This window comes from Flavobacterium sp. UBA5153, assembly GCA_002413745.1.
In the GTDB taxonomy this organism is placed as follows: Bacteria; Bacteroidota; Bacteroidia; order Flavobacteriales; family Flavobacteriaceae; genus Flavobacterium.
This window is the reverse complement of record DHXP01000050.1, coordinates 1-42,291: the sequence shown is the minus strand read 5'-3', so window position 1 is coordinate 42,291 and position 42,291 is coordinate 1. Positions and strand designations below refer to the sequence as shown.

Annotated in this window: 42 protein-coding genes, 1 tRNA gene and 1 pseudogene; 21 read left to right on the top strand and 23 right to left on the bottom strand. The window is 33.8% G+C overall.

Annotation, left to right across the window (positions count from 1 at the left end; genetic code table 11):
* Positions 1-110 precede the first annotated feature (110 nt).
* On the top strand, positions 111-2,291 hold the full coding sequence (locus B2145_RS10195) for a TonB-dependent receptor (protein WP_291101822.1): 2,181 nt from the start codon (positions 111-113) through the stop codon (positions 2,289-2,291).
* A 345-nt stretch (positions 2,292-2,636) separates the two neighbouring features.
* Here B2145_RS10195 and B2145_RS10190 read toward each other — a convergent pair whose 3' ends face one another.
* From B2145_RS10190 to B2145_RS10170, 5 genes are all read right to left on the bottom strand, one after another.
* Complete coding sequence (locus B2145_RS10190; protein WP_291101820.1) at positions 2,637-4,874, bottom strand: nitric-oxide reductase large subunit; 2,238 nt, start codon at positions 4,872-4,874, stop codon at positions 2,637-2,639.
* Positions 4,875-4,942: 68 nt separating this feature from the next.
* Positions 4,943-5,269, bottom strand: coding sequence for a 2Fe-2S iron-sulfur cluster-binding protein (locus tag B2145_RS10185; RefSeq protein WP_291101818.1), 327 nt, complete (start codon positions 5,267-5,269; stop codon positions 4,943-4,945).
* Positions 5,266-5,841 carry a hemerythrin domain-containing protein gene (locus tag B2145_RS10180; RefSeq protein ID WP_291101816.1) on the bottom strand — a complete coding sequence of 192 codons (576 nt, stop codon included), beginning with the start codon at positions 5,839-5,841 and terminating at the stop codon, positions 5,266-5,268. Before B2145_RS10180 ends, B2145_RS10185 begins: the two co-directional genes overlap by 4 nt.
* Before the next feature lie 57 nt (positions 5,842-5,898).
* Positions 5,899-6,621 carry an iron-sulfur cluster repair di-iron protein gene (ric, locus tag B2145_RS10175; protein WP_291101814.1) on the bottom strand — a complete coding sequence of 241 codons (723 nt, stop codon included), beginning with the start codon at positions 6,619-6,621 and terminating at the stop codon, positions 5,899-5,901.
* A gap of 73 nt (positions 6,622-6,694) precedes the next feature.
* On the bottom strand, positions 6,695-7,129 hold the full coding sequence (locus B2145_RS10170) for an RrF2 family transcriptional regulator (protein ID WP_291101812.1): 435 nt from the start codon (positions 7,127-7,129) through the stop codon (positions 6,695-6,697).
* Positions 7,130-7,753: 624 nt separating this feature from the next.
* Here B2145_RS10170 and B2145_RS10165 point away from each other — a divergent pair.
* Positions 7,754-9,034 carry a chloride channel protein gene (locus tag B2145_RS10165; RefSeq protein ID WP_291101810.1) on the top strand — a complete coding sequence of 427 codons (1,281 nt, stop codon included), beginning with the start codon at positions 7,754-7,756 and terminating at the stop codon, positions 9,032-9,034.
* A gap of 6 nt (positions 9,035-9,040) precedes the next feature.
* Positions 9,041-9,646 (top strand): HPP family protein, encoded by a 606-nt coding sequence (locus tag B2145_RS10160; protein ID WP_291101808.1) that lies wholly within the window; start codon positions 9,041-9,043, stop codon positions 9,644-9,646.
* A gap of 686 nt (positions 9,647-10,332) precedes the next feature.
* On the opposite strand, the gene B2145_RS10155 is transcribed toward B2145_RS10160, so the two are convergent.
* A tRNA-Met gene (locus tag B2145_RS10155) sits at positions 10,333-10,406 on the bottom strand.
* 155 nt (positions 10,407-10,561) lie between these two features.
* Here B2145_RS10155 and B2145_RS10150 point away from each other — a divergent pair.
* Positions 10,562-10,954 (top strand): START-like domain-containing protein, encoded by a 393-nt coding sequence (locus B2145_RS10150; protein ID WP_291101806.1) that lies wholly within the window; start codon positions 10,562-10,564, stop codon positions 10,952-10,954.
* A 61-nt stretch (positions 10,955-11,015) separates the two neighbouring features.
* A complete protein-coding gene (locus B2145_RS10145; protein WP_291101804.1) occupies positions 11,016-11,849 on the top strand; it encodes an aminotransferase class IV in 834 nt (277 codons plus the stop codon).
* Positions 11,850-11,860: 11 nt separating this feature from the next.
* Here the strand turns inward: B2145_RS10145 and B2145_RS10140 are convergent, their stop codons facing one another.
* The 5 genes and pseudogenes from B2145_RS10140 to B2145_RS10120 form a co-directional block, all read right to left on the bottom strand.
* On the bottom strand, positions 11,861-12,421 hold the full coding sequence (locus B2145_RS10140) for a YqgE/AlgH family protein (RefSeq protein ID WP_291101803.1): 561 nt from the start codon (positions 12,419-12,421) through the stop codon (positions 11,861-11,863).
* 119 nt (positions 12,422-12,540) lie between these two features.
* Positions 12,541-12,813 (bottom strand): HU family DNA-binding protein, encoded by a 273-nt coding sequence (locus tag B2145_RS10135; protein ID WP_291101801.1) that lies wholly within the window; start codon positions 12,811-12,813, stop codon positions 12,541-12,543.
* Between the two features lie 183 nt (positions 12,814-12,996).
* Positions 12,997-13,944: a methionyl-tRNA formyltransferase gene (gene fmt / locus B2145_RS10130; RefSeq protein WP_291101799.1), complete on the bottom strand. Its 948-nt coding sequence runs from the start codon at positions 13,942-13,944 to the stop codon at positions 12,997-12,999.
* Positions 13,944-15,839: a RecQ family ATP-dependent DNA helicase gene (locus B2145_RS10125; RefSeq protein WP_291101797.1), complete on the bottom strand. Its 1,896-nt coding sequence runs from the start codon at positions 15,837-15,839 to the stop codon at positions 13,944-13,946. The genes fmt and B2145_RS10125 overlap by 1 nt, the downstream gene beginning before the upstream one ends.
* A gap of 78 nt (positions 15,840-15,917) precedes the next feature.
* Positions 15,918-16,100: pseudogene (locus tag B2145_RS10120) on the bottom strand (AAA family ATPase); the annotation flags it as partial.
* A gap of 268 nt (positions 16,101-16,368) precedes the next feature.
* Here B2145_RS10120 and B2145_RS10115 point away from each other — a divergent pair.
* The 4 genes from B2145_RS10115 (at position 16,369) to B2145_RS10100 (ending at position 19,788) form a co-directional block, all read left to right on the top strand.
* Positions 16,369-16,653 carry a DUF493 family protein gene (locus B2145_RS10115; RefSeq protein ID WP_291101795.1) on the top strand — a complete coding sequence of 95 codons (285 nt, stop codon included), beginning with the start codon at positions 16,369-16,371 and terminating at the stop codon, positions 16,651-16,653.
* Positions 16,654-16,752: 99 nt separating this feature from the next.
* The gene (locus B2145_RS10110) at positions 16,753-17,478 is read left to right on the top strand and encodes a DUF4290 domain-containing protein (RefSeq protein WP_291101793.1); all 726 of its coding nucleotides are present in this window, start codon (positions 16,753-16,755) and stop codon (positions 17,476-17,478) included.
* A gap of 92 nt (positions 17,479-17,570) precedes the next feature.
* On the top strand, positions 17,571-18,881 hold the full coding sequence (gene murA / locus B2145_RS10105) for a UDP-N-acetylglucosamine 1-carboxyvinyltransferase (protein WP_291101791.1): 1,311 nt from the start codon (positions 17,571-17,573) through the stop codon (positions 18,879-18,881).
* A 37-nt stretch (positions 18,882-18,918) separates the two neighbouring features.
* Complete coding sequence (locus B2145_RS10100; protein WP_291101789.1) at positions 18,919-19,788, top strand: cation diffusion facilitator family transporter; 870 nt, start codon at positions 18,919-18,921, stop codon at positions 19,786-19,788.
* Positions 19,789-19,889: 101 nt separating this feature from the next.
* Here B2145_RS10100 and aroQ read toward each other — a convergent pair whose 3' ends face one another.
* Both aroQ and B2145_RS10090 read right to left on the bottom strand, forming a co-directional pair.
* Complete coding sequence (gene aroQ / locus B2145_RS10095) at positions 19,890-20,303, bottom strand: type II 3-dehydroquinate dehydratase (RefSeq protein WP_291101787.1); 414 nt, start codon at positions 20,301-20,303, stop codon at positions 19,890-19,892.
* 81 nt (positions 20,304-20,384) lie between these two features.
* Positions 20,385-20,948, bottom strand: coding sequence for a porin family protein (locus tag B2145_RS10090; protein ID WP_291101785.1), 564 nt, complete (start codon positions 20,946-20,948; stop codon positions 20,385-20,387).
* A 281-nt stretch (positions 20,949-21,229) separates the two neighbouring features.
* On the opposite strand from B2145_RS10090, the gene xerD reads away from it, so the two are divergent.
* Positions 21,230-22,126: a site-specific tyrosine recombinase XerD gene (gene xerD / locus B2145_RS10085; RefSeq protein ID WP_291101783.1), complete on the top strand. Its 897-nt coding sequence runs from the start codon at positions 21,230-21,232 to the stop codon at positions 22,124-22,126.
* A 102-nt stretch (positions 22,127-22,228) separates the two neighbouring features.
* On the opposite strand, the gene rny is transcribed toward xerD, so the two are convergent.
* From rny to B2145_RS10070, 3 genes are all read right to left on the bottom strand, one after another.
* Positions 22,229-23,791, bottom strand: a complete 1,563-nt coding sequence (gene rny, locus B2145_RS10080; protein ID WP_291101781.1) for a ribonuclease Y — start codon at positions 23,789-23,791, stop codon at positions 22,229-22,231.
* A 207-nt stretch (positions 23,792-23,998) separates the two neighbouring features.
* Positions 23,999-24,292: a cell division protein ZapA gene (locus tag B2145_RS10075; protein WP_291101779.1), complete on the bottom strand. Its 294-nt coding sequence runs from the start codon at positions 24,290-24,292 to the stop codon at positions 23,999-24,001.
* A gap of 8 nt (positions 24,293-24,300) precedes the next feature.
* Positions 24,301-24,591, bottom strand: a complete 291-nt coding sequence (locus tag B2145_RS10070; protein ID WP_291101777.1) for a hypothetical protein — start codon at positions 24,589-24,591, stop codon at positions 24,301-24,303.
* A 168-nt stretch (positions 24,592-24,759) separates the two neighbouring features.
* On the opposite strand from B2145_RS10070, the gene B2145_RS10065 reads away from it, so the two are divergent.
* Both B2145_RS10065 and B2145_RS10060 read left to right on the top strand, forming a co-directional pair.
* The gene (locus tag B2145_RS10065; RefSeq protein ID WP_291101775.1) at positions 24,760-26,463 is read left to right on the top strand and encodes a M23 family metallopeptidase; all 1,704 of its coding nucleotides are present in this window, start codon (positions 24,760-24,762) and stop codon (positions 26,461-26,463) included.
* A gap of 5 nt (positions 26,464-26,468) precedes the next feature.
* A complete protein-coding gene (locus tag B2145_RS10060) occupies positions 26,469-28,934 on the top strand; it encodes a TonB-dependent receptor (RefSeq protein ID WP_291101773.1) in 2,466 nt (821 codons plus the stop codon).
* Here the strand turns inward: B2145_RS10060 and B2145_RS10055 are convergent.
* Entirely contained in the window at positions 28,931-29,179 is a 249-nt protein-coding gene (locus tag B2145_RS10055) for a helix-turn-helix domain-containing protein (protein WP_291101771.1), read from the bottom strand. The genes B2145_RS10060 and B2145_RS10055 overlap by 4 nt on opposite strands.
* 223 nt (positions 29,180-29,402) lie before the next feature.
* Between B2145_RS10055 and B2145_RS10050 the strand changes: the two genes are divergently transcribed.
* The 6 genes from B2145_RS10050 to B2145_RS10025 all read left to right on the top strand — a co-directional run bounded on the left by B2145_RS10050 (position 29,403) and on the right by B2145_RS10025 (position 32,003).
* On the top strand, positions 29,403-29,873 hold the full coding sequence (locus B2145_RS10050) for a hypothetical protein (protein ID WP_291101769.1): 471 nt from the start codon (positions 29,403-29,405) through the stop codon (positions 29,871-29,873).
* A 182-nt stretch (positions 29,874-30,055) separates the two neighbouring features.
* The gene (locus B2145_RS10045) at positions 30,056-30,313 is read left to right on the top strand and encodes a hypothetical protein (RefSeq protein ID WP_291101767.1); all 258 of its coding nucleotides are present in this window, start codon (positions 30,056-30,058) and stop codon (positions 30,311-30,313) included.
* 277 nt (positions 30,314-30,590) lie between these two features.
* Complete coding sequence (locus B2145_RS10040) at positions 30,591-30,869, top strand: type II toxin-antitoxin system Phd/YefM family antitoxin (protein WP_291101765.1); 279 nt, start codon at positions 30,591-30,593, stop codon at positions 30,867-30,869.
* Positions 30,838-31,134 (top strand): Txe/YoeB family addiction module toxin, encoded by a 297-nt coding sequence (locus B2145_RS10035; RefSeq protein WP_291101764.1) that lies wholly within the window; start codon positions 30,838-30,840, stop codon positions 31,132-31,134. The genes B2145_RS10040 and B2145_RS10035 overlap by 32 nt, the downstream gene beginning before the upstream one ends.
* A 232-nt stretch (positions 31,135-31,366) precedes the next feature.
* Positions 31,367-31,717 carry a type II toxin-antitoxin system RelE/ParE family toxin gene (locus tag B2145_RS10030; protein WP_291101762.1) on the top strand — a complete coding sequence of 117 codons (351 nt, stop codon included), beginning with the start codon at positions 31,367-31,369 and terminating at the stop codon, positions 31,715-31,717.
* A complete protein-coding gene (locus B2145_RS10025; RefSeq protein WP_291101760.1) occupies positions 31,704-32,003 on the top strand; it encodes a helix-turn-helix domain-containing protein in 300 nt (99 codons plus the stop codon). The genes B2145_RS10030 and B2145_RS10025 overlap by 14 nt, the downstream gene beginning before the upstream one ends.
* A 12-nt stretch (positions 32,004-32,015) precedes the next feature.
* On the opposite strand, the gene B2145_RS10020 is transcribed toward B2145_RS10025, so the two are convergent.
* The 6 genes from B2145_RS10020 to B2145_RS09995 all read right to left on the bottom strand — a co-directional run bounded on the left by B2145_RS10020 (position 32,016) and on the right by B2145_RS09995 (position 39,002).
* On the bottom strand, positions 32,016-32,717 hold the full coding sequence (locus B2145_RS10020) for a DUF2971 domain-containing protein (protein ID WP_291101758.1): 702 nt from the start codon (positions 32,715-32,717) through the stop codon (positions 32,016-32,018).
* Positions 32,718-32,870: 153 nt separating this feature from the next.
* On the bottom strand, positions 32,871-34,697 hold the full coding sequence (locus tag B2145_RS10015) for an ABC transporter ATP-binding protein (protein ID WP_291101756.1): 1,827 nt from the start codon (positions 34,695-34,697) through the stop codon (positions 32,871-32,873).
* Positions 34,698-35,735: a PDDEXK nuclease domain-containing protein gene (locus B2145_RS10010; protein WP_291101754.1), complete on the bottom strand. Its 1,038-nt coding sequence runs from the start codon at positions 35,733-35,735 to the stop codon at positions 34,698-34,700. It lies immediately after the preceding gene.
* Positions 35,736-35,743: 8 nt separating this feature from the next.
* Entirely contained in the window at positions 35,744-37,471 is a 1,728-nt protein-coding gene (locus tag B2145_RS10005; protein ID WP_291101752.1) for a phospho-sugar mutase, read from the bottom strand.
* Positions 37,472-37,512: 41 nt separating this feature from the next.
* Positions 37,513-38,466, bottom strand: coding sequence for a glycosyltransferase family 2 protein (locus B2145_RS10000; protein ID WP_291101750.1), 954 nt, complete (start codon positions 38,464-38,466; stop codon positions 37,513-37,515).
* An 8-nt stretch (positions 38,467-38,474) separates the two neighbouring features.
* Entirely contained in the window at positions 38,475-39,002 is a 528-nt protein-coding gene (locus B2145_RS09995; RefSeq protein ID WP_291101748.1) for a DUF4199 domain-containing protein, read from the bottom strand.
* Between the two features lie 245 nt (positions 39,003-39,247).
* Here B2145_RS09995 and B2145_RS09990 point away from each other — a divergent pair, with 245 nt between their 5' ends.
* The 3 genes from B2145_RS09990 (at position 39,248) to B2145_RS09980 (ending at position 42,175) form a co-directional block, all read left to right on the top strand.
* Entirely contained in the window at positions 39,248-39,499 is a 252-nt protein-coding gene (locus tag B2145_RS09990) for a type B 50S ribosomal protein L31 (protein ID WP_143391223.1), read from the top strand.
* A 135-nt stretch (positions 39,500-39,634) separates the two neighbouring features.
* The gene (locus B2145_RS09985; protein ID WP_291101743.1) at positions 39,635-40,810 is read left to right on the top strand and encodes a GlmU family protein; all 1,176 of its coding nucleotides are present in this window, start codon (positions 39,635-39,637) and stop codon (positions 40,808-40,810) included.
* 165 nt (positions 40,811-40,975) lie between these two features.
* Positions 40,976-42,175 (top strand): ATP-binding protein, encoded by a 1,200-nt coding sequence (locus tag B2145_RS09980; protein ID WP_291101741.1) that lies wholly within the window; start codon positions 40,976-40,978, stop codon positions 42,173-42,175.
* The last annotated feature ends 116 nt before the right edge of the window (positions 42,176-42,291 follow it).

The window sequence follows — 42,291 nt, the reverse complement described above, 5'->3', positions numbered from 1 at the left end:
CGTTTCTCAGCAGACCCTAATTAGATTAGGTATATACCTTTTTAAAATATATTGCATGGCTATCATATAGTCCATACAGTTAATTATTTATGATTAAAACTTAAATTTAAATGACAAAATATTTTTTGATTTTGACTATGTTGATAACCACAGTATCATACAGTCAGAACACTTTGAAAGCCGTTGTTAAAAATGGTAAAACAAACGAACTATTGATTGGCGTAACGGCACAAATTAGTAATACAAATATTGTGAATGCCACTGATAAAAATGGTTTTGTAGAGCTTAAAAACATTCCGAACGGCAAACAACAAATCACTTTTAGTTATTCAGGATACGAAACAAAAATCGAATCTTTGGACTTCCCCTTATCAGTTAATGACACATTACAAGTCAGTCTGGAATCAAGTGAAGGTACTGAACTAAATGAAGTTGTGGTACAATCTATGCGTACAAGTAGAACCATAAAAAACACACCTACACGTTTAGAAGTAATGAATGCCGAAGAGTTGGACGAAAAAAGCAATATGAAAGTAGCCAATGTGAGTATGGTCCTTCAGGAAAGCACAGGGATTAATGTACAACAAACTTCTGCTACTAGCGGAAATGCCAGCATCCGAATGCAAGGTTTAGATGGTCGATATTCACAACTTCTTAAAAATGGGTATACTAATTTCGGAAACTTTGCCAGTGGTTTAAGTATTTTGGAAATCCCTCCTTTAGATTTACAACAGGTTGAAGTGATAAAAGGACCAGCATCCACTTTATATGGTGGTGGAGCCATTGCCGGGGTTATCAATTTTATTTCCAAAAAACCAAAAGAAAAAAGCGAATATAATATGATACTGAATCAATCCAATGTGGGACAATCCAATATTGGAGTTTATGCTTCTAAAAGAAAAGGAAAGTTTGGTTATACCTTAATGGGATTGGTTAATTTTCAGAAAGCCTATGACGTTGATAAGGATAGTTTTACTGAAATCCCAAAGGGCAATAATTTTACTGTAAATCCACAATTGTTTTATTATCCAAATGAAAGTTCTTCATTGATGATAGGAAATAGTTTCACAAAAGGAGATCTTAGAGGTGGTGATATGCAGGTCGTAAAAGGTTATTCAGACGACACTCATACTTATTTTGAAGAAAATAATACTACAAGAAATACAACTACTGTTGAATTTGACAAAAAATCTGAAAACAAAAACAGTTTCAAACTAAAACAAAGTTTAAGCTTTTTCGATAGAAAAATAAATATCCCAAATTATTTGTTTTCAGGATTAAACACTAACGCCTACATTGATGCTTCCTATGTTTGGAACAAAGAAAAATATACTGTTATTGGAGGTGTAAATTTAATTTACGATAATTTCAAACAAAGAGATATTGCCACACTGGATTCAAAATCATTCACTACAGGAGCATACATTCAACATACTTGGGATATTACCGAAAATATAAAATTAGAAAACGGCTTCCGTTTGGATAATGTACAATATTCCAATCAGAATTATTCTGAAAATCAAATCTTTGTGTTGCCAAGAGTTTCAGCATTGTTTATAATTAATCACCAATGGAGCAGTAGAATTGGTGGTGGTTTAGGATATAAAATGCCTTCTGTTTTTACAGAACAAACGGAAACAATGCAATACCAAAATCTATTGGCATTAAATAATGTAGTGGCTGAAAAAAGTATTGGAGGAACATTTGATGTGAATTTTAAGGATAAAATAACAGATGATTTGTCTTTTAGTATGAATCACATGTTTTTTTCAACAAAGATTAATAAACCTCTGGTTTTACAAAATATTAATACTGTATATTTCTTCGTTAATGCTGATAATCCAATTACTAGCAACGGTTTTGAAACCAACCTTAAGTTTGTTTACGATGAAAACATAAAACTTTTTGTGGGGTATACATTCACCGATGTTAAAGCGAAATACCTTCAAGGCAATCAGTTTTTACCATTGGTACCCAAAAACAAGTTAAATTTGATACTGATGTATGAAAAAGAAGATGATTTTAAAATTGGACTGGAAGGGTATTTTACGGATAATCAATATTTATACAATGGTTCTCAAACACCAACATTCTGGAAATTTGGAGCAATGGCTCAAAAGACACTATGGGAAAACTACAATGTTTTCATAAACTTTGAAAATTTCACCGATACGAGACAAAGTAATTATAAAGGGGTGGTTAATGGTCCTGTAAACAATCCTACTTTTGATGAAATTTGGACTTACACAGAAGGTTTTGTCTTCAATTTTGGAGTTAAAATGAAATTTTAATCTGTTTGCTAATATTATTGCCAAATGGTCATTCAACCGAAGATAGAAAAGTTTGAGGAAATTTTTAAATATCGATTAAAAAAGAAATAGTTGTTACCAATAAAAAATGAGGCTGTCACACAACTCGTGAAACAACCTCATTTTTGGTTTTTTATTTGGACTCCTATAGAAGATTTTATCTCAAATATTCAATTCTAAAGGATTTGTTTTACCAAATAATTCGCTTAAAACTTCATCAATTTTCGAAACGAATTTGGATGATGATCCTTTCATTCAATAATATATTTTATATTGAAAAAGTGCAATGTATTTGACATTGTACAATACATTGCACTTACTTAACTTTTACTTATTCTTATTTTTTAATGTTAGATCAAATACAAACCAAGCGAAGGAAACAATTCCTATTGTAAATAGAACATCACCAAAGGTACGTAGCCATTTTAAAGTAATCATAGTTGGATCTTGCATTAATTCAGCTGAACGAGCATACCACATTCCGTGTTCTATACTTTCAATCGCTTGCCAAATTCCTATTGGCAGTAAGCTCATTGTTGCCATTAAAAACAAACCGATATTTAGCGACCAAAAAGTAGTTTTAAGTAGCTTGTTATTCCATTCTATGTTCCTGTACAAACTTCTTAGTACGAATAACATCAAGCCTATTCCTAACATTCCATAAACGCCAAATAATGCGGTATGGCCATGAAGAGGAGTGGTATTTAGACCTTGAACATAATACAATGCTATTGGGGGATTAATTATAAACCCGAATATACCAGCTCCAAGGAAATTCCAAAAAGATACGGCAAGCATAAAATAAATAGGCCATTTATAATCAACTACCCATGGAGTAGCTTTAGAAAGTGTATAGTTATGATACGCTTCATAGCCGATAAGTGTAAGAGGTACTACTTCCAAGGCGCTAAATGTAGCTCCCAAAGCCATAATAGCACTGGGTGTTCCTGAAAAATACAAATGGTGGAAAGTCCCTAAAATTCCTCCAGCTAAAAAGACTATAGTGCTAAATAAAACATTTAATGTTGCCGTTTTTGTTTTCAATAAACCCAAACGAACAAAAAGGAAAGCAATTACAACTGTTGCAAATACTTCAAAGAATCCTTCAACCCATAAGTGAACTACCCACCATCTCCAATATTCGGCAATGGCAAGATTCGTTTGCCTACCCCACATTAATCCGGCAGAATAGAAAAGCGCAATCGCGGAACAAGAAATTAAAAAAAGAATGATAAGATTTTTTTCTTCCGTTTTTCTTTTTAAAATAGGAAGTAGCGGGCGAACCATTAAAGCTAACCATAAGAAAAGTCCAACTAGCAAAAAGATTTGCCAAAAACGACCTAAATCTACATATTCATATCCTTGATGTCCAAACCAAAAATTTTCAACTAAATTTAGTTTTTGCATCACTCCAAACCATTGTCCTATCATTGATCCTACTACAATTATTAGTAAAGCAATGAACAAAAAGTTCACCCCAAAACATTGAAATTTAGGATCTTTTCCGGAAACTGCTGGAGCTATATATAATCCTGTAGCAAGCCAGGCTGTTGCAATCCATAAAATAGCTAATTGGGTGTGCCAAGTTCTTGTTACGGCATAGGGCAGGAATTTATCAATTGGAATTCCGTATAAACCATTGCCTTCGACACCATAATGTGCAGTTACAATTCCTAACAGCACTTGTAAAATCATAAGCAAGCTAACGACCCAAAAATATTTTTTTACCAAATACATAGAAGGCGTCATTCCTTGTTTTAAAAGGGGATCTGATGTTGGTAATGGTAAGCTTTCGCCTTCCCCTGATTTTGCATGATAAAACACCAATAATCCAATACACAAAATCAATGTAATAATACTAACCCCTGACCAAGCCATTAAATCGGTAGTAGCTTTGTTTCCGACTAATTCATCTGCAGGCCAGTTGTGAGTGTATGAAATGTCGGAATTAGGGCGTTCTGTAACTGTTGCCCATGTTGCCCAAAAGAAGAACGCATTCATTTTGTGCATTCTGTTTACGTCTTTGATCGCATTTTTTGGAATAGCATAATCATTTCGTAATTTGTCAAATTCGGGAGAATTCATAAACAAACCTTGGTAATAATGACTTAAATATTGAATAGCTAAAACTCGATTTTGAGAAATAGTGATTGTTTTTGTTTTTTCATCATATTTATTGGTTCTCAAATCTGCTTGTAAACGTATTTTTAGAGCGGCTTGCTTTTCCTTGTCCAATGCATCAAAATCTTTATTGAAATCTTTTTGTGCATAGCGATTCAATATAAATACAGCTTCTCTATGAAGCCAGTCGGCAGTCCAGTCGGGAGCTACATAAGCACCGTGTCCCCAAATAGTTCCCACTTCTTGGCCTCCCATACTTTGCCAAACATTTTGGCCGTCTTTTATTTCCTGACCAGTGAAAATTACTTCCTTGTTTTCGGAAATGATTTTTACAGGGACTGGTGGCGCTTGTTGGTAGATTTCATAACCATAATAACCTAAAACTCCAAAGGAAAAGAAGGCTACCAAAAGCAATCCAATCCATAATTTTTTTTCTTTACTCATGTTTTTCTTTTTGTTAATTTTTAATTCATTCTAGTTTTAAGAAATTGATTTATAAAATTTTCTATTTGTTACAATTCTATCAATTCAATCTCAGTATTATTTAAATCTTTTGTAACCAATAGCTGGCATGAAAGGCGTATATTTTCATCTACAAATCCTATCTTAGAAAGTGTAACAGGTTCGTTTCTTTCTTTTGCTGTTGAAATTCCTGTTAAACCAATGATTTTTATTATGCAGGTTGCACACCTTCCCATCCCTCCGCACTCACCAAAGTCGTCCAAATAAATCTTGTCTCTTAACAGAAACATTAAATTTTTATATTCTCCATCATACGTTTCAATGGTATGTTTTGAATTATTTTCTATAACTGTTAAATGTATTTTGCCTCTCATCATTCCCAAAATGGGTCGGTTAAATTATCTACGAATTTATCATTAGAATGATACTGTTTTACTCGTTCCAATTGGTCAGTTGTTGCATTGTTCTGAATTTCATTAAACAAAATTCGTTCTTCAAATCGGATGTGACTTTCTAATTCTTCTGCAATCGAAGACAAGTTTTTTAAATGTTCTGTTATTGCTTCAAACAAACGATTTAATCTGCGATGTTCTGCTAATGCTTTTTTTACAAGTTCATGTTCGTTGCCTAATATTGGAAAAATATATTTTTCTTCAATTTTGAAATGTTGCTTTAAGTGTGTTTCCCAAAACCAATCGATATATCTTTTTATTCGTTCTGGCTCGATTTTCTTTTTTAAGCCCGTTCTTATTTTCCAGCAAATCAACAGTCCATGATGATGTTCTTGGCTAATTGACTTTAGGAATTCGTTTCTTTTGATAGGCATGGTTTTTTGTACTTTATTACGTAAGAGTTCAACAATCTTAGATGTAGAAGGATCTGAATACATTCCGGAAGCATTTACTACTATTCCTTTTAGATTATTTTTTTTGGAGGAAACTGCAAACACAATCATTTCATCTCCAGGACCAGAGTTTCCTTCAAATCGATAGGTTTCATCAATTTTTTAAGACAATTCTTTTTCTAATTCGATTGCTTTTGGAAATAAAATATTATTCTCTAAATGAATGTGCAGATGTAAATCTTGTTCAAATTCTTTGAGCAATGCCAATGTTACGCGGTAGGTGTTACAAGCATCTTCTGGGGGAGTATAATTATTGCTTAATATTTCTATTTTGCTAAATCGTTCTCCTTCTGTGGTGTGCTCATTCATCATCATTTGAATGGGGTTTTGTATTGTGCCAAAAGGGGATGACTCCAACTTGGAATTTTCTTGTTTTGCTTTAACCATTTTACGTACATTTGGAAACAAAATAAGCTCTTCTTTTTTCATGTGCTTTGCCAATTCTCCTGCTGTAGCATTGAAATGTTCTTTGATTTCAAACAATTCAGGGTGACGTTCTCCGTGAACTCTGCAAATTTTATCTAGGTAGGGTATAATTTCCTGCGTTTTTTCTTCCACATAGCGATGGTGTTTTTTCTCAATATAATCTGCCAATAAATCTAATGGCCAAGATTTATAATCCGTTGTGTTTTCAGATTGTGATTGTATGAGTGCATTCAAATCTGAAACGACTACTTTTTCATTAATTTTTTTTGCTTCACAAGCATCATTAATGGTTCTGTTGCCTTGACAGCAAAAGTCAATACCATATTTTTTAAATACTGATGCAGTACGGTAGTCTTTTGCTACCAATTCTCCGATGATTTGATTTTCTTGAATATTCATTTTTATTAAAGTTTAATTTTTTTGTTTTTTAATTATATTGGATAAATATGTCCACTATTAGTTTAAATTTTTTTTATCGTTTTAAAAAGGTTAATCCTTTTTCAAAGTCCACAGCTAATGATTTTATAGTAGTACTTTCAAGCATTTTTTTAAGTTCATCTCTAACTAGTTTAAATTGATTATGCACCGGACAGGGCATTTTTTCATTACATTTTTTTAAGCCTAAACCACAGCCATTGTAAATTGATTCTCCATCAATTGCTAAAACTATTGTACTTAGTTTTACCTTTTCAATTTCTTGTGTATCCATTGAAAATCCACCTGTTGGACCTTTGTCTGAATTTATAATAAAACTTCGAGAAAGCTGTTGCAATATTTTTGAAGTATAAGCAGTTGGCGATTCAATTGCCTCAGAAATTTCTTTTAAACTCACTTTTCTTTCTAATAGCGATTGTTCAGCAATGTAGATTGATGCCCTGATCCCGTATTCACAAGCTTTTGAAAACATTTATTTCTTTTTTATAGGACAAAGGTAAGCATTTATTTTTAATAGTGGACAAATTTATCCATTATATTTTTACACTGTAAAGGATCTACAAATTTGGTTATGTCGAAGGGTTGGTCTTGTGTATTGGGGCAAAACCAAATGTGCCAAACTAGGAAGGAGTAAATTATTATTTAAAATGTGTGATTGGGAATTTTTTAAATCTTGCGTTGGTTCGATAACTGCAAACTGCCCGGGTTGCAGCGTTGAGATACTAGGAAAGGGTTAACCGTTTTTAAAGTTAGCATAAAAATAAACCTCTAATTAGGGTTGGCCGCTTGATGTTTGAATGGTCGTCTTTTAGGCTTGCTTATAACGTCACTATGTGAAACAAACTCCGTTTTATTACTAACAAACATAACTAAATATTAGCGAAAAAGAGGGTTTTTCGTGTTTTTAAACATGCGATATATCGCAGAAATTAACGCCGTCAAATGAGTTTTTAAGTTTAGAAGACGCTAATTTACCAACGATGACTTATTTAAAATAAAATAGGACTGTTGGAGATTTAGAAAATTTTTAACTTTTAAAAATGAATTATTGCTTTTTCAAAGTTTAAATTTGCAGGTCAATGACAACCCTTTTTTTATGAATGATACTTCCAGAATTAGAAGAAACCATGCTTTAATTAAATTCAAAAAATTAGTTGTTGTTTCTCTATTAATTGGTTTTTTATCAGCTTTTTTAGGAGTTGTTTTAAAGAAAACAACCGAATATTACGAGGAAATATTTTTTCGTCAAGCCAATCTGAATTCCCTGTTTTATATTTTTTTCCCCGTTTTTGGTTTATCCGTCATTTATTTTCTTCGAGAATATATATTTAAGAAAGGGGAAAACAAAGGATTCAAAGAAATCTTTGAAAGCACTAATTCTAAATCCAAAAATTTACCCAATTATAAAATCTCTTCCCACTTCATCAACGGATTATTGACCGTTATTTTTGGTGGCTCTACAGGAATTGAAGTTTCTACAGTTGTTGCTTCGGCAACCATAGGTTCTGTCGCCCAAAGAAAAGAAAATATTTTTAGACAATACAAAACCGAATTAATTTGTGCGGGAGTTGCGGCAGGAGTTACGGCTTTATTTGGTAGCCCCATTGCTGGAATTCTTTTTGCACTGGAAGTTATTTCGAAAAAAGTAACTCGAGTATTCTTACTGACTAATATGATTGCCACTGCAATAGCTTTTGGACTTCTATTTTTATTAGACGAAAAACCTTTGTTCACAGTAAACATAACGACTTGGCACCTTGCTGCCATTCCTTATTTTATCCTTTTAGGAATTTTAGCAGGATTAAATTCTGTGTATTTAACACGCTGCGTATTGATTATTAAATCACAATTTTCGAAAATAAAAATTTATTATCATAAAATCATCCTAGGTTCAGTAATTTTAAGCGGTTCTCTGCTTCTTTTTCCTCAACTTTATGGAGAAGGATATCTGGCTATCAAAATGATTTTTCTGAATTCGAATGAAGTCCCATTAACTTTTACACTAATTTTCACATTTATTGGAATATTACTTTTAAAACCAATTGTAACTTCAGTAACATTAGCTTCTGGAGGCGATGGAGGTGTTTTTGCACCAAGTCTTTTTATAGGTGCTTTTTTAGGATTGTTAGTTGCTTCCATTTTAAATCGTTTTTTTAATGCCGATGTGATTCCAGTAAATTTTATGATTATTGGAATGGCAGCTGTTTTGAGTGCTAGTATTCACGCTCCTTTCACAGCTATCTTCTTGGTTTGTGACTCAACCAATAATTATACTTTATTCTTTCCAATTTTAATGGTTTGCCTGATTTCAAAATTTACGGCAAAAATGATTTATCCTTTTACAGTTTATTCTTTTACACCAAGTTTAGCAAAATAATTCTTTATGCCTGTTCAAAAAATAAAGCGAAGTTATCGCAAAACCCGATATATTCTTTATAGAGAAACTTTGGTAGACTGGAAAGAGCATTTTTGGGCTTTTTTAGGTTCGTTTGTGGGCATTGGAATATTAGCTTACATAGAATCCATTCATTTTTCAGGAAATGATGCCGTGTATCTAATTGCTTCTTTTGGTGCATCAAGTGTATTGGTTTATGGTATTATTCAAAGTCCATTTTCGCAACCTCGAAACTTAGTTGGCGGTCATTTAATTTCGGCTTTAATTGGTGTAACTGTACATAAATTAGTTCCTGATATTATATGGATAACTGCTCCACTAGCCGTTTCGATTTCTATTATTTTAATGCAAATTACCAAAACCTTACATCCACCCGGTGGAGCAACAGCACTAATTGCTATTATTGGTTCCGATAAAATAAAAGATTTGGGTTATTTATATGTGATTTCACCAGTACTCATTGGCGTAATGATTTTGCTACTTACTGCTTTAATTTTTAATAATATGACTTCCAATAGAAGTTATCCAAGCCATAAGAAATACCATCTTATTAGAAAAAAGCTTATTCATAAAATTAAAAAAAACGCCTCTTAATTATAACCGAAGACAAACCCCAAATAATAACCTCATATTCTAGTTTATAGCATCAATCTCAAAATATTTTCAACAAATCATAATACGAAATTTTTAATTCAGATTATTAATCATAACTTGGAATATTAAAGTTTAAAAGACAAGTGATTCTATCCAATATTCTCAATCTCATTATGCTCATTATCTAGCAAGTCAAAAGTTCTAATAAGGTTAATTATCCCAGGATTAATTTTTGTCAATCTATTGACTTCAATTTCTGTTTTAGAGCGGATTTTTTTGAACTTTAATAGAATTGTTGCATATTCTACTTTCAAGATAAATATCAGCTAAATCTGTTCCGTCTGGAACATTTTTGTCTTCAATAAACCTGGAATAAAGTAATGGGTGATGAAACTAGTATTTTGTCATCTCATTAATCTAATGAAGTTTTAAATAAATTTTACTTAGACCCTAAAGTTTCACCTGTGATAGTGAAAGGAGCTTCAGAGAATAAAATTCGAAAGGTATAAATGAAAAATCATATTTCATTTATACCTTTTCTGCTTAGTGATTAGTCTTTTTTTATATCAATTCCTCACTCGAGTCCTCACTTGAGTTCCTCACTTGAGAGATTTGAAGTCGATATTTTCGAAACATATTTCCAATAAAAAACCCCTAAACAATTGATGTTTAAGGGTTTGTTTTAGTAGCGAGACCGAGATTTGAACTCGGGACCTCAGGGTTATGAATCCTGCGCTCTAACCGACTGAGCTATCTCGCCAAATTGCCGGAAGGATAACCAGCTTTGAATGCGGGTGCAAATATAAAAATTATATTAGAGGTTACAAGTATATATTAAAGAAAAAAAAATATTTTTCAAAAGGCTTTTTTTTTGGCTTTATATTCTATACATTTCCAAAAAATTAAATGTAGCTCATGGATCAAAAAGTACGTTATGAAATAGAGTTTCCCATAAATTCTTCACCTCAATTGTTGTATCAATACATTTCGACTCCGTCAGGTTTATCGGAATGGTTTGCGGATAATGTTAATTCTCGTGGCGAATTTTTTACTTTTATTTGGAATGATTCCGAAGAAAAAGCAAGACTATGCTCCAAGAAATCGGGAGAAAAGGTAAGGTTCAAATGGGTAGATGGTAATAACAAGGACACTGACTATTTTTTTGAATTAAATATTTTGGTAGATGAAATCACTAAAGATGTTTCCTTGATGGTGATTGATTTTGCCGAAGAAGACGAAATTAATGAAGCAATACTTTTGTGGGAAAATCAAGTTTCCGATCTTAAGCATGTTATCGGTTCAGTTTAGTGATGTTCTTTTTTGAAACTTATATTTGTCATGTTCTTTAGCGTGACTTTTTTTAAATAGTATGATTAATTTTAATGGTGACATTGTATCTCACGATGCTAGTTTATTGGCGCAAAACCGCGCTTTTTTATATGGCGATGCTGTTTTTGAAACGGTTAAAATAGCAGGCTCTAAAATTCTTTTTTTAGAAGATCATTATTTTAGATTGATGTCTTCCATGCGTGTGGTTCGAATGGAAATTCCCATGAATTTTACAATGGAATATTTTGAGGAACAAATTCTTTTTTTGGCAAAAATCAAAAATTTAGAAATTTCCGCTCGTGCCCGAATTACGGTTTATAGAAATGATGGGGGGTATTATTTGCCACAAAACAATACGGTCTCTTTTTTGATTAGTGCCGAATCACTCGATAATACTTTGTATTCAATCAATCAAAAGGAGTATGAAGTGGATTTGTTCAAGGATTTTTATATTGCAAGGCAATTGCTTTCTTCCATAAAAACCACAAATAAAATCATAAATATTACGGGAAGTATTTTTGCCAATGAAAATGGTTTGGACAATTGTTTATTATTGAATGACAGCAAGAATGTTATCGAAGCATTACAAGGAAATATTTTTATGCTAAAAGGAAATACACTCATTACGCCTCCTGTTTCAGAAGGATGTTTAAACGGTGTTATGCGAAAACAAATTTTGGCTTTGGCCAAAAAAATAGAAAATTTAGAAGTTGTTGAAGAGGTAATCTCTCCGTTTGACCTTCAAAAAGCCGATGAATTGTTTATTACAAATGTGATTAAAGGGATACAACCCATTACTAAGTATCGTAAAAAAGAGTTTACGGTCAATTTATCAAAAAAATTGGTTCAAAAACTGAACGAATCTATATTTTAGGGTAATATAAATTAATTTAAATAGGGGTTTTCAGGAGCGTTGGACCATATTAGATACTCACCACCTAATTCTATAATTTGTTCTTTCCAAAAACTTGAGGCCGATTTTCCAATTATTTTATTTTCATAGTTATTTTTAGTTATAATCCATGAATTTTTTTCCATCTCGGTTTCTAATTGATTTTCTTCCCATCCTGTATAGCCCAAAAAGAACCTAATGTTATCTTTACTTATTTTGCCACCATTGATTAAATCCTTTGTTATTTCATAGTCACCTCCCCAATATATACCATTGGAAATTTCTATACTGTCTGGAATCAAATCCGGAATGTTGTGTATGAAATAGAGATTGTCCTGTTCAACTGGGCCACCATTATATATCTTGAATGTTGCCTTAATTTCAGGAATCAGGTCGTGTATGGTATGTTTTAAGGGTTTATTTATAATAAAACCCACGGAACCTTCATTGTTATGATCCGCTAATAGAATAACCGATCTATTGAATGATAAATCCCCAATAATCGAAGGCTCTGCAATAAGCAAACTTCCTTTTTTTAATTCTGCTAAAATCATTTGATTATAATTTTTACTAAAATTAAGAAAAAATATATAAGAATACCAAATAAAATCGTTAAAATGCATAAAAAAACCTTCCAACAGGAAGGTTTTGATTATATTTAAGAAAACTTAAATTAGTTTACAGCACTCTCTAAATCTGCACCAGCTTTAAATTTCACTACGTTTTTAGCAGCAATTTTAATAGTTTTTCCTGTTTGAGGATTTCTACCATCTCTTGCAGCTCTAGCTGAAACTGACCATGATCCGAAACCTACTAAAGAGACTCTTCCGCCTTTTTTCAAAGTACCACCTACGTTACCTAAAAATGATTCTAAAGCTAGTTTTGCAGCAGCTTTTGTAATTCCTGCATCAGCAGCGATAGCGTCGATTAATTCTGATTTGTTCATAATGTTTAGTTATTAAATGTTGGTTAAAAAAAACTTTGTTACTACAACAAATTTAGTAGGAATTACTTCCCTTACAAGCATTTTGCTTAATTTTAGCTTATTTTGTTGATAACTTATTTTTTTTGTTCATAAAGCAATGACTATTCTTGCCAAATCATAAGAAAACACCCGTTTTTATTGGTGTTAATACACTTTTGCATCCTCGGAAAAAGTCATTCCATTCAATAATTCTGCTGCAGTCATCTTCTTTTTTCCCGGAAATTGCAAACTCAGCACCTGAATAAGCCCATTTTTCACCGCAATTTTCATTTCTTTTTTGGTACAAATCAAGCTTCCGACGTTATAACCATGATTTTCCGACATAATTTTTGCTTCATGAATTTTTACATTCCATTCTTCATTTTTGTCGCTGAAATAACACCAAGCTGACGGATATGGACTCAAACCTCTTATTAAATTATAAATTTCATCCGCCGATTTTGTCCAATCTATCTTGCAATTTTCCTTATTTAACTTGTAAGCCGTTTTTATTTCGGGATTGTCTTTTTGTATAGTTGTGATGATATTTCCTTTTTCAATCAATTCCAAAGTTTCTAAAACAGCTTCACTGCCCAAATGCATTAATCGGTCGTGCAATTGTCCCGCGTTTTCATTTGGTGTAATTTCTGTTTCGGAACTCAAAATTACGGCACCCGTATCTATTTTGTCATCGATAAAAAAAGTGGTAACTCCAGTTTTTGTATCGCCATTTATGATTGCCCAATTTATTGGAGCCGCACCACGATAATTGGGTAATAAAGACGCATGAAGATTGAACGTTCCCAATTTTGGCATTTTCCAAACAACTTCTGGCAGCATCCGGAAGGCAACGACGATTTGCAAATTGGCATTCAGGGATTTTAATTCTTCTAAAAAACCCTCGTCTTTCAAATTCGTCGGCTGTAATAAAGTTAGGTTATTGGCCAAGGCATATTCTTTTACTGCCGAATATTTTATTTTTTGCCCGCGACCAGCCGGTTTATCGGCAGCGGTGATAACTCCCACAACATCGTAGTCGTTTTTGATTATGGTGTCCAGAATTCCAACAGCGAATTCGGGGGTCCCCATAAATACAATTCGTAATTTCTCCATTATAGTTTTAAAGTGTATTTGTTATTCGAACGTATTGCAATACTATCGTTTTCCAATAATTGTTGCAATGCAAAGATAATATCGTCCTCGGTATTTTTTGTCAATTTTTGAATTTCTCTTGAATTCATATCTTGCATTTTCAATAATCCAATAATTTTTTCCAAAATGGAAGATGTGTTTATGGTTTTAGTTTCTTTTGAAATGCAATAGGAACAAATTCCGCAATCTGAATCTGGGGTTTCTCCAAAATAATTCAGGATCAATCTGCTTTTGCACACTTTTTTTTCATTGACATAATTCAAAACCGATTCGAATTGGGCAATTTTTTGTCGGTTTTGGTTTTCAAGATATTTCGAAATCCGATTAACGGTTCTTTCGTCTTCACGAACTTCATTAAAAATAATGGTGGCATCATTGTTTTTTTTGTGATAATCTATAATGTCAAGTCCTTTCAATTTTTCTAAAACTGAATGTATTGCCATTTCTTCGCAACTTGATTTTTTTGCAATCAGAGATAAATTGATGGCCGTTTGGGTATCATAAATTCCAGGATACGTTCGGAGTATGGCCAGAATAATTGGTTCTTCCTGCGTGTTCAAACTCACATACCGAATTACTTCCTTGGATGGTATTATGAATTGCATGGTGATTCGCTCTGAATATTCTTGTGACAAACTCAAAACTCCCTGGCGGTCTAAAAATTGGATAGCATTGAAAGTCTTCAAGGTTGGAAATCCATATTTTTGGCAAAAATGATTCAAATTGAACGAAAATTGTTCGTTGATTCCCTCGCCATAAGCAATTTGGAAATAAGTGCACAATTTGATGTAAATCTGGTTCAGCATCTTTTTGTCGGGCAGCACATTAATAAATTGGCTTTGGGCTTGAGCTTTATCTGCGGGGCTTGTAAGTATAATTGCAAATGCTTTTTTGCCATTTCTACCGGCGCGACCCGCTTCCTGGTAATAACTTTCGATGCTCTCGGGAAGGTGAATATGGATTACCGTTTTTACATTCGATTTATCAATTCCCATTCCAAAGGCATTGGTGGCAACCATAATTTGAACCTCTTCATTCATCCAAAGGTTCATATTTTTTTCTTTGTCTTTCGAAGTTAATCCTCCATGATAAAAGGTAGCTTTGAATCCCAAGGATTGCAATTGCGAAGCGGTTTCTGAACAGGATTTCCTGTTTCGGACATATATAATGGAAGGCTGTGGATTCTTCTTCAAGATTTGCTCCATTCGATACAATTTGTCTTCGACTTCAAAAACCATATAAGCAATATTTTTTCTGGCAAATGATTTCTGAAAAATTGCTGGTTTCTCCAGTTCCAATTGGATAATTACATCTTCCAAAACGGCGTTTGTAGCCGAGGCGGTAAGTGCCAAGAAAGGAACTTTGGGAAAATGAGTTTTTAAGTTGGCTATTTTCAAATAAGCCGGACGAAAATCGTGTCCCCATTGCGACACGCAATGCGCTTCATCGATGGCAATTAAATTGATGGGTAAATTTTTGATTCGTTCCAAAATCCAGTCTGATTGTAATCGCTCTGGTGACAGGTACAAGAATTTATAATTGCCAAATTCGCAATTGTCCAAAAGGGTAATTATTTCATCAGATCGAATTCCGCCAGTTAGCGCGATGGCTTTTATATCGAGTTTTTGCAAGCGTTGTACTTGGTCTTTCATCAAGGCTACCAAGGGTGAAATAACCAAACAAATTCCATCCTTCATTAATGCCGGAACTTGAAAACAAATTGATTTTCCTCCACCCGTGGGCATTAGCCCAAAAGTGTCCTTTCCCTCCAAAACCGAATTAATAATTTCGTTTTGAGGCGACCTAAAACAGTCGTGTTTCCAGTATTTTTGAAGAATTTGTAATGCTGTTTGCATTTTCAAGTGTTCGGTGTTCAGTAATCAGTGTCCAGTCGCAGTTAGCAGATTTCGAAACTCATAATTCGCAAGTCGTAACTAAATTGGCTCCAAGATAAATAAAATTCTATTATCAACGGTATCTTTTGGAACTTCTATGAGTTTATAACCGTATTTTTTGTACGTTTCTACGAGATGAACATCGATGTGTTTAGCTTGTTCGAAGTTCTCGTAACGCTCTTGGTCGCCGGTAAAAATTTCTTCCCAAGGCGGAAGAATAAAGGCTTATATAAATTTTCTGGGGATTAGGTAAAACCTTTTTCCATCAATCCATCGATAGTGCTTTTGCCAGTTCCTGGTCCGCCAATAATGACCACAATTTCTTTATACACGCTTTTCAAATAAGGTGCAAATTTACCTAAAGTTATCTGGATTTTGAAAGATTTTTTTGACTTATGAATTTCTTTGTTTTAAAAATTATAAATCCTAAATCCTAAATTCTCAAATCTCAAATCAAAACCGTATATTTGCTTTTATTTTTAATTAAAGAATGGATAAAAACACCGAAGAATTTTATAATAGATTAAAAGTAGAGTTGGATATGAGCAATACTTGGCCAGCTTTATATTTGTATAAATTTATTGTACCATCTGAAAATGATAATGTTGTGCGTGTTGAAGAAGCCTTTGATTGTATGGGAGCAGTCATAAAAACGACAAAATCCAGAACAGGCAAATTCACGAGTATCTCTGTTGATGTTACCATGAAAGATGCCCAAGAAATAATTGATAAATACTTAGAAGTTTCTACGATTAAAGGTATTATTTCCCTATAAACAGCAACAAATATATTTGAGCAGATATATCCTCAAAGGAGGATTATTCTTCAAAAGGCATATTATTTATGCCCAAAAACAACAATAATAATTTCAAATATGAATTCAAAATATATAAAAGAAAACTCGAATGATGTCGTTCATCATTTGGAATATAATGCCGAGAGATCTCATTTAATTATTCCTGAATACGGTCGCCATTTACAAAAATTAATTGACCAAGCCACCGCTATTGAAGACAGTGTGGAACGTAACAAAGCCGCAAAATATATCATTCAGGTGATGGGTAGTTTGAATCCTCATTTGCGTGATGTACCCGATTTTCAGCACAAATTATGGGATCAATTATTTATAATGTCTGATTTTAAATTGGATGTTGAATCACCTTATCCTGTACCTACTCGTGAAGTATTACAACTGAAACCCGATGTTTTAAAATACCCGCAAAATTTTCCAAAATATCGATTTTATGGCAATAATATCAAATATATGATTGATGTTGCCAACAAATGGGAGGAAGGCGAAATGAAAAATGCATTGGTAAAAGTCATTGCCAATCATATGAAAAAATCATACTTAAGTTGGAATAAAGACACGGTAAAAGACGATGTTATTTTCGAACATTTATATGAACTATCCGAAGGAAAACTGAATTTGCTTCAAAGCACCGAAGAGCTTTTGAATACTACTGATTTATTACGAACAAATAAGCGAGTGTCTAATAAAATAATGCCTGCTGGACAACCAAAAATTCAGAGCAACAAGAATATAAAATCCGGAAAGCAAAATCCGACACATAAAAGTCAAAACAGAAAACCTTTGTAAGCCAGTTATGAATTATGAGTTATGAATTTTTTTAACATTAACTTTTAATCCATAATTCATTAACTCATAACTCATAATTTATAATTCGAAAAATGGGAATTTTCAAAATAGAAGGAGGCATTCAATTAAAAGGCGAAATCACGCCACAAGGAGCCAAAAACGAGGCGTTACAAATTTTATGCGCCATATTATTGACTCCTGAAAAGGTTACCATCAATAACATTCCAGACATAATTGATGTCAATAAACTGATTACGCTTTTGGGAAATTTAGGCGTAAAAATTCAAAAAATAGGACCTGGATCCTATACTTTTCAAGCAGATGAAGTGAATGTACATTATCTGGAAACAGAAGCATTCAAAAAAGAAGGAGGTTCACTTCGAGGTTCTATTATGGTTGTTGGGCCGCTCTTGGCACGCTTCGGAAAAGGATATATTCCAAAACCGGGCGGCGATAAAATAGGCAGAAGAAGACTCGATACCCATTTTGAAGGATTCATCAATCTTGGCGCCAAATTCCGTTACAACAGAGAAGACCATTTTTATGGAGTTGAAGCTCCTAATGGCTTGACTGGCGCCGATATGTTATTAGATGAAGCTTCGGTGACCGGAACAGCAAATATAGTTATGGCTGCGGTTTTGGCAAAAGGAAAAACAACAGTTTACAACGCTGCTTGCGAACCGTATTTGCAACAATTGTGCAAGATGTTGAACGCAATGGGAGCGAAAATAACGGGAATTGGTTCGAACTTATTAACCATTGAAGGTGTTGAAAGTCTTGGAGGTTGTACCCATAGAATTCTTCCCGACATGATCGAAATAGGAAGCTGGATAGGACTTGCCGCAATGACCAGAAGCGAAATTACCATTAAGGACGTGAGTTGGGAAAATCTGGGACTTATTCCAAATGTGTTTAGAAAACTGGGAATTACATTAGAAAAAAGAGGCGACGACATTTATATTCCGGAACACAAAGATGGTTACCAAGTAAAGACCGATATTGATGGTTCCATTCTCACCATTTCAGATGCGCCTTGGCCTGGATTCACGCCAGATTTGTTGAGTATTGTTCTGGTAGTGGCTACACAGGCAAGAGGAGACGTTCTTATTCATCAAAAAATGTTTGAAAGCCGATTGTTTTTCGTCGATAAATTGATTGATATGGGTGCCAAAATTATTTTGTGCGACCCACACAGAGCAGTTGTAATTGGTCACGATTTCAAATCACAATTGAAAGCCACAACTATGTCCTCGCCAGATATTCGTGCAGGAATTTCCTTGTTGATTGCGGCGCTTTCTGCAAAAGGAACAAGTACCATTCAAAATATTGAACAAATAGATAGAGGTTACGAAAGAATAGACGAACGGTTGAGAGCCATTGGTGCGAAGATTGTAAGAGCTTAATCTATAATCTACTTTTTAATTTTTAAAAAAAAACAGAATGACAAACGAACAAACCGCAGTAAAAGCGACTTATTTTAGTATAATAAGTAATGCTGCTTTGGCTTTAATTAAAGGATTAGCCGGTTTTTTTGGAAATTCTTATGCCTTAGTGGCAGATGCAATCGAATCTACGACTGATATTTTTTCTTCATTTTTGGTATTATTTGGAATCAAATATTCGAACAAACCAGCAGACGAGAATCATCCTTATGGCCACGGTCGGGCCGAACCCTTAGTCACTTTTTTGGTGGTGGGTTTTTTAATTACTTCGGCAACAATTATTGCTTATGAAAGCATCAACAATATTGGAACACCCCACGAATTGCCTAAATCCTGGACATTAATTGTTCTTGGCATAATAATTATTTGGAAAGAATATTCGTATCGTTTGGTGTTGAATAGAAGCAAAGAAAGTAACAGTTCTTCTCTAAAAGCCGATGCTTGGCACCATAGAAGCGATGCAATAACATCGGTAGCCGCATTTATTGGAATTTCTATTGCCTTGATTTTGGGGAAAGGGTATGAGTCGGCAGATGACTGGGCTGCACTTTTTGCATCGGGATTTATTCTTTACAACAGTTATTTGATTTTCAGACCTGCACTTGGCGAAATTATGGATGAACATCTAAATGAAGATTTAGTTGATGAAATTAGAAAGATTTCTCATCAGGTGGATGGTATAGTAGATACCGAAAAATGTTTTATTCGCAAAGCAGGGATGAAATATCATGTTGATTTACATGCTATTGTCAATGCAAATATTACAGTAAAAGAAGGGCACCTCTTATCACATAAACTCAAAGACACTTTGCGCCAGGAAATCCCTGAGTTAGGACATGTTTTAATACATATTGAGCCGAATGAATAGAATTAAAGTAAGTAAATTTCTAAACATAAAAAAGTGTCAGATTTTTTAAAATCTGACACTTTTTATGTTCGATAATGGTTAAATGTTGAATAGCATAATAACTATAAAAATGACATTAACGCTAATTCATAACTTCGTAATCCAAAACCGAGAATAACACCTTTGGCATTGCCAGAGATATAAGATTGATGCCTGAAACTTTCACGAGAAAAAGTATTCGAAATATGCACTTCAACCACTGGAGTCGTTATGGCTTTTACGGCATCGCCAATGCCAATCGAAGTATGTGTGTAAGCGCCGGCATTTAGGATAATACCGTCATACGAAAAACCAAGTTCCTGAATTTTATCAATCAATTCTCCTTCGACGTTGCTTTGATAATAATTTAGTTCTATTTGCGGGAATTTCTCTTTTAAAGTATTGAAATAATCTTCAAAAGTTTGACTTCCATATACTTCTGGTTCTCGTTTTCCTAATAGATTAAGGTTTGGTCCGTTGATGATGCAAATTTTCATAAATTGATGTTTTGGTAAAAATAAAAAAACCGTTCCAATTTAAAGAACGGTTTTGATAAATTTATTATTTTTTTAATTTTCTTAGAACATAAGACCTGCCGAAACTTGAACTACAGAGTTTTTAATTTGTGCATCTTTTGAAGCATCGGTTAAACCTAATACATAACGACCTTGTATAAATATACTTTTGGTGATATTCAATCCTAAACCTCCGGCAACTCCAAAATCGAAAGTGTTGGCATCTTTAACATTGAATTGATTTCTTTCGCTTAATAAAAAAGAAGCTTGTGGGCCAAGATCAAGACTAATAAATTTATTCAAATGAAATTTTGCCATAACAGGGATGGATAAATAACCCAGTTCGTTTTTAAATTCAGTAGCTGCATATTTGTAAGTAGCTCCTTGGGTAGAATACAGTAATTCTGGTTGAACAGAAAAACCTTCTGTTAGATTAATTTCGGCCACTAATCCGGCATGATAGCTAGTTATGGCATCCTTATTATAATTTCCACTGTTTATGGTGATGTTAGTGCCGGTTTGATTGGCATAGTTTAGTCCAGCCTTTATACCAAATCGTAATAATTGCGCCTGAACATTAACTGATATTGCAAGCAGTAAAACGGTAACTAAAATTGTCTTTTTCATAATATTGTTTTTAAATTTTGTTTATAGATTAGAACTTGTAGTTTAAAACTCATTAATTTGCTGATTATTGTGTTTATTGAACTTTTTAGTAATTCCTTTGAATCAGGAATAAACTTCCTTTTACAAAAGTAGAATGTTTAGTAGAAACTTTTGTTTCATTATTTAAAAGAGTTTTTATATAATTAACTGTTTTATATTTAAAAGTCAAAAAATAATATTTAAACTTTTTTAAGTCTATTCAGGAAGTTTTTTATGTCCAAAAAAACCTTTACTTTGCTTTCATGAATTGGAACAATTATATAAAAAGTTATCAATCTTATCTCAGAATCGAAAGAGGATTATCCAAAAATACCATTGATAATTATTCTTTTGATATTGAACGCATGTGCCTTTTTCTTACGGAAAACGAGATTGTTGTTTCGCCCATAAAAATAACCGAAGAAACCATTCAACAATTCATTTATAACGTTTCAAAAGAAGTTAATCCTCGTTCACAGGCCAGAATCATTTCGGGATTAAAAAGTTTTTTCGGCTATTTGATTTTCGAAGATTATCGTTCGGACAATCCTTTGGAACTGATCGAAACCCCAAAAACAGGAAGGAAACTCCCCGATACTTTATCAGTTGATGAAATTGATGCGCTTATTTTGGCAATCGATTTGAGCACAAACGAGGGAGAACGAAATCGAGCGATGTTAGAAACCCTTTATGGCTGCGGGCTTCGGGTTTCGGAATTGGTGACGCTAAAAATTTCTGATTTATTCTTCGATGAAGGTTTCATCAAGATCACAGGTAAAGGAAATAAACAGCGTTTTGTGCCCATTGGAAATTTGACCCAAAAATATATTCAGATTTACAGGGATACCATTCGAATTGATTTGAATATCAAAAAAGGGTTTGATGACACCTTGTTTTTAAACAGGAGAGGAGGCCAGCTTTCGAGAGCCATGATTTTTACAATAATCAAGGATTTGTCAACCCAAATAAATTTGAACAAAAACATAAGTCCCCATACTTTGCGGCATTCATTTGCTACGCATCTTCTTGAAAATGGTGCCGATTTGCGTTCGATTCAATTAATGCTTGGTCATGAATCAATCACCACGACAGAGATTTATGTGCATCTGGATAGAAGATTTTTGACACAAGTGCTAAATGATTTTCATCCCAGGCGTTAGTTGGCAGATGGCAGATAAAAAAAAGACTTGCCAATTTTTCAATTAACAAGTCTTATATTTTTATTACATCAATTTCTTCTCTTTGAGAAGGCTAGAATGGGCTTATTTCGCAATATTTACCGCTCTTGTCTCTCTAATAACGGTTACTTTAACCTGACCCGGATAAGTCATTTCTGTTTGTATTTTTTGTGAAATTTCGAAAGACAAAGTGGCTGCATAATCATCAGAAACTTTTTCGCTTTCGACAATGACACGAAGTTCTCTACCTGCTTGAATTGCATAAGCGTTTTTCACTCCGCTAAATCCATAAGCAACTTCTTCCAAATCTTTTAAACGTTGAATATAAGAGTCCAAAACCTGACGTCTGGCGCCTGGTCTCGCACCCGAAATCGCATCACAAACTTGAACAATTGGAGATAACAATGATTTCATCTCAATTTCGTCGTGGTGTGCCCCGATGGCGTTGCAAACTTCTTCTTTTTCGCCATATTTTTCAGCCCATTGCATTCCTAATAATGCATGTGGCAAATCACTTTCGGCGTCTGGAACTTTACCAATATCATGTAATAAACCGGCTCTTTTGGCTAGTTTTACATTCAAACCTAATTCGGCGGCCATAATTCCACAAAGCTTGGAAACTTCGCGTGAGTGTTGCAGTAAATTTTGTCCATAAGAGGATCGGTATTTCATTCTACCCACAACTTTTATCAATTCAGGATGTAAACCATGGATGCCTAAATCGATAACCGTACGTTTACCCACTTCTATAATTTCATCGTCAATTTGTTTGGTTGTTTTGGCTACAACTTCTTCAATACGTGCTGGATGTATACGTCCATCCGTTACTAGTTTGTGTAAAGCCAAACGTGCAATTTCTCTACGCACAGGATCAAAACAGGAAAGAATAATGGCTTCAGGTGTGTCGTCCACGATAATTTCTACGCCAGTTGCTGCTTCAATCGCTCTAATATTTCTACCTTCACGACCAATAATTCTACCTTTTACATCATCAGATTCGATGTTGAAAACGGATACGCAGTTTTCTACCGCTTCTTCCGTTCCAACTCTTTGGATGGTGTTAATAATGATTTTCTTGGCCTCTTGTTGTGCCGTCAATTTAGCCTCTTCGATAGTGTCTTGAATGTAGGACATCGCTTTGGTTTTGGCTTCGGCCTTCAAACCTTCGACCAATTGATTTTTAGCCTGTTCTGCAGACAATCCGGAAATTACTTCCAGCTGTTGAAGTTGACTTTTATGCAATTTATCTACTTCTGCTTGTTTTTTATCTAAAACTTCTATTTTATTGTTGTATTCTAAAGTTTTAGATTCAAAATCGTCATTTACTTTCTTGGCTTTTGACAATTCATTTGAAATTTGGGATTCTTTGTCTCGAATCCTTTTTTCGACTTCGGCCATTTTCTGGTCACGAGAAAGAATTACTTGTTCGTGTTCTGACTTCAATTCGATAAACTTTTCCTTTGCTTGAAGAATTTTATCTTTTTTTATGTTTTCGGCCTCAAGATTGGCATCTTTTAAAATAGATGCGGCTTCTTTTTTTGCGTTTTTGATCAAATTGGAAATATTGCTTTTCTCAATAGTTTTGGCTATGCCAAATCCCCCCGCTATACCGGCAATTCCTGAAATAATTATTGTTAAAATGTCCATGTTTATTAAAATTTATATATAAAAAAGCCTACATTAGGTTGCTTGAATAAACTCGGAAAGACAAGTTTTGAGCTAACTCGTTGTTCAAGCTTTCACGCAGGGCGTGACGTGCTATAGTAACGATGATTTGCTCATTCTAATTTGTTAGTGTTGAGTTTACCAAATATGAACTAATGTAGGCAGTATCTTAGTTTTTGTAAAGAACGTTTAATTATCGAGATATTTATCTAAAAGTGCATTGATTTTTTTAATTCTTTCGATGGTTGCATCACCATCTATCGCACTATTAATTTGTTTTTGTTCTGATTGTGAGGCAAATTGCAAAGCACACATTGCTAATACATCCTGCTTGTCACGAACTGCATAATTTTCTTCAAATTGCTTTATCATCACGTCAATTTTCTTCGAAGCACTTCTAAGGCCTTCTTCCTGGGATAGTTCTACCGTTAATGGGTAGATCCTGTCTGCAATTGATATTTTAATTTTAAGCTTTTCGTCCATATCTTTTACTAATCTGATAGCTGTGCTATACAGTGATCAATTTCACGAATCAATGAATTTATTTTAAGCTTTGTATCTCTTTTATTATCTTCGCTGCCTAGTAATGCGTTGGCGATTTTAAGTGTTTCATACTGCGATTTTAAGGCATCAATCTCTTGAGATTGGGTTTGTATGATTTGTGCAGCTTTTGTCAATTCAATTTTCAAATCTTGATTATTTTTCTCTAAACTATTTATTTTAATGAAAAGTTTTTCAATCTTATTTTCAAGAGTATCAATTATTTCTGCAATTACACTCATAACATATCCTACGTATTACATAATCATACAAAGTTAGTATTCCTTTTTATTATTACAATATTTTATCTGTTTTTTTACATTAAAATGCATAATTAATTGTTGTACAGTAGATTGTGTTTTAAGTTTTTTAATAACTTCTTTTTTTTTATCTTAGCAAAAATGTATTCAATGAGATTTTACTTATTTTTAATGTTATTATGCGGTTCACTATCTGCACAAACTAATTATCCAAAAGATTATTTTAGCCCTCCGCTTGCTATTCCAATGCAGTTGTCAGGCAATTTTGGGGAGCTGAGACCCAATCATTTCCATGCCGGGTTTGATTTAAAAACTCAGCAAAAAGAAGGGCTAGAGGTGCATGCCGTGGCTGATGGTTACGTGTCACGAATCAAAATCTCTACTTTTGGTAACGGAAAAACTATTTACATTACGCATTCTAACGGGTTTACTTCAGTATACGGACATTTACAAAGGGCTACTGATGCCATTGAGGATTTCATAAAAAAAACGCATTATAAAGAACAGTCTTTTGAAATAGAAATGTTTTTTAAACCTGGGGAAATGGTGGTCAAGAAAGGGCAGGTTATTGCGCTTTCTGGAAATACTGGGGCTTCCGAAGGACCTCATTTGCATTTTGAATTTCGGGATAACAGAACAGAGAACATCATAAACCCAATGTTTTTTGGGTTTGATAAAATGATGAAGGACACAAAAAAACCCATCATTTCCAGTGTTTATGTTTACCCGTTGGATAATGAAACTAACGTTAATCAATCGAAACGTCCTTTATTGCTCAACTTGTCATTACAAAAAGATGGAACTTATCTGTCGGATAAAGTAGTGGCTAATGGTAAAATTGGTTTTGGTATTACCACTTTCGATTATGATGATGTTTCATTTAACAAAAATGGAGTGTATAAAGTGCAGTCCTTTTATAACGGAACACCTAATTTTGGGTATCAATTTGACACTTATTCTTTTGATGAAATGCGTTATGTAAATGCATTAATTGATTATTCAAAGTACAAGAAAACGCAACAAAGAATCCAAAAATTATTTATGCGAAACCCTTATAATCTGAGCATAATTAAAACGGATGAAACCGGAGGTGTTCTTACCATGGTTCCTAATTTGGCTTCGGTTTATCGCATTGAAGTTTCCGATTTTTATGGCAATAAAAGTGTGGTTTCCATTCCTGTGAAATATGATATATTACCCACAATTATTGAACAAGAGCCAATCCTTTCAAAATATTTCGTAAAGGCAAATAAAGACAGCAATTTTGCCAAAGAAAACATGTCGGTTTTCTTTCCGGCCGGAACTTTTTATGATGATTTTTATTTAAATTTCGATGTAAAAAACGACACTTTGTTTCTTCATGAGGATACTGTTCCTGCCCATGCTAATTTCACCATTTCGATAGAAGACAATAAATATACCGAAGCCCAAAGGGAAAAATTGTTCATCGCATCGATTGATGGCAAAAAAATAAGCCATAATGTTACCTATCGAAAGGATAGTGTTTTTACCACCAAGGCAAAAACCTTGGGACAGTTTGCCTTAGTTTTAGATACGGTTGCACCAAAAATCACGATAGCAAAATCTATTGAAGGAAAATGGATAAGCGACAAAAAGTTTATTCAATTGACCATAAGTGACGGATTGTCCGGTATTAAATCTTACAATGGTTATTTGAACGGAAAATGGATATTGTTTGAATATGATAATAAAACAAAAAGAATTACCCACAATTTTAGTGACGGTATTGTCGAGGAAGGCGCAAATGAATTAAAAATAGTTGTGATTGATAACGTAGGAAATTCTGCTATCTTTGAAACACGGTTTTTTAGAAGTCAAAATAATAAAAATTAAATTTCTTGAGTATAAATAAAGCAATATTTGTTTTCTTTTTTTTCTGTTTCGGTGCTATTGCTTTTGCTCAATCTGCCAAAGTAAAAGGAATTATTCTTGATAAAAACAATCAAGCTGTTGATAACGTAAACGTGTCTTGCGGTGGTATTGGAACCCGATCAAACGAAAATGGTTTCTACAGCATAATTGTTCCCGAAAATCAAAAAGTGGTCGTTGTTTTTTCCCATGTTTCCTTGAAAAAAGTTACTGTAACAGTTACCCTAAAATCAAACGAGGAATATGAATTTAACTTGGTTATGAATGACCAAGAGGAGCAAATGGGGGAAGTTGTTATTATGGCAAACAACAAAAAAAGGGTACAGGGAATTGCAATTATTGAACCCGAATTGATTCGAAAAATTCCCGGTGCCAATGCCGGTGTCGAAAATATTTTGAAATCTTTGCCGGGTGTAAATTCCAATAATGAATTGAGCACGCAATATGCTGTTCGTGGTGGGAATTATGATGAAAATCTGGTTTATGTAAATGAAATCGAAGTGTATCGTCCCTTTCTTGTTCATTCGGGTCAGCAAGAAGGACTGAGTTTCACCAATACGGATTTGGTTCAAAATGTTGATTTTTCGGCGGGAGGTTTTCAGGCAAAATTTGGCGATAAATTATCCTCTGTTCTGGATATTACTTATAGAAAGCCCACAAAATTTGGAGCGGTTGCAGAAGCGAGTTTCCTTGGCGGAAGCCTTGCCGTTGATGCTGTTTCCAAAAACAAAAAATGGTCGGCAATTACTGGAGTTAGGTATCGCAACAATAGTCTTCTGGTAAATAGTCAGGAAACGCAAACTAACTTTAGGCCTGCATTTGCCGATATCCAAACCAATATAAATTTCGACGCCTCAACCAAATGGCAATGGAGTTTTCTGGGGAATATTTCCCAAAATAAATACCAATATCAACCCTTGACGCGCCAAACTAATTTTGGAACCATCGATAACCCAATGGCGTTATTGGTTTTTTACGAAGGTCAGGAAAAAGATAAATATGATACTTATTTTGGAGCGATTAAATCCACCTATATTGCATCCAAAAACACAACTTATAAGTTTATCGCATCCGTTTATCACACACAAGAACAAGAGCATTTTGATATTTTTGCACAATATCGATTAGGCGAAGTTGACGCCAATATTGGTTCTGAAACCTTCGGCAATGTGGCATTTTCAAGAGGAATTGGTTCGCAGCTCAATCATGCTAGAAATGATTTGGACGCGCTAATTGCAAACGCCGAGATAAAAGGTTTTCATGACTGGAAAAAAAATCAATTCGAGTGGGGAATTAAATACACGCGGGAATCTATTCGTGATAGGGTTATAGAATGGGAAGTGATTGATTCTGCCGGTTTTTCGATAAATCCACCCATTGTTATTTTGCCTAAAAACGACCAGCCCTATTCGTCTTATACGGGGCCTTTAGTCCCTTACCAAAATGTGAGAGCTACTAATTTTGTCACCATTAACAGATTCTCGGGTTATGCACAATGGAGCCGAAAAGGAAATATTGGTAACAACGAAATTTGGTTGAATGTAGGCGTAAGATCCCAAAATTGGGAAGTTGCCGGCGACAATATAGTTAGCAAAACGCAATTTACTTTCAGTCCCAGAGCACAAATTAGCGTGAAGCCCAATTGGAACAAGGATATGTTTTTTCGACTTTCGGGAGGGTTGTATCATCAGCCGCCATCTTATCGTGAATTGAGGGATTTTGAAGGAGTCGTGCAGCCCGATGTCAAAGCGCAACAATCCATCCATATTGTTTTGAGCAATGATTATAGTTTCAAGATGTGGAATCGTCCTTTCAAAATGGTTTCGGAATTGTATTATAAATCACTGACGGACGTCAATCCATATACTTTGGACAATGTTCGAATTCGTTATGCTGCAGTCAATAATGCCAAAGCGTATGCACAAGGATTTGATTTTCGGTTGAATGGAGAATTTGTTCCGGGAACCGAATCGTGGTTCAGTTTTGGCTACCTGAAAACCGAAGAAAATAGCAATAACAAAGGATATATTGCCAGACCGACCGACCAATTATTGAAATTTGGATTGTTGTTCCAAGATTATATGCCCAATATTCCGAGCGTAAAACTGTACTTGAATTTGGTTTACAATACTGGATTACCCGGTGGTTCGCCTTCGTATGCTGATCCTTATTTGTATCAAAATCGTTTGAAAGATTATCGTCGTGCCGATGTTGGTTTTTCTAAAGTTTTAATCGACAGCAAAAATCCGTCTACTAAAAATTGGTTGAAAAGCTTCAAGGAATTGGCGATTGGATTGGAAATTTTCAATCTTTTCGACAATCAAAATGCGATTACCAATACTTGGGTTCGTGACGTTTACACCAAAAATCAATACGCGATTCCTAATTATATGACCACAAGGGTTTTTAACGTGAAGTTGAATGCGAGGTTTTAGGATTTAACATCTACATCTTCGAACAAATCGGCTACTTTTATATTCAGTGCTTTTACAATTTTAATCATTGTACTAATCTTCATTTCCTGTTTTCCCTTGATGTATTTACGTAGGTTTTCTACGTCTAAACCTGCGTCATAAGCAACATCTCGTTGTTTTAGTTTTCCTTCCTTTATGATATAGTTAATTCTATCGCCAACCTGCAAAACGATTTCAGAAACTTCCTTTTTTCTATTAGAATTCATAGAACCAAATTACAAGAAATCGATTGTTTATAAGTAATTGCAAACAATCGGTTGTTTATAACTGAATTTATGTTTATGTTTGTTTGAAATTAATAAATCAACTAAAGGATTGATTTAATAACTTGTAATTGGCTGGAACATCTGAACAACCTGAAGCCTTTAAGTGATTTTTTCTGGGTTGAATAATTCACAAAATAAAGTAAGAAATTTTTAAAATATAAAAATGAAAAAAATTTGTATGATTGCAGCTCTAGTTTTTTTAAGTTCATGTGGAAAAAAAGCCCCAAAATGTGATAATGGAAAAGTTATTGAGATTGTTAAATCTTTAATTTTTCCAATACTTGAGGAGAATGATTATAAATTGGCTGCAGCAGTTACAAATATGGACGGTAGAATCGTAAATAAAGACGATCCGAACTTTGAAAATGCTAGAGCTGATGCGATAAAAGGGGATGATGAATATAGGCAAAAGCAAAAGTTGCAAATGCAAGAAGCAGAGCTAAAAAATATAATTACGACAGAAGTCAACGAAGAATTAAAATCTTGCGGCTGTGAAGCAACTTTGTCAATGAAAGGATCTTCGGAAATTGCTTTTGGGACCGTAGTAAAATTTCTTGGAAACGGGTCTAGAATATTATACAACGTAAAGACGGACTCAAATGGTGAGGTAGTTGTTGAAGTAATGCCAAATTAAAAAAGGAAATGTAAAATAAAGGTTTTATTTATGGTCAATATTGCTGAATGTAAAACGAATTAATACTTTGTAACATAGGAGAAAGTTATTTTATATAAAAAAATCAGAAGATAAAGTTGATAGTACAAGACCTTTTAAAATGGAACTATAATAAATTCACAACAATTGATAAAAAAAATATTATGAAATCAAGAGTAAGAGTAATTAAAGAAGTACCTAAAAATATTAATTTCCCAGATTGGAAACTTTGTTTTCAATGGTGTCAATATATTTATGATAACGGAACAAGTGAATTAGGATATAGATTTATTTGGAAAGATGAGGCAAACCATTTGAAACCACAAAGAGGGCAAGCAAGAATTCCTTCATTTACTGAAATGCAAAATTTATTAGATGAAGCAAGAAACGATGGCTGGTTAGAAAAAATTGAAACAGAATAATAAAAAACACTCTACAGCCACAGTTTATAGAAAAGGAGGGTTTTTAATGTAACAGTTGAATGCGAGCTTTTAAAATTATATCAAAATATCACTCTCTAAATCTGATTTTTCTATCGTGAAATCAAAGCCAAGTTGTTCCACCAATTGAATAACGAGGTTTTTATACCAGTTTTCGGATTTGGGATGGATGTAGATTTATTTCAATTTTTTATTTATCTGCATATTTTTTTTCGTACCTTTGTGTGTACAATTAAAAGTACAGATAAAATAAATTAGTATGAAAGCAGTATCAATATCAACTTTAAGAAAAAACATTAAAAACTATTTTGATGAGGTATCCCAATCGTCAGAAATGTTGATTGTTTCAAGAAATGACGAAGAAGATGCCGTTGTTATTATATCCTTAAAAGAATATAATTCAATGACAGAAACACAGCATTTATTATCAACGAATGCAAACAGAATAAGGCTTGCTGAATCAATCCAACAAGCGGAAAAAGGCGAATTGAAGACTTACAATTTAGATGAATTGGAAACAGCTAAAAATGGAAATTAGTTTTACTCCAAACGGCTGGGAGGAATTTGAATATTGGATAGATAATGACCTAGATATTGTTGCAAGAATTAAAGATTTAATAAAATCTATTAGACAAAATCCTTTCAAAGGAATTGGAAAACCAGAACCTTTAAGATATGATTTAAAAGGGTATTGGTCCCGAAGAATTACTGGGGAACATAGAATTGTCTATAAAGTTTCAGGCACCAAAGGTGTAGATCAGAAATGTATTATTATACAGTGTAGATTTCATTATGATAATTAAAAAAACACGATAATGTGTTGAAAGAGAGAGTGAAATCGTAAACCTTATATCAAAATATCACTTTCCAAATCCGATTTTTCTATTGTGAAATCGAATCCTAATTTTCCTCAACCGTTTCAAGACGAGAAATAGTATGCCGTAAAAATGGCTGTAAAAAAGAAAATCAAAAAAATTATTAGAAATAAATGAAATTTAAAGTTGTACTTTGGTGCAACTTTATTAAATTTGTTTTGTGGAAAAAGAATTAAAAATAAGAGTTGTAACATTTTATAAAGATTACTTTACAGAATTCTTTATTAAACAACGAGAAAAAGTTCAAGATAAAATCACTTGGACTTTAGATTTAATTGAACAATTAGAAAAAGTTCCCGAAACGTATTTAAAACATATTGAAAATACTGGAGACTTATATGAAGTAAGAGTAAAACAAGGAAGTGATATTTTTAGAATATTTTGTTTTTTCGATAAAGGAAAATTAATAGTTTTGGCTAATGGATTTCAAAAGAAAACGCAAAAGACGCCCAGAAAGGAAATAGACAAAGCATTAAAAATTAAAGAAGAATACGAAAATGAAAACAAGTAACTTAAAAACACTCGCAGAATTCAAAGATGAGTTTTACGGAAAAAAAGGAACCGAAAAACGGGACAATTTGGAAAAAGGTTTCGAGCAATTCAAACTTGGTGTAATGATTCACCAGGCGAGAATTGAAAAAGGATTAACTCAAGAAGAACTTGCAAATAGAAGCGGAACAACAAAATCGTATATTTCAAGAATTGAAAATAACGTAAAAGAAGTTCGCTTTTCTACTTTGCAAAAGATTGTGGAATTAGGATTAGGCGGAAAATTAGAACTTGCCATAAAACTATAAATAGCGTAACCCCTATATCAAAATATCGCTTTCTAAATCCGATTTTTCAATCGTAAAATCAAAGCCGAGTTCTTTTACCAATTGAATCACGAGATTTTTATACCAGTTTTCTGATTTGGGATGGATGTATATTTTTTCAATTAATTGATTGATGTTCACATTTATTTTCAGTCCATCATTCAATTTGATATTGCTCAAGGTGACATCAGAAATGATGCGAACTTCTCTTTCGTACTGAAAACTTTTACGCTTGAACAAGAAAGGAAAAAACATGTCGTCAAACGGAATATATTCTTTTTTGTAATCGATATAATTGACTTCGCCAATGTATTGCTCGTGATTTTTTTCGGAATCCAAAGCATTTTTCAACCTTTCTACCGTAGATTGTATGGCCAAACCTTCGCTGTTTTGAGTGAAAATTTGCCACATGGCAAACGATTCATATTCGTTGATATGCCAACTGCTGATGGCTACTTTTTCGCGATGTGATTTGTAATATTGCAAAAATTCAGGATTATTTTCTGAAATTCTTTTGATTTCCTCGAAAGTTGGCTCGCTAAAAGTGCCTTCATATTGATCTTCAAATTTGTCCGATCGAGACATAAAAAGCTTCTGCGACAGCAACAAATCGAGGAACTTGGACAAATCCAAGTATTTCCAAACAATGGTGTTTGGATCTTCAGGAAGCTTTATGTTTTTATTATTGAGGTACATTTTAGGAATTAAAAATCAGAAATTAAAAATTAAAAATCCGTCAAAATCAGTGTTTTTGCTTTTGCAAATCCGTTTTGTCTGCGTTCCATAAAAGAGCCAGTATAATGATGAGATTGCTTCGTTCCAATAACTATCGGAACTCGCAATGACAGATTATTCAAATGACTGCATCGTTACCAATTTATGATACGTTCCGCTTATGGCAATTAACTCATCGTGAGTTCCTTGTTCTACAATTTCTCCTTTTTGCATTACCACAATCTTGTCCGCTTTTTGAATGGTCGAAAGGCGGTGGGCAATCACAATCGAAGTCCTGTTTTGCATCATATTTTCCAAAGCGACTTGCACAAATTTTTCGCTTTCAGTATCCAATGCTGAGGTGGCTTCATCCAGAATCATTATCGGTGGATTTTTCAAAACCGCACGCGCAATGGATAATCGTTGTTTTTGGCCTCCGGAAAGTTTATTTCCGCTGTCGCCAATGTTGGTGTAAATACCAAGAGGCAAATCTTTTACAAATTCATAGGCATTGGCAATCTTCAAGGCTTCGATAATTTCATCATCGGTTGCGTTTAATTTTCCGAGCGAAATATTGGCTTTTATGGTGTCATTAAACAAAATGCTGTCTTGGGTTACTAATCCCATCAAGCCGCGAAGCGATTGCAAATTAATATCTTTTATGTCAATGCCATCAATGGAAATCGTTCCCTCATTCACATCATAAAAACGAGTCAATAAGTTGGCAATCGTACTTTTTCCGCTTCCGGATTGACCGACGAGTGCCACGGTTTGTCCCTTTTTTACTTCGAGCGAAAAATCCTTTAAAACGGTGTCTTCTTCGTATTTAAAGTTAATGTTTTTTATCGTGATTTTTGATTCAAATGAATCTTTTTTCAGCGCATCTTTTTTGCTCGTGATGGTGTTTTTCTGTTCCAAAATTTCCAACACCCGTTCTGCTGCAGCGTTCCCTCTTTTGATGGCATAAGATGCTTTCGAAATTGATTTTGCCGGCGTAAGAATATTATAAGCCAAACCCATATAAGCAATAAACGAGGCGCCGTTCAAGGTTTTTTCTATCAAAACCATATGGCCTCCGTACCAAAGCAAAATGGCGATAACCATAATTCCCATAAATTCGCTTGCCGGTGAAGCCAGATTTTGGCGGTTGCCAATGCTATTTGATAAAACAAAAAATCGTTGTGTCGATTCTTGAAAAATACGATTGAAATATTTTTCGGAATTATAGCCTTTTACGACTTTCAATCCGCCAAGAGTTTCTTCGATAGTCGATAAAAAGATACCTTGTTCTTGTTGCGCTCGTGTCGATTTCTTTTTTAGTTGTTTCCCTATTAATGAAATTATGTAGCCAGAAACTGGAATGAAAATAAATACAAAAAGAGTCAATTTGAGACTTATTAAAAACATCATTGTGATTGTAAATATAATTGTCAAAGGTTCTTTTACAATCAATTCTAATATCGAAAGGAATGAGGTTTGTACTTCATTTACATCGGCAGAAATTCTGGAAATCGTGTCTCCTTTTCTTTTTTCGGAAAAAAAGGAAAGTGGCAAATTGATGGTTTTTTTGTACATCGCATTTCGCATATCCCTCAAAACACCATTTCTCAAAAAAGTGATGAAAAACATAGCCAAATAATCGCTCAAATTCTTCAATAAAAAAATTGAGATAATCACGATTACCATAATTGACAACGTATATCCAACACCGTATGAGTCCGTTGCATTTGTGATGTAATAGCTTAAAAAATCTTCGGCAAATTTTTTAAATTCCCAAATCCCTTTGAAAGTTGGCAACACGGTATTTCTTTTGGTTTGGTCAAATAAAACCTGCATCATTGGGATTAATGACATAAAAGAAAGCGTGCTAAACAATGCGTACAAAACATTGAAAAATATGTTGAAGTAAGCGTATTTTTTATAGGGAATTATAAAAGGGAATATTTTCTTGAAATTGTTCATTTATTTTCTTGTGTTATTTTCTGCTATGGCAATGGCTCTTTCCAATTTTTCCAGCAATAATTTTTTCTCGGGTAACTGTGTTAAATACTCAGCTACTTTTATTTGTTCATCGTTATCAAGCATCAAATAATTAATTTGTTCAGCAGATTTCTCGCTACAAAGAATTAATCCAATGGGTTTGTTTTCACCGTCTTTTTGTTCGTTATGTTCTAACCAACGGAGGTACAATTCCATTTGACCTTTGTAAGCTGCTTTAAATTTTCCAAGCTTAAGATCAATAGCAACTAATCTTTTTAAACCTCTATGATAAAAAAGTAAATCGATGTAAAAATCTTCATTATCAATAGTTATTCTTTTTTGACGAGCCAAAAACGCAAATTCGCTTCCCATTTCAGTAATAAAATATTGAAGCTGTGCCAAAATTGAACTTTCTAAATCTTTTTCTGAATAACTATCGTGCAATCCTAAAAAGTCTAGAAAATAGGGGTCTCGAAAGGCTAAATCCGGACTGATTTTCTTTTCGGTTTCCAATAGTTTTAAGTCATTGATAATGGTCTGTTCCGGTTTTTTACTTATGGCAGTTCTTTCAAAAAGCATACTGTCAATTCGGTCTTGCAAAGTTCTAACGCTCCATCTTTCATGGACGGACATTTGAGTGTAGAATTCTCTTTTTACCTGGTTTTCTATGTAGATAAGATTGTATAAATGTGACCAACTCAATTTTGCAGACAGTGTCTGCAAAATTATAACATCTTCAAAAACAGCACTTAGCTTAATGAATCCCTGTAAATTTCTTTTGCTAAAACCTATTCCATATCTATTGGTTAATGCTATGCTTAATTCTGGAATTATCTTCTTTCCGTAATCGGCCCGATTGTTATTCAGAATATCATCATTAATACTTTTTCCGATATTCCAATACAATAAGGTGAGTTCTTGATTGACAGTTTTTGCAACATTATGACGTGTTGTATCTATTAAACCGATAATCGAATTTAATAATTGTGGAGTATCATTTGTATCGAGTTTACTGTCCATTTATTGGATTAGTTCAATTGCATTGATGCAATGATATTTTTTATTTTTTCGTTCAAAATGCCTTCTGCTTCCGTGAAATCTTCCACAGAATTCAATTCGGCGTTTACGCTAATATAAAATTTAATTTTAGGTTCTGTTCCGCTTGGTCTTGCACAAATTTTGGAACCATCTTCGGTGTAATAAATAAGCACATTCGATTTTGGCATATCCATTTTGGTTTCTTCTCCGGCAAGTAAATTTTTCGCCATCGATGATTGGTAATCCTCCACCATAACTACTCTTTGTTCGTTGATTTCCTTTAAAGGATTCTCACGCAAATCAACCATCATTTGATTGATTTCCTGTAAACCTTCCATTCCTTTTTTGGTTAACGAAACCAAATATTCTTTATAAAATCCGTTTTCAACATACAGTTTTAATAATTCTTTATACGCCGTACTTCCTTTCGCTTTGGCTTGAGCCGCAACTTCACAAATCAACAATGTGGCAGCAACGGCATCTTTATCACGAACAGCATCACCCACCATATAGCCAAAACTTTCTTCGCCGCCACCGATGAATTCTAATTCCGGAAAATCTTTGATCATTTTAGCAATCCATTTGAAACCGGTCAGACCAACCTTGCATTCCACGCCATAACTAGTCGCCAATTCCATTATCATCGGGGTAGAAACGATGGTGGAACCAACGAATTGTTTCCCGTTGATTTTCCCTGCTTTTTTCCATTCTTTCAACAGGAACGAGGTCATCAAAATCATGGTTTGATTTCCGTTCAACAAGGTCATTTTGCCTTCATTATTTCGAACCGCAACTCCCAATCGGTCACAATCAGGGTCGGTTCCAACGACGATATCGGAGTTGGTTTTATCGGCTAATGCCAAAGCCATGGTTAGTGCTTCTGGCTCTTCTGGATTTGGAGATTTTACGGTTGGAAAATCACCATTTGGCACTGCCTGTTCAGGAACAATGTGCACATTGGTATAACCAGCTTGTGATAAAGTGTCAGGAACCAATGTTATTGAAGTTCCGTGCAAAGAGGTGAAAACAACATTTAGATTGGCTTTCGCTTCAGCCGAAGTATCAAAACTGGCGTTTTCTATTGATGATTTTATGAAAGCTTGATCCACTTCGGTATCGATATAATGAATCAAATCCTCATTGGCATCAAACTTAATTTTGTCGTAGTTTAAATTTTCAATGGTATTGATGATTTCTTCGTCTTGCGGAGGAACGATTTGACCACCATCTTCCCAATATACTTTGTATCCATTGTATTCAGGAGGATTGTGAGATGCCGTAAGCACAATTCCACACTGGCAACCTAAATATTTTAGCGCAAAAGATAACTCTGGAGTTGGTCTTAAATCCGAAAATAAATAAACCTGGATTCCATTTGCCGAGAAAACATCGGCGACAGTTTTGGCCAATGTTTTGCTGTTATGACGGCAATCATAAGCAATTACTGCTTTCAAAGGTTGATTAGGAAATACTTTATGCAAATAATCAGAAAGTCCTTGTGTGCTTTTTCCAAGTGTGTATTTATTGATGCGATTGTTTCCGGCACCCATAACGCCACGCATTCCGCCAGTTCCGAATTCAAGATTTTTATAAAAACTTTCTTCAAGATCTTTTGGTGAAGAGTTTATCATCGTTTTGACGGCTTCTTGAGTTTCATTGTCGAATGTTGGCTTAAGCCATTCGTTTGCTGCTTCTAAAATGTTTTGTTTGATTTCCATTTTATATTTTTTTAGAATTTGAATATCTTTTTTATTTGGAATTAATTTATTTCTTTCGAAACCTTATAGCGTTCCTCATTGTTTTTTGTTCTCAAAATAATTTCACCAAGAAATCCTGCCAAAAACAATTGTGTACCTATAATCATGGTAGTTAGTGAAATGTAAAACCAAGGATTATTAGTGACCAAATCATAAGGTAGGTCGTGATATAATTTATATAATTTCATAAATCCAATAAATCCAGCCGAAAGAAAACCTATTATAAACATTATTGATCCCAATGCGCCAAATAAATGCATTGGTCTTTTTCCAAATTTTGACAGGAACCAAATGGTAATTAAATCCAAGAAGCCATTGATGAAACGCTCCATTCCAAATTTAGTCTCCCCATATTTTCGGGCTTGATGTTGCACCACTTTTTCGCCAATTTTACCAAAACCAGCGTTTTTTGCCAAAACGGGAATGTATCGGTGCATTTCGCCCGAAACTTCGATGTTTTTGACAACTACATTTTTGTAGGCTTTTAACCCGCAATTGAAATCATTTAATTCCACACCAGATGTTTTTCTGGCAGCCCAATTAAATAATTTTGAAGGCAAATTTTTTGCAACAACAGAATCATATCGTTTCTTTTTCCAGCCGGAAACTAAATCAAAATTTTGGGTGGTAATCATATTGAATAATCCTGGAATTTCTTCGGGACTGTCTTGCAAATCAGCGTCCATAGTAATAATTACATCGCCTTCTGCCTTTGCAAAACCAGCATGTAGGGCTTGTGATTTCCCGAAATTTTTCATGAAACGAATGCCTTTCACATTTGGATTTTCTGCCGCTAATTCTTCAATAATGGACCAAGAATTATCGGTACTTCCATCATCTATAAAAATGATTTCATAGGAATAATTGTTCGATTTCATCACCGAAATGATCCAAGTATAGAGTTCTTTGAGTGATTCCTCTTCGTTGAGAAGCGGGATAAGTATGGATAAATTCATTTATATTTTTATTCTTGTGAAGGTTTGCTTTTAAAGACTAAAGCCAATAATAATCCAAAAAGGGCGCTGAATGCTATTTTAAATACAGATCCTTTTATTAATTCAATAACAGAATATGGATCGTTTTCTTGAAGTTTTTTCATTGCTTCATTAATTGCTGATGATGGCGTGTTGAATTTTTGCATAGTTTCCACCATATATTTCATTGTTAATTCTTTAAGGGTGTCCTTTACAGAAGGATCTATTATATTGAACAAAATGACATTAAAAGCAACGGATATTAAAATTCCAATTACCGCCGAAATAAAATAGGTGGTAAAAGCATCTTTAAAAGAAAATATTCCCTTTAGTTCTTGCTTGGTTTTAGAAAGTAAAACTATCCCAATTATAATATAGATTGCGATGCTTACGAAACCAATCCACATAGAAGTAAATAATTTTAAATCTATTGAATATATCAAAGTAGTAATTATTGCACCTACGACACCAGTAATTATACCATATTGAATCCCGTTTTTCTTTATAATTTCATTCATAGTTGAAAGTATTTATTTATTAATCCACAAATATAACAATTCCCAATTTATTCAAGGGTAAAAATCGTTTTTTACGATTATATAAAAAAAGTAATGTAAAGATTTGATTATTGAAAAATAATTGTAAATTTGCAGACTCAAAATAATTAAAAGTTTTAAACAAAAAGAGTAGTTGCATTTACACCTTTTTCTGAACACGAGAAAGCTTCAAAATTAAAACGCTCAAAAAATAAATAAAAATAAAGATGAAAAAAGGAATTCACCCAGAAAATTACCGCTTAGTTGCCTTCAAAGACATGTCAAATGAAGATGTGTTTATTACTAAATCTACTGCAGATACAAGAGAAACAATTACAGTTGATGGTGTTGAATATCCAGTTGTAAAAATGGAGATTTCCAGAACTTCTCACCCTTTTTACACAGGTAAATCTAAACTTATTGATACTGCAGGTCGTATCGATAAATTCAAAACTAAATACGCTAAACACGGTAAATAATATTTACTTTGTTGAAAATAATATAAAGCTCCGCAATTTGCGGGGCTTTTTTATTTTAATTGCTATTCAAAACTTTGTAACTTTGAACCTTTAAAGTACAGACGATACAATGCATCGTCTCTAACAAAATATTTTATGAATTATATACTTTTCGACGGACCAGCCAGAAATGCTTTATTACCTTTTACTTTCACGCGTCCAGTTGCCGATATTCTTATTGGGATAATGACGATTCGTCAAAAATGGGAAATGCGTTTGGGTTCTACCACGACTACATTGACCGAGGAATATTTGTCAGAGAAATTCCCGATGGTGGAAATGGAAGAAAATGTAATGATAAATGCTTCTTTTCTTCCCAATGCAATTTTGGCGGAAATGGTCAGTGACCTCGAATCGAATCAAGCCATTTTCAAAGGCGATGAAGTCATTGCTTTTTACACCAGCGAAAACCAGGAAGAAGTCGATTTTGATTTATATGACATTATTGAATTTGAAGAGGATTGTTTAAGAGTCGAACATACTTGGGATATTTTTTCCAATAATGACGCCGCAATTCGCGAAGATTTTGAACTTTTAACCGAAGACAGAAAATCGCAATCTATTCCTAAAAGTGTAAATACTATTGGGAAAGAAAATATATTTATCGAAGAAGGAGCAAAGCTGGAATTTGTAACGCTGAATGCTTCGTCCGGCCCCATTTATATTGGAAAAAATTCCGAGATAATGGAAGGCTCCGTTATTCGCGGGCCATTAGCTTTGTGTGAAAATGCACAAATAAAAATGGCTGCCAAAATTTATGGTGCAACAACTGTTGGACCGTATTCCAGAATTGGCGGCGAAGTAAAAAATGCGGTACTTTTTTCCTATTCCAATAAAGGACACGATGGATTTCTGGGAGATTCAGTGCTGGGTGAATGGTGTAATATTGGTGCCGACACGAATACTTCCAACCTGAAAAATAATTATGAAGAAGTGAAATTGTGGAATTACGAAACCGAAGGTTTTGCCAAAACCGGACTTCAATTTTGCGGATTAATGATGGGCGACCATAGCAAATGTGGCATCAACACAATGTTTAATACGGGAACCGTTGTAGGAGTAAGCGCCAATATTTTCGGAACAGGGTTTCCCCGTAACTTTGTGCCAAGTTTTTCTTGGGGAGGTGCATCGGGATTTACCACTTACTTGACTAAAAAGGCTTTCGAAACCGCCAAGTTAGTAATGAATCGCAGGAATATTGACTTCGATGAAAAAGAAGCCGCTATTTTAGAACATGTTTTTGAGGAAACTAAAAAGTGGAGAGCCCCATAACCATCAAAGGGGGAATAGTGCAGTATAAAATATACGATAATTTACTTAGTGTACAACGTAAATTATCGGATATTTTTATAGTATACAATGTAAATTATCGGATAATATTAAAAATAATATTAAAAATATCCGATATTTTGTAATATTTTGTACATTTGCAAAGTGATGCAAAGGAAAAAACATATCGTGATTTCAGAACATCTTTCAAAAAAAGAGTTTACAATCCTTATTGGCGCAAGACAAATAGGGAAGTCAACGTTATTGAAACAAATCTTCGAAGAATTACAACAAAAGGGAGAAACCGTGTATTTTCTCAATTTAGACAGAAAAGAAATTTTAGACGAACTAAACCAAAATCCTGAAAATTTGTTCAAGATTTGTCCGTTGCAACCAGACAAAAAAATCATTGTTTTTATCGATGAAATTCAATATCTCGATGACGCTACCACTTTTTTAAAATTACTTTTTGACGAATATTCTAATCGATTAAAAATTGTTGCCACAGGAAGTTCTGCGTTTTATATCGACAAGCAATTTAATGATTCGCTCGTAGGCAGGAAGAAAATATTCCTTATGGGAACGCTCGATTTTGAAGAGTTTTTGCTTTTTAAAGGGAGAAATGATTTGGTCGATGAAATTATTCAACTCAAAACCAAGAAAAAGACAAAATCAATTCAAGAGAATTTACTTTGGGCTTATATGGACGAATTTATGAATTATGGCGGTTATCCTGCCGTGGTTTTAGAGAATAATATGACACAAAAAATTGAATTGCTGAAAGATATTCGGGATTCATTTATTAAGCGGGACATTCTGGAATCTGGAATAACAGACGAAACCAAATTTTATAGAATGTTGATGCTTTTGGCCAGTCAATCGGGGAATTTGTTGAATGTAAACGAAATTTCGAATACGTTGCGAATTACAAATGCAACGGTCGAAAATTATTTATATGTCCTGCAAAAATGTTTTCATATTACTTTGGTAAAACCTTTTTATAACAATATAAGGAAAGAATTGACCAAAATGCCAAAAGTGTACATCAACGATTTAGGTTTGCGAAATGTATTGATCAATTATTTTTCGCCACTCGAACAAAGAGCCGATAAAGGAATGGTTCTTGAGAATCTGTCTTTTAGATTACTATCCGAAAGATACGACCAAGACCAAATAAAATATTGGCGCACTGCCGATGGAAATGAAGTCGATTTTGTTGTAGAAACTTCCTATTTGAAAGGTTTTGCAGTCGAAGTTAAATTCAATGAACAGGAAGCCAAACCCAATAAATACAATAAATTCACGCAGAATTATCCGGATTTTCCTTTGGAATTTTGGTGGTGGAAAAAAATGGATTTGTTGCTTTGACCCGCGAGGTTTTTAGTAATACAACATCAAAAACATAACCCGTCCCATTTTTAAAACTGGATTGGGCTATGTTTTTTTGACCAAATTAACTCCTTATACCGCTAGTTATTTCAAAT

Bases quoted from the DNA above. Each gene is read 5' to 3' on its own strand.
- B2145_RS10195 (WP_291101822.1), top strand. From the start codon at position 111: ATGACAAAATATTTTTTGATTTTGACTATGTTGATAACCACAGTATCA.
- B2145_RS10190 (WP_291101820.1), bottom strand. From the start codon at position 4,874: ATGAGTAAAGAAAAAAAATTATGGATTGGATTGCTTTTGGTAGCCTTC.
- B2145_RS10185 (WP_291101818.1), bottom strand. From the start codon at position 5,269: ATGATGAGAGGCAAAATACATTTAACAGTTATAGAAAATAATTCAAAA.
- ric (WP_291101814.1), bottom strand. From the start codon at position 6,621: ATGAATATTCAAGAAAATCAAATCATCGGAGAATTGGTAGCAAAAGAC.
- B2145_RS10170 (WP_291101812.1), bottom strand. From the start codon at position 7,129: ATGTTTTCAAAAGCTTGTGAATACGGGATCAGGGCATCAATCTACATT.
- B2145_RS10165 (WP_291101810.1), top strand. From the start codon at position 7,754: ATGAATGATACTTCCAGAATTAGAAGAAACCATGCTTTAATTAAATTC.
- B2145_RS10160 (WP_291101808.1), top strand. From the start codon at position 9,041: ATGCCTGTTCAAAAAATAAAGCGAAGTTATCGCAAAACCCGATATATT.
- B2145_RS10150 (WP_291101806.1), top strand. From the start codon at position 10,562: ATGGATCAAAAAGTACGTTATGAAATAGAGTTTCCCATAAATTCTTCA.
- B2145_RS10145 (WP_291101804.1), top strand. From the start codon at position 11,016: ATGATTAATTTTAATGGTGACATTGTATCTCACGATGCTAGTTTATTG.
- B2145_RS10140 (WP_291101803.1), bottom strand. From the start codon at position 12,421: ATGATTTTAGCAGAATTAAAAAAAGGAAGTTTGCTTATTGCAGAGCCT.
- B2145_RS10135 (WP_291101801.1), bottom strand. From the start codon at position 12,813: ATGAACAAATCAGAATTAATCGACGCTATCGCTGCTGATGCAGGAATT.
- fmt (WP_291101799.1), bottom strand. From the start codon at position 13,944: ATGGAGAAATTACGAATTGTATTTATGGGGACCCCCGAATTCGCTGTT.
- B2145_RS10125 (WP_291101797.1), bottom strand. From the start codon at position 15,839: ATGCAAACAGCATTACAAATTCTTCAAAAATACTGGAAACACGACTGT.
- B2145_RS10115 (WP_291101795.1), top strand. From the start codon at position 16,369: ATGGATAAAAACACCGAAGAATTTTATAATAGATTAAAAGTAGAGTTG.
- B2145_RS10110 (WP_291101793.1), top strand. From the start codon at position 16,753: ATGAATTCAAAATATATAAAAGAAAACTCGAATGATGTCGTTCATCAT.
- murA (WP_291101791.1), top strand. From the start codon at position 17,571: ATGGGAATTTTCAAAATAGAAGGAGGCATTCAATTAAAAGGCGAAATC.
- B2145_RS10100 (WP_291101789.1), top strand. From the start codon at position 18,919: ATGACAAACGAACAAACCGCAGTAAAAGCGACTTATTTTAGTATAATA.
- aroQ (WP_291101787.1), bottom strand. From the start codon at position 20,303: ATGAAAATTTGCATCATCAACGGACCAAACCTTAATCTATTAGGAAAA.
- B2145_RS10090 (WP_291101785.1), bottom strand. From the start codon at position 20,948: ATGAAAAAGACAATTTTAGTTACCGTTTTACTGCTTGCAATATCAGTT.
- xerD (WP_291101783.1), top strand. From the start codon at position 21,230: ATGAATTGGAACAATTATATAAAAAGTTATCAATCTTATCTCAGAATC.
- rny (WP_291101781.1), bottom strand. From the start codon at position 23,791: ATGGACATTTTAACAATAATTATTTCAGGAATTGCCGGTATAGCGGGG.
- B2145_RS10075 (WP_291101779.1), bottom strand. From the start codon at position 24,292: ATGGACGAAAAGCTTAAAATTAAAATATCAATTGCAGACAGGATCTAC.
- B2145_RS10070 (WP_291101777.1), bottom strand. From the start codon at position 24,591: ATGAGTGTAATTGCAGAAATAATTGATACTCTTGAAAATAAGATTGAA.
- B2145_RS10065 (WP_291101775.1), top strand. From the start codon at position 24,760: ATGAGATTTTACTTATTTTTAATGTTATTATGCGGTTCACTATCTGCA.
- B2145_RS10055 (WP_291101771.1), bottom strand. From the start codon at position 29,179: ATGAATTCTAATAGAAAAAAGGAAGTTTCTGAAATCGTTTTGCAGGTT.
- B2145_RS10050 (WP_291101769.1), top strand. From the start codon at position 29,403: ATGAAAAAAATTTGTATGATTGCAGCTCTAGTTTTTTTAAGTTCATGT.
- B2145_RS10045 (WP_291101767.1), top strand. From the start codon at position 30,056: ATGAAATCAAGAGTAAGAGTAATTAAAGAAGTACCTAAAAATATTAAT.
- B2145_RS10040 (WP_291101765.1), top strand. From the start codon at position 30,591: ATGAAAGCAGTATCAATATCAACTTTAAGAAAAAACATTAAAAACTAT.
- B2145_RS10035 (WP_291101764.1), top strand. From the start codon at position 30,838: ATGAATTGGAAACAGCTAAAAATGGAAATTAGTTTTACTCCAAACGGC.
- B2145_RS10025 (WP_291101760.1), top strand. From the start codon at position 31,704: ATGAAAACAAGTAACTTAAAAACACTCGCAGAATTCAAAGATGAGTTT.
- B2145_RS10020 (WP_291101758.1), bottom strand. From the start codon at position 32,717: ATGTACCTCAATAATAAAAACATAAAGCTTCCTGAAGATCCAAACACC.
- B2145_RS10015 (WP_291101756.1), bottom strand. From the start codon at position 34,697: ATGAACAATTTCAAGAAAATATTCCCTTTTATAATTCCCTATAAAAAA.
- B2145_RS10010 (WP_291101754.1), bottom strand. From the start codon at position 35,735: ATGGACAGTAAACTCGATACAAATGATACTCCACAATTATTAAATTCG.
- B2145_RS10005 (WP_291101752.1), bottom strand. From the start codon at position 37,471: ATGGAAATCAAACAAAACATTTTAGAAGCAGCAAACGAATGGCTTAAG.
- B2145_RS10000 (WP_291101750.1), bottom strand. From the start codon at position 38,466: ATGAATTTATCCATACTTATCCCGCTTCTCAACGAAGAGGAATCACTC.
- B2145_RS09995 (WP_291101748.1), bottom strand. From the start codon at position 39,002: ATGAATGAAATTATAAAGAAAAACGGGATTCAATATGGTATAATTACT.
- B2145_RS09990 (WP_143391223.1), top strand. From the start codon at position 39,248: ATGAAAAAAGGAATTCACCCAGAAAATTACCGCTTAGTTGCCTTCAAA.
- B2145_RS09985 (WP_291101743.1), top strand. From the start codon at position 39,635: ATGAATTATATACTTTTCGACGGACCAGCCAGAAATGCTTTATTACCT.
- B2145_RS09980 (WP_291101741.1), top strand. From the start codon at position 40,976: ATGCAAAGGAAAAAACATATCGTGATTTCAGAACATCTTTCAAAAAAA.